Here is a 57,671-nt window from a genome sequence, read left to right as displayed (position 1 = left end):
CAGCCGATATAAGAATGTGAACCAGAAAGATCATAATGGATCTCGTCATCCGTGATAGTCATCTTAACCCTGATCGGAATCAGGCCGTCTCCGGCTTCCGGGTCCATATCAATATAATCAACAGTCTCCCAGGTTCCATTCGGTAAAGCCGCAACCTTGGCCCTCGCCAAGCGCTCCACATAATTCTGCACTTCCGCAAAGGCAGACAAAGTCGTATCGATTCCATACTTCTCGATGATGGCAAACAACTGGCGCTCGCCTACCTTGGCCGCTTCCACTTGAGCACGAAGATCGCCGACACGTTCCTCAGGGACGCGCATGTTCGAAACGAGCACATTGACCACATCTTTTAAAAATGTTCCTTTACTATATATCCTTAGCGGCGGAATCCTTACTCCCTCGCCAAAATGTTCCTTGGCATTGATATCGAAGGAGCCAGGTGTCGAGCCGCCCATGTCGGCCCAATGGCCATTCGTCTGCATGAACGCAATGAGCTTGTCCTCATGAAAGACTGGCAAGAGAACCCGTGTATCATTGAAATGAGTACCGCCCCGATACGGGTCATTGACCAAGAATACGTCCCCGGGATGGATATCACCCCCGAAGTCCTCGAGCACCGCCTTTGCCGTTAGATGCAGTGTTCCTACGTGGACCGATATATCCTGCGTCCCTTGCATGACTGTATTTCCTTCTGCATCACAAAGCGCACAACTGAAATCCCGATTATAAATGACGAAGGAATAGCATGTCCGAAGGATTTGTTCAGCCATCTGATCTACAAGGTTAACGAAGCCATTTTTAATCACTTCAAATGTCACCGGATCTAAACCTGTTCCAACTCCAGATTGGTCAATTAACTGTTTATTCGACAATGAAATCCACCTCTTTTTATTTATTTTGGGAAAGAATCAAGTTTCTGTATTTATCAACTTTTGCCGTGAAATTTGGCGGAATGACAGTCGTTGTATCAAGCTGATCCACGATGGCAGGCCCCGGGATTTCAGAAAAGGCCGGAATGAGTTCCCGGTTATACACGTTCGTATTCACATACCCTTCCTCTTCGAAATAGACATCACGAGTTTCCTTCAAGGCATCAGCAAGTGTGCCCCCTGGTTCATAAGTCGGGAATTCAGGTTTTGGCACAGTTCCGATAGCCGTAACGAGCAGCCCGTAGATTTCCACGGTCTGTTCTTTATCGGAAAAAGAAAATTCCCGTTCATGCTCTTGATGGAAACGGTCAAGGGTCTCTTCCAATGAAGAAATCGGGCAATCGACTTCTATCGCCAATGAACGCCACTGTCCCATATACCTCATGTCAATATAGCGCACCAATGTGGAAGCTTCCTTAGCGACCCCTTCTTCTTGCAATAACTCAGCGGCCTCTTTTTCCATTCCGATGAATTCCCTCTCTAAATCCATTAACGATACATCCTTGACATTCTTGACATAGGTTTTGGATATATCATGACGAACATCGACCAACAGGCATCCCATTGCAGCGGCAACACCCGGATGCGGCGGGATGATGACAGTCGGGATTTCCATTTCCTTGGCGAGGTACGCTCCATGTAAGGGTCCAGCGCCTCCGAAGGCCACAAGTGCAAAGTCGCGGGGATCGTATCCCCTTCTGACTGAAATCAGCCTTAGCGCATCACACATATTGGCATTGGCCACCCGTGTGATGGCATTCGCCGCTTCTTCAATCGTATAATCGAATTTCTTGGCGATCTTATCCACGACTTCAATCGCTTTTTGTTTATCAAGTTCCATTTGCCCATCCAATAGTTTTGTGCCAAGTCGTCCCAATACAATATTGGCATCGGAATTGGTCGGTTCCACGCCACCCCTGCTATAGCAAGCAGGTCCGGGTACCGCGCCTGCACTTTGAGGGCCATTGCGTAAAGAACCGCCTTCATCCACCCAAGCCAAGCTTCCTCCTCCTGCTCCTATCGTCAGGATTTCGATACTTGGGAAACCGATCGGATATCCATACTCGATATACCAATCTTTAGTAATCCGCAAATCACCTTCATGCATCAAGGAAATATCGGTGCTCGTTCCTCCCATATCCAGCCCAATGGCATTATTGAACCCGCAAAGCTGGGCGATATGTTTACTGGCAATCGCACCTGCAGCGATTCCGGAACTTGCGAGCCTTGCCGCATAACGGGGTACGGTTTGGGATGTCATTACCCCTCCGCCGGAGTGAAGCACTAATATATCATCTTCATACCCCCGTTTATTCATTTCACCTTCAAGGGTTTTAATATACTTGCTGACAGTCGGTCCTAAAACCGCATTGACGATCGTCGTACTCATGCGCTCATGCTCAAAAATCTCAGGAAGGACTTCACTTGAAATGCATATATAGACGTCCGGGAGTTCCTCCTGGATGATTCGTTTCACTTTCGCCTCATTGCTTCCATTTACATACGAGTTCATGAAGCAAACCGCAATGGATTCCGTACCGCGTCTTTTTAATTTCCTTGCCAGTGACCGTACTTCCTCTTCATTGATTTCCGTCAAGACATTTCCTGCAAAATCGATGCGCTCTTCCACTTCAAAACGGTCTCTTCTTTGTATATACGGTTTGGCTACATCATCATATGTATCCCATAACTCAAGCTTGGTTCCTCGGCGGATTTCCGATACATCCCGGAATCCAGCGGATGTGATCAATGCTGTCTTTGGCAATTTCCTTTCAATCAAGGCATTGGTGCCCACTGTTGTACCATGGGAAAACACTTTAATATTTTCACAATCTATTTCCGCCTTTGCAATTCCATCCAAAATGCCGATTTCCGGATTCTGAGGAGTCGACGACGTTTTCGTGATGGAAATTTCCTTCGTGCTTTCATCAAAAACGAACACATCCGTAAATGTTCCGCCTACATCAATTGCGAGCCTAGTTTGCTTCGTACCTATCATTTCATTCCCACCCCTGCTACAAGATTTTAAAAAATCATACCTATTGACATTGCTTCGTACCCATTTCACCACTTAATGGAACTGTGTAAAAGAGTGTCAGCCAGCCGCTGGATTTTCTTAGCCAAAAAAGGAACATGATGAAATAAAAAAAACCAGTCATATCAATAAGAAATCATTGATATAACTGGTTTTTGATCTAGGTTTAGCTTCGCTGGGCGGCGAAGTCTATTAGATTCGACAGTTATTTATAGAATTCATCTTTAAATCACCAGTCCCCTTAAGGCGATGGCAGAGTAGTATTTGCTAGATAAACTACCTTTTCACTATGGCTATATACTTTATCTTACGTCAATCCACCATAAAGTCAAGGGTATTTTTTAGAATACTCAAACAATTTATAAGGCTAAGAAGTTTACAAATAAGTGAAATTAAGGAACCATAACTGTTCCCCTATGCTTACGCAACATGGTTATTTATCAGGTGCTTCCGATGTGCCTTCCTCACTGTTTTTGAGGTAAACTTCAGAAATTCCATTCATGCCTTCCGATAGTTGTGCTTTAGTATATTCCATACTGCCAACCAGTTTATGAAGCTTCTTATCATCATTCACTTCTGTAAGTTTAGATTCTGAATCCGTCACATTATTTCACCTCCATCATTTAGGATGGCAAATCAAGATGGAAATATGTATGACCGGCGATAATGATAGACACTCTTGAAGTTCATTTTAGGTAAAGAATGGAATATTCCAGCAGAATCTGTACTTAAATAAGCTAGAAAAGTTTATTTTATGAATCTTTTTTTAAAAATCAGCTGTTTTCATGGAACTAAAGGGATATACTATAGTTTAGCTTTTATTACATTTTTGTTAGTATTTTTACTTGCCACACATTGTGTAATATTTTACAAGATTTTCTATTTACATCAACAAAATGCTTATTGCAAAGGAGAATTGGATATGTCAGAAACGATTACCCAATCACAAACTGAACAACTTAATGCCAGCCAAAAACAATTAGATGTACTGGACCAATTATTAAACCCTGAGGTTCAGGAATCATTGAACACTTTAGTTGAGCAGTTACCAAAACTAACTGAGTTAGTGAATATTTTAACAAAGTCTTATGATTTCGCTCAATCGGTTGCGACTGATGATGTTTTGAAAAACGATACGGTCAGCGCCATTTCGGAGATCGCGACACCTGTAGTCGATTCAGTGAAAGGGCTTGCGGTTACTGCCATCGAAGCTAAGGATCGTGCTGAAGTGAATCATGACGTGATCGGTCTTTTTGGTCTGTTAAGAATGATGAAAGACCCACAAGCACAAAAACTTTTCCGTTTCGCCCAAGCTTTTCTTGAAGTCTCTTCAGAACGTAAAAACCAAAAATAATTTAATGAATTTTCAATCAGTAAGGACGGGGGATTAACTATGTCAAAACAAATCGTCATCTTAGGTGCAGGTTACGCTGGATTGCTATCTGCCTTATCCGTACGTGAATATTACAAAAAAGATGAAGTACAGGTTACAGTGGTGAACCAATTTCCAACACACCAAATCATCACTGAATTGCACCGTCTTGCAGGAGGTTCCATTTCTGAACAAGCCGTTTCCATTCCGTTGGAAAAACTTTTCAAAGGAAAAGATATCGACCTTATCATTTCCAAAGTGGATTCTTTCTCAGTCGATAACAAAGAAGTGAAACTTGCCAATGGTTCCACTTTATCTTATGATGCCCTGGTTGTTGCTTTAGGAAGCCAAACAGGATTCTTCGGCATTCCGGGACTTGAGGAAAACAGCATGGTCTTGAAATCCGTAAACGATGCAAACAAAATTTACAAACATATCGAAGATCGCATCCGCGAATATGCACAAACGAATAATGAAGCGGACGCAACTATCGTGATTGGCGGCGGCGGATTGACAGGCGTCGAGTTAATCGGTGAAATCGTGGATCATTTCCCTAAAATCGCCAAAAAATTCGGAGTGGACTTCAAGGACTTGAAAATCAAGCTTGTGGAAGCTGGTCCAAAAATCCTTCCGGTCCTGCCTGACCACTTGATCGAGCGTGCGATGACAAGCTTGGAAGCACGCGGTGTTGAATTCCTGACAGGTCTGCCTGTAACGGGTGTTAAAGGAAATCAAATCGAGTTGAAAGATGGACAAACGATAACGGCCAATACGCTTGTTTGGACAGGCGGAGTTGCGGCTCTTCCTATCGTAGGCGAATCAGGCCTTGAAGTGGATCGCGGCAAAGCGACCGTTAATGAGTATTTGCAATCCAAATCCCATAATGACGTATTCGTTGTCGGGGACAGCGCCGTTGCGTTCCCTCCAGAAGGCGGCCGTCCATACGCTCCTACTGCACAAAATGCTTGGCAAATGGGTGAGCTTGTTGGATACAACCTATATGCAGCCTTTGAAGGCAAGAAACTTGAAGAATTTTCACCTGTAAACTCAGGTACACTTGCGAGCCTAGGCCGTAAGGATGCGGTGGCAACCGTTGGGGCCAATAACACTTCCCTTAAAGGCCTGCCGGCTACATTGATGAAAGAAGCAAGTAATGTTCGCTATCTATCACACATCAAAGCCCTATTCAGCTTGGCTTATTAATTCATTATCGCCGTGACATGACATCCAGTTCATTGATATGTCCGCGGTATATGCCCTTTCTTCCCGGTCATCGGGATTAAAGGGCATTTTTTTCATGAAATTATTAATGCCTGATCATGATGCAATGATTGACGAAAGTTGTTAATAATGGACGGTACTCCATTTTGTTGATTATCCATTCTATAAATCTCCTGTGATTAGGCAACTCTCCTAAATCCTCTCCGTTAATTTTTATTAGCCCGTTTGTCGTTAACTAACGCTCAAGTCTGTACCATTGCGCATATCATAAAATTAACCTTATTAAGGAGGGTTCTGTATGAAAGGGAAAAAAGGAAAAGCAGCTGGCGGTTCATCTACCGGTAGCACTTCTACTGGCAACAATTCCACTGGCCATAAATCCACTGGCCATAAATCCACTGGTAATAAATCCACTGGCAATAAATCCACTGGTAATAAATCCACTGGAAAATAATCTACTGGCAACACAGCTACTGGTATCATAACTACTGGTATCACATCTACAACAACAACATCTACTTCATCAAGTTCAAGTTCAAGTTTAAGCTCGTCCACTGGACGTGGCAAAAAAAGAAGAAGATAGATAGTTAAATATATAATGCTTCCGCTTGATTGATCCTGATTAATCAAGCGGAAGTATTTTATGATATTACGGCTTCATTAAGGTCAAGACTGTCCATAAAACATCTTATACAAGGAAGGAAGGTGAGTGTATGTCTTATCATATTCCATCTTATTTCTTAATGATAGAAGAAGAAGATCTAGAAGATTTACGTGCGGATATTTGGAGCGATAACCCTATTCCTGCCAATTTGAAAGTAGAAAACGACATTTATGTTATCGATATTGCCTATCGGGGTTCTTATACCCGCAAATTCCGAAAAAGGTCCTATTGGATTGATTTCATCGAGCCAGAACGATTCTTTGGCGCCCACAAAATCCATCTCAATGCCGAATACAGAGATCCTTCCCTCATTCGCAATAAACTCTCACTCGATTTCTTTCAAGACCTTGGTGTCCTTTCCCCTCATAGCCAACACATCAACCTAATCCGAAATGGCACGTTTAAAGGTGTGTATTTACAATTGGATTCCGTCGATGGAGTTTTTTTAGAAAAAAGAGGACTTCCTGCCGGCCCGATTTATTATGCTGTCAACAATGATGCCAACTTTTCATTGAAAAGGGATGGGATAGCGAAAGACTCCCTTACGTCAGGCTATATACAAGCGTTTGGCAAACCCGCCGATGATGAATATCTAATCGAATTGATCAAAAAAATCAACACCACCCCACTTGCAAAGTTTCCTGAAGTAGTCTCGCAACATCTTGATATCCATAAATACTTACGCTGGCTGGTTGGAGCCGTTTGCACCATGAATAACGACGGTTTCACTCATAACTATGCACTATACCGCAATAGTAAAACGAAGTTATTTGAAATCATTCCTTGGGATTACGATGCCACTTGGGGACGTAAAGTCAATGGAGGGATCATGGAGCACACATATGTCCCTATCGGAGGAAAAAAGACAAACCACCTTATTCATCTGCTCTTGCAGGTTCCGGAATACAGTAAGTTCTACAAAGACCTCTTGGTTGAAACATTAGAAACCACATTTACTGTGAAGTATATAGAAAATAAAGTATTACCACTGCACCAGGGCATACGCCCCCACATCCTTCATGATCCATATAAAAAGAATAAGATTGATCTATTCGACAAGGAACCGGAATTCATCTTCGAATTCATTCGCAAACGCAGTGCTTACTTAAATAAACACCTTGGTAGCCTAGATGAAAAAAATGCCACGACACAACTGATAGCCAAACAAGACCGAAAAAGGGGAGTTGCTTCCATGTCACCAATCTGCATTAAAAATACGGGGAAGTATGGCAGGGGAGTATATGCTACAAGGGATATTAAAAAAGATGAACTCATTGAGGTATCACCTATCATCATTTCACCCAAACATGAATGGAAATATCTAAAGAAAACCGCACTCTTTCATCACTGTTTCTATTGGGGAGATGATGATGAAACTGCCATTGCCTTAGGAAATGGTTCACTATTCAATCATTCATACACTCCAAATGCGACATTCGATAATAATTTTGAAGATTTAACGATAGACTTTTATGCACATAAAGATATAAAGGCTGGTGAGGAAATCACGATCAATTACAATGGTGAACCTGATGATAAATCCCCGCTATGGTTCGATGTCATCGAGTAGGCGTTTTTTGCTTCCATTTTATTTTGAAAGAATCCATTTCGAAAGGTCGAAATGGATTCTTTTTTTGCAGGGATATTTGAACTTACATTTTATTCGGCGCTGAAATTCCCAATAAACTTAGCGCATCCTTTAATACAACCGCCACGGAAAAAGCGAATGAGAGCTTCATTTGTTTGCATTCATCTTCAACTAAGATTTTGGTATGTGCATAATACTTATTGAATGCACGCGATAAATGCAAGCTGAATTTCGCGATTTGTGATGGGTCGGTTTGTTCAAATGATTTTTGGACAATGATCGGGTATTGCTCCAACAGCTGGATGACCGGCCACGCATATTCTCCTAAAGCTTCAAAAGTGAGGGACTGCTCTTTAAATTCACCTTTTTCAAGCAATGAGGAAATTCGCGCATATGTGTACTGTACATATGGACCCGTCTCTCCCTCAAAATTCATCATTTGCTCTAATGAAAAATCAATATCATTCATGCGGTTATTTTTTAGATCATTAAAGATGACCGCTCCGACACCAACCTGTCTTGCAACCAGTTCCTTCTGTTCAAGCGCTTGATTTTTTTCTTCAATATTGCGCTTCGCAGTTTCGATTGCCTCTGCCAATACATCCGCAAGCAGCACGACTTTCCCTTTACGTGTCGACATTTTCTTGCCGTCTTTCAGCATCATGCCAAATGCTACGTGCTGCAAATCTTTTGACCATCCATACCCCATTTTTTCAATGACATTAAAAAGTTGCTTAAAGTGCAGGGATTGTTCGTTTCCGACAACATAAAATGTTTTCTTCGCCCCGTACTGTTTTTTACGATACATGGCTGCAGCCAAATCACGCGTCGCATAAAGTGTCGCCCCATCGGTTTTTGTAATCAAACAAGGCGGCATATCTTCCAATTGCACGACATAGGCACCTTCGGATAGGGTAAGCAAGCCCTTTTCTTTTAGCTCCCCGACAACAGCATCCATTTTGTCATTGTAAAACGCTTCGCCGGCATAGGAATCAAAACAGATGCCCAATAAATCATAAATCGTCTCGAATTCTTTTAAAGACGCATCCCTGAACCATTTCCACAGAGCCAGTGCTTCCTCGTCCCCATCTTCAAGCGACTTGAAGCTTGCGCGCGCTTGTTCATTCAACGATTCGTCCGTTTCAGCTCTTTCATGGAACTTCACATAGATTTTCAATAATTCCTGAATCGGCGAAGCCTCGATTGCCTCTTTGTCGCCCCACAGCTTATACGCGACGATCAACTTGCCGAATTGCGTGCCCCAATCTCCTAAATGATTGATTCGGACGGCATCGTAGCCATTTTTTTCGGCAATGTTAGCCAGTGCATTCCCTATGACCGTTGAGCGTAAGTGCCCCATGGAAAAAGGCTTGGCGATATTCGGGGATGAGTAATCAATCACGACATTTTCCTGTACAGGCTGCACCGAACCATACTGATCCTTTTCCCTTAATATCGTTTGCAGCACGTTTTCCGTCACCAGCTGCTGATTGACGAAGATATTCAGATAACCACCCACAACGTTCACTTCTTGGAGCAACTCACTGTTTAATTGTTGGGCTATTTCAGACGCAATCACTTGAGGTGATTTTTTGAATTTTTTTGCAAGAGTAAAGCATGGAAAGGCGACATCACCTAACTCCATCAATTTAGGCTTTTCCATTAATTTCTCTATTTCACTTGCTTGCATTTCATTGTTCAAAGCAGTTGAAATCAATTCTGCAATTGGCTTATTCATCGACATTTTCCCTCCTAAACAAAAAAGCCCCCGCCTCTAAATAAGAGACGAGAGCATGAATTCCCGTGGTACCACTCTAGTTGCCACAATTGTGACCACTTTCCATTGTTAACGAGGTGACTCCCCGATGTTCCCTACTAAACGTTTCAAGAAATTTCTCCAAAGTGCGCTTCATTCATCCGTCCTGCATTAGGCTCCCACCATCCCTAACTCGCTTTCCATTTCGAAATGAACTACTCTCTTCATCACAGAATTTTCAATATTATAATTTAATCTATCGTACACAATTAAAAAAAACGTGTCAACAGGATTTAAGAAACAAATCCTAACCAGCCGGTAACTTCATTTTATCCTTGATGGTCGAAAAATATTTCCTTACTGTCCCTATTGTTCCGCTTTGCTTATTATTAGCTTCCATTTTGGATTGACCATCGGCTAACAGCCCTAACACTCCCATTTCCCGGTCATTATTGCTGGGGGACTCGTCTATAAGTTCTGGGGAGTATATTCGCTTGCCGTCCATTATGCCGCGAATCGAGCAGGCTAACTCTTCACCGGGGCTATCCTTCAATAAATAACCACTTACATTAGCTTTCAATGCGAGTTGAAAATAACCAGTCCTTCGAAATGTCGTTAAAATGACCACTTTGCATTCAAATGACTTTAATGCTTCTGCCGCCTCAAGTCCGCTCATTACAGGCATCTCCATATCCATGATACACACATCAGGCTGTAATTGGTGTACAAGGGCCATCGCTTCTTCTCCATTACTGGCTTGCCCGACAATTTCTATATCTTCTTCAAGATTGAGTAGAGAACTTATTGCCTCTAACAGCATTTGCTGATTCTCTGCAATGACAATTCGAATCATTTTAAGTTCTCTCCTTTATCGAGTTCCTTATATGCAGCAAAGACTCCCCCAAATCCAAGGATTATTAAGGGAGTCTGGAATGATACATGAACGTTACAGTTCAGATTTCACTTGAACGGGAACACTTTTTTTCGTTAAATATTTAATGTCCTTGAAGCTAACAAAATTCTTGGATTCCTCATCCCATAAACGGAAACGGAGTGAGCGCAAGCTTGTCGCAAGAGTAATCGTTGGAACGTTCTCTAAAGGCTCTGTATTATTGTGCGCCATTTCCAATTTATAGTTAGGTACCCTTGGACTTAAATGGTGAACATGATGGTAACCGATATTACCTGTAAGGAACTGCATCAGTTTTGGAAGCTTATAGAAAGAACTTCCTTCCACTGCCGCCAATACATATTCCCACTCCTCATTCTCTTCGAAGTAAGAGTCCTCGAATGTATGCTGGACGTAAAACAGCCAAATGCCCACTGAACCAGAAATCATGAAGATGGAACCTTGTACCAGAAGGAACGACTGCCAGCCTACTGCCAGGCAAAGCAATGCCACTAAAGCGACGATTATTACATTCGTCAAATACGTATTCATCTTTTCCTTCTTTCTAGCACCTTTACGGTTAAATCTGTTTTTAAGAAGGAAAACATAAATGGGCCCCAAACCAAACATAACCAATGGATTGCGATAAAAACGATACGCAAAACGAAGTTTAAGCGGTGCAGCCAAATACTCATCCACCGTAAGGGTCCAAATATCCCCCGTCCCCCGCTTATCCAAATTGCCGCTTGTTGCGTGATGCACAGAATGCTCATGTCCCCATTGATCAAACGGGAATAAAGTCAAAACACCCATGATCGTACCGACTGTTCTATTCGCACGGCGGTTTTTGAAAAATGAATGATGCGTGCAATCATGAAAAATGATGAATATCCTTGTCAAGAAACCAGCAGCAAACACAGCTGGAATTAAAGCTAACCAATAAGAAACGGAAAGGCTTATATATGCTAGGTACCATAAAATAATGAATGGCCCCAAGGTATTGACGATCTGCCATATACTTTGCTTTGTCGTTGATTGTTCAAAAGGAGCAATTTGTTTTCTCAAGTTTTTCGTATTTTGCAAGGTCATTATTCAATTGCACTTCCTTTTATTTGTCGTTATTTCATATTATAAAGAAAGCAGCATGAATTTATTAGTACCAGGTGTCATGACTAGAAGATGACAAATGTCATGTACAAGTCATTTTCAGCGGCAAGCGTAAAAAAAGGCCAACCAGTAAAAACTGATTAACCTGTTCATATGTATAGGATTTCGTTATCATGAAAAACGGGACTATCAATATCAGGCCACCAGTCCAGCAGTAAGCAAAATAATTCGTCCTACCATAGAGTGGAACAACAATACAGAATCGGAATTAGATTCCCTATTTTCTCCTATATAAGGCCTTTCCACAATGTACCTCTATTTTAAAGCGATTCTCCATAGTAAACTAGTAAAGTTAAATTTTACAAAGGGGAATAAAATCATTGTGAAAAAATTCTTTGGATGTTTTATTATATTAAGCCTTCTTTGTATATGTCTCTATCCACCCAGTGGTCATTCATCAAGCAAAACCCTTTACATAGGTTCTGTTAAAGTGGACAATACAAAAGTTTTTAGTTCTCCTAAGTTAGGTTCCACTCAATTAAAGCCCTTAAAAAAGGGCGAGGAGTTTCCCGTCATTTCCACTTCCGCCGGAGATTCCGCGGGGCCTATTATCCATAAAGTAAAGGCTGGAAACACATTATGGAAAGTAGCAAATCAATATGGTGTTTCACTAAGTGAGCTACAAAAAGAAAATAAATTAACTTCACCCGAAATAAATATTGGCCAAAACCTGAAGATCCCCCAGAAATATAAGATCCATAAGGTTGTATCAGGAGATACATTGTGGAAGATTTCCACTAAATATAAGGTAACCACAAGTGATTTGACGAAATTAAACAAATTACATACGGTTACCCTTAAAGTTGGCCAAAAATTGAAGATTCCTGATTATTACTACCAGGTTCAATTGCTTGATGGTAAAAAGGGATGGATAAAGTCATCCCAGCTTCAAAAAAAGGCGCAAAAACCTATCGTCATGGGCTGGACGCATAATGGATCGAAAGAAAACTACACCCAACAAATGAAACAACCTAATTTAAATGTAGTATCTCCCCGTTCCTATACGCTGAAGGATTCCGGTAATTTCGTTTCCGTTTCTGCGGATGCAAAATTCGTCCAAAACGCCCATAAACAAGGAAAACAAGTTTGGCAGCTTATCGGTAATCAATTTGACCCTGTTTTAACTGATTCTGTACTAGGCAATACAAAAAATCGCCAGAAATTAGTTTCAGCTTTACGTGATTCACTTGTTAAAACTAAAAGTGATGGAATAAATGTAGATTTTGAAAACATCGATCCAAAAAGCAAGAAGGACTTTGTACTTTTCATAGGCGAACTAAAAAAAGCCTTAAAACCGCATGGAATTAAAGTGTCCGTGGATGTCACCCGAGAAAATGAAGACCCTTTTTGGTCAAAAAGTCTGGATAGGAAAGCACTTGGCAAAATAGCGGACTACATCATCATAATGGGTTATGACGAGCATTGGGGAGGGAGCCCGGTAGCCGGGTCCGTTTCCTCGTTACCTTGGATCAAAGAAGGAACGAAGCTTTTAATGAAAGAAGTACCTGCCCATAAGATCATATTGGCTGTACCATTTTATACGAGGGAATGGGTAACCGATTTATCGACCAAAAAAGTGAAAAGTCATGACCGTACCATGACTGAAGTCAACAAAATCATTTCATCTCACAAACTTAAAAAGGTATGGGATAAAAAGGCGCAGCAAAATTATGTGGAGTATACTTCCAAAGGGGAAAAGCATCAAATATGGATAGAAGATAAAAAATCGGTGAAGCTCCGTATTGACCTGGTCAAACAAAATCATCTAGGCGGTGTATCTGCTTGGTACCTTGGCTCAGAAACCACTGACATTTGGGATGTCTATCATTTTAATCAATAGATTGATAGAAAAACCATAAAGAAAAAAGGCCTCACATTGTGTGCGGCCTTTTTTGCATGACATCCTTTTCATTCGGTCTTGTCGTCTTAAGTGAATAGAGCACACCAATAAATATCAATGTAATGCCCAAGATTTGAATCCTGTCCGGTTGAAATCCTGAAAGAAGAATATCCAAAAGGATGGCTACTGCCGGATCGACAAAAATCATGAAAGATACTACATTTGTAGGCAAATGGCGGATACTATTAAAAAACAGCAGATACACGACGCCTGTATGGATGATGCCGGTAAGTACCGTATAAAACCATTCGGAAGATTTTAGCGTTGTGTAGACTGAAAAATCGACAAAAGGAATCAGTAATAGAAATCCAATGAACATTTGCAGAAAGGTGGTCGCGTATACACTGGTCTTTGAAATGCTCTTTCCTAAAAGCATGGTTGCCGCATAGAAAAATGCAGCAATGATCCCATAAATGATCCCTTCCCATTCAGGGGTCGATGATCGAAATCCATCTGTTCCCATAATGAATAATGTGCCAATGAAGCAAAGTGAAATGGCCAGGATGGAAAATAAACTCATTTTCTCCCTAAAGATGAAGCTCCCGAAAATGAGTACAATGATCGGCGCTAAATGATAAAGCGAAATGGCAATTGTCACCGATATCAGTTCGAAAGATTTAAAGAGGAATATCCAGTTCAACAAGTTGGCCACCGCGCAGAAAATGATGAGCATTACCTCTTTGGAATTCCATATTTCGTTCTTGAAATGTCCTGTAATCATCCAAGCTGCACATAAGAAAATGGCAGCACAAATGCAGCGAACAAAAACCAATTCCAATGCAGGAAGTCCTGATAGTCCTGAAAAGAAACCGACAGAACCAAAGATCGTCATGGCTAGAGACAGTTGAAGAAGTGCTATTTTATTCATATGATTTCCCCTCAAGAATTTCCCATTTTTTACATTCATACTAACATTTCTCGGGCATGCCGTCACGTGTGATGATATTCGCCCACATGTGATCTGGAATCATTAATGTACACCTGCTATCGCGCGGCAAGGTCGTCATGATCTCGTCTTCCCTTCCTTCTTTTATTTTGGCGACCCAGTCCGGTTCCATCAGTAATTCTCTTCCTAATGCGAAAAGCGGTATATTTTTCTCAAGCACAGCATTTGCTTCCTCTGGAGTATGAATCGACCCAAGTGATATGAAACTGGTCCTGCCAGCGATGACATCGCGGAGAATTTCGGTCCTTGTCAATCCTCTGTTCAATCCGCTTCTAGGCATGGACCAGACATTTTTAACAGAAAGATGTAAATAGGAAAGCCCCTGAGTTGCCAATTTATCTACCAGTGCAGCTGTATCATCCATTTTCAATCCGTCCTCTTCCGGTTCTTCGGGGGAGAAGCGATACCCAATAACGAATTCCTTGTCTGCGTATTGATCACGGATCCGCTTCACTTCCGAGATGACGGCAAGTGGAAAATGCATTCTATTTTCCAAGCTGCCTCCCCAATGATCTCTCCGCCTGTTAGAGTGGGGTGAGAAAAACTGCTGAAGGAGATATCCATTCGCTCCATGGATTTCCACGCCGTCGAATCCTGAACGAATGGCATGGAGGGTGGCTCTTCCAAAGTCTTGAAGAGCGGATAGAATCTCAGTGTGGCTCATTGACCTTGGAATATACTCCCCGCCCATTTCTTTATAAACGCTCGCAATGATTCCGCTCGGACTAACCATTTTTTCTCCGCCTGTACAGCTTGGCAGGCTCTCGCTTCCGCCATGATGAAGCTGGAGAATGGCTTTTGCACCTTTTGATTTGATTGTTTTTGAAAGCTGTGTGAGTCCAGCGATACTTTGTTCATCATACACTTTCATTTGCCTGGGAAAGCTTGTCGCAACTGGGGAAATGGCGGCAGCGGCAGTAATGAACATCGCAGGCCCATCTGCCCTTCTTTTATAGTAAACCAATTCCTGGTCAGAAACCAAGCCATCCTCTTGACCAGAATAAGTGGTCATCGGCGCAACTACAATCCTGTTTTTAAGAACCGTTCCATTAGAAAGCATGTACGGTGAAAAAATTTGCACGTATTTCCGTTTCATCATTTTTCATCACCCATTCGTATTTTATATTTGTGATTTTATTGTATTCTCGGCCACATCATAAGTAAAATGAATGTTTTTCATTACTTGGATTAGAGATTCTCATGTATAATTTATTACAAGAAAGGTGTGGGGCATATGAATTTTTTTCAGCTGGAAGTGTTTTTACATGTTGTTGAACACGGAAGTTTTACGAAAGCGGGAGACCGGATCGGACTGACTCAATCAGGAGTAAGCCATAACATTACAGCGCTTGAAGCGGAGCTTGGTGTGACTTTATTAAAGCGTGACCGAAAAGGTGTAACTCTCACGACTGCGGGAGAGCAGGTAATTCCACATATGCGGGCAATCGCTGCCAACCTTGCACATATCGAACAAAAAATTGCAGCTGTGAATGGAATGGATATCGGGAAAATAACTATTGGCAGTTTTCCAAGCTTCACTGCCAGATTCATACCGCAGCTATTCTCTGCCTTTAAAGAAAAATACCCTAATATCGAATTGCTGATCCATGAAGGTGGATATGAGGAAATCTTAAAATGGATCGAAGAAGGAGCAGTGGACATTGGCTTTGCAGCAAAACCGGTGAAGAACGCGGAATTCATCCATCTGCTAACAGATCCTTTATCAGCTGTCGTATACGAAGGCCATCCACTTTCAGGGAAAACCGTAATTAACCTTGAGAACTTCGTTGATGAACCATTCATCATGCTGCGTTCTGGCTGTGAAACACTCATAGAAGATAGATTCCTGGAAGCCAAGATAAAACCAAACATTTCATACGACATTAAAGACAATCAAACCGTGCTCTCAATGGTAGCAGGAAAATTAGGCATCACGATTATGCCCGACCTGGCTTTACCGGAAAAACCCGAACGCATCAAAAGACTGCCCTTGAATCCGGAACTTTCCCGGGAGATAGGCTTAGTCATGAAATCATCTAAACACCTTTCACCCGTCGCAAAGGAATTTACAAAAGTCGTTCAAGACCATTTCATCGAGTAATGAGCTGACATGATGAAGAAAAAACAAGAACCCCCTTTTCATTAAAAAGGGGGTTCTTCATGCCAGTGATCATCCAAAGAATAGATCTAGCAGATTACTGCCTGCAGATGATTGCCTATTATAAAACTCCGAATATCCGCACTGCTTGCAATACACAACCGTAAATTGATTATTCTGGACATCGAACATTTTTGACAAGCCTGTTCCTGTCATGGCTACATCCTTCTTGGCAGCATCATTGCTTCCGCATTTCATACAACCCTTTTCGCTCATGATTCTTCATCTCCCAATTTATTAAAATGATGAATGCCGCTAAATACCGGAGCTTCCCAGCACCGTTCATAATTAAATATACGGATAAAATGGAAAAAAGTTTCAGCCAACAACGGAAAATAAATCCAAGACTGTTGATATTATCCCCTTAAGGTAGGCACCATTATCAGGAGGCGAATTTATTTTGGCTAAAAATGAATTCGATAAACTGGCGAAGGGAATGACGCTAAACACATGAATCTCCGAGAATGATATAGTAAGATTAAGGCAAGAATAAAAAAAAAGGCAAGGTGCTCTAACACCCTGCCCAAAACATCATAGAATTCCCTTCAAGGGGGAAAGCTTACTCAGGTGTTACAAGAGAAAAATAACCACCCACTAGCTTGCTGGCATGGGGTGGTTATTTTTTGTTTATGCACAAAGATAAAGCTTCATATACGCTCATGTAATCCCCCCTTTCTGTAAGGGGCAATACAAGAAGCTTCCACCCATGAAGCAGACTATTACATTTATACTATTATCATAGGGAAGATTCCTAAAGGAATCCACATTGATATTTTATAACCCCTGACATTAACTACTAATCCCTCTTAATTGATTGAACATCATCAGCATGGCTTTTATAGTAAGTGATAGATGAGGTTTTTTATGAACATAATGTTTATCGCATCGCTTTCTTAAACGGCCGAAACTCTTAATCGAGGACACTCGAGAAAAAACATTACATGACCTCTGCATCGTCCAATCGTATTTCTGCAACCCTTCCACCTGGAACACACCAAAATTCTAAAGTAATATTCCGTTCATGGTCAATGTAGCCGATAATATCTGCTCCCTGTTCATAACTTTTATAATAATGATCTCCATACTTCGAAAGAACGTCCGCTTTCTTACTCCCTAACTTTATACCTTTGCTTGTTTGCAGGGAGTTGTCAAATGAATCGTCGTCCGTACTTGAAATGATTAACCGCATAATTTTCCCTTTATCCTCGTCTGTATTGCTAGAGGCCGTTTTTAACCCGCCTTTCCAATAATAATAATCATATGCATTATTATTATCTTGATCGATGGGTTCTCCATATTCCCTAATAAATTCTGGACTCGATATGTTATCCAAAACCTTGAATCCCCCGATGGATTCATCGGCCAAATCCGTTGATTTTGTCAATTTTTCAGAGAATGCCGAGTACACATAGAAACCTAATGCTGCCCCAATAATAATAAGTACAATAATGAACTTTCGTTTATCATGCATTTTTCCCATCTTTGAATCTACTCCATCTCTATCGGATTATTTCCGTGGGTCGACTATTCTGTATTGGAGCTACTAACTGGCGAACAGGCAGGAACTGATCCCTATTATGAGTCCTCCGCCTATCCCGATCACTACACCAACAACTGACCATCGTGAAATGATCATGCCTAGTAGAAATAAAGAGAATCCTATAAGCCCAAATTAACAGAACCTTATTTTTTATTTTACATCCATATGTCCTACTAAATATCCTCATATTATCTTATACGGATAAATATGGATAAAGGTTTCACTTTTTCAAGCAGCAACTGGCTCATGCATTCTATGTTGCATAATAAAAACCGAAATCAGCTACTGATTTCGGTTTTTTCGACTATTTAATTAGTGATATCTTTTTTCTGGAAGAAGAAGAAAGTTAACGCTAAAAAGATAATATAATAGATGCCGAGTACACTCATTGAAAATCCAAGTGTAGCTCCATCGAACATTTCCATGGTTCCGGAAATATAGCCCCTTAAATCAAGGTGGGGGAATAAGACGAATTTTAACCACTCGTATTTGCCGATGAATGATTGAATGACCATATTTAATGTCGAGGAAGCAAATAGGATGAAAATGGATATACCTACTGCAAGTGCTTGGTTTTTAAATAATGTGCTTAGCATGAAAGCGATGGTCGTGATGACCAGGAATCCTGGTATCCAGTAAACGATCATGTCCACGAAATATTCGCCGACTACCACAGGACTGAATTCACCGAAAGATGCGGGATCCATGATTTTGTCTGAATACGAACCATTGCCAAAGAATATGATACCGATAAGATAACTGAATATAAGTAGGCTCGCAAGTAATAACGCTGCAAATAACAAGGAAGTAATATATTTGGAAAGTAGAATCTTCCAACGTTTATAAGGCCTGATCAACAGTTGTTTAATGGTGCCATCCGAAAATTCAGAGGAAACGAGCGAGCTGCAAACAATAACGACGAATAAAGTGACAAATGATGTTAATGATGTAGTCCATTCCGCCATATAGGTCCAATTCGTGTTCAAGTCAGGGTTTATATCATCAGCCAACAGTTGCTTGTTGAGATTGATATCTTCCATGATCTCGGCTTTTTCATCTTCACTGATTTCCTTAGCTTTCAAAGCCTTTTCCTGTTCTTGTATATCTGCCTTTAACTCTTGCTTCCAATCTTTACCCGATTCTTCGGGACTTAGTTTATAATCGATGACTGCAGTCCCTAATGCTGCCAATAAAAGAAAAGCGATGAATATATAAGTTGATACTTTTGAAAAGATTTTCATCCATTCATTTTTTACTAAGGACATCATACAGACTCCCTCATTTCCTGCTCAGTGATTTCAAAGAATTTATCTTCCAGTGATTTTCTAGTAATGCCAATTTCATAGACATCTAGTTGATTTTCAATAAAGCTCCTATTTATATCGGCCGTTTGTTCACGAGAGGCCGATACGGAGATTGTCTTCGCATCATATTTCAGAATCGTAATATCCCCAAACTGTTCTTGAAGGATTTTTTTAGCTAGCTTTCCATCACTGACAGTGAATGAAACTTCATTGATCGTTTCGGTTTTTTCATCTGAAATATGTTCTTTCGTATGTATCAATTTTCCCTTTTCGATAACGGCAAAACTATCGCACATCAATTGCATTTCCGATAGTAAATGTGATGAAATCAATATCCCGACGCCTTCACTCGCCAGTACTTTCAAATAATCACGAAACTCGCGAATCCCTTGCGGATCCAAGCCGTTCGTCGGTTCATCAAAAATCAATAACGACGGTTTATGTAAAATGGCCTGTGCCACGCCAAGGCGCTGTCGCATCCCTAATGAATAGGTTTTAACCTTCTTATCGATGGCATGATCCAGTTTGACAAGCTTAATGACCTCTTCTATTCTCTCATTGGATATGTCATTGGATGACATTCGGGCATAATGGAGGATATTCTTTCTGCCTGTCATGTACTTATAAAACTCCGGGTTTTCAACAATGGCCCCCAATTGATTCATTGCACCTTCGAAATCATTATCGAGGTCACTGCCATTGATCATGACAGTACCGCCCGTACGATTGATGAGGCCTGTGACCATACGGATGATAGTGGTCTTCCCTGCCCCATTCGGACCAAGCAAACCAAATATTTCATTACTTTTTATTTCAAAGCTAACATTGTCCACAATGGTTGCTTTTCCAATTTTTTTAGTTAAGGATTGAACCTTAAGAACCGATTCAGACATATAATACCTTCCTTTTTTCATTTTTTCCAAAATCACACAAACCCTACATTACCATATAATGCATATTATTACTATACTGATATTCTTCTTTTTGGGTATATTGAACCAATGCCTCCATCGGCGTCACCTTCCCGCCCGCATTATCATAAACACTTTTTTCCTCGAAATAGCAACAACTCCTATGTACCGTTTTCTTTTTAATACGTTTTTGTTTGAATAAAGTTCCAGGGTTATTTTATCTAATTAGGAAAATTTACGGATAATCACAAGTTGAGAAATATATAAGTAAAGCCAATGGAAATGGCCAGGCCCAATGAAAAAAGAAGGACTTTTCTAACAATGGATGGTAAAAGCCTATATATCATCATTAAAATTACATCGATGAAATTCATTGGTATCCCGGAGCCGAACTCTTTGATCTCTTTCTTCTTGCCAAAAACGGCGAACCACATTACAAAAAGACCACATAAAATAAAAATGATGGAAAAAATCTTCAATCCCATAGTATGCCACCCATTTCCTCATAGGTTTAACGATATTGTTATATTCTTATCTTAACTGGGGTTTCCTGATTCAAGTTTCAAAATGAATTCTTCAACCTCTTCCCCTCTTGCATGGGAATACCCTTTGTCTTCATCGAATCTTTCAAATCCGCATTTTTCCAGAACCTTGATGGATGCAAGATTATCCTTGGCTGCGCGGGCATAAAGAGGGCGGACCTTTATTTTCGGCAAAAAATTGAGCAGTGCTTCTGTAGCGATTCCCTTACCCCAATATTGCTTCCCGATCCAATAACTCACTTCAGGGTTACCAAACTGTTCAAACCTGAGAATGCTGCCCGCAACACATCCGTTGTGGATTATGGTCATTTTTTGAATATCCCGGTTCGATAAGATGTTCTTCCAGTGTATCAAAAAAGCCATTTTGTCTGTTGGATCCTTCGATGTGAAAGCAGCCATATGGTTTGCGGCAGGATCCAGTTGCTGCTCGAAAAAGATAGGTAGATCACTCTCCTTGACCTCCCGCAGCAAGACTCCTTCGTCATTGGTTTGCAATCCCATAATATCACCCTCCGCACCAATTCATTAAAAACCGGAAAAACCGAAGACTCTGCCATCTTCGGCGTGGTTTCATTCCTTTATCATACTATAATTACCTTCGAACGCTTATGGCTCAATATGTTTGATAACTTCAGACAAGCTCTTATCCATCATGGATCGGAGGCGTAAATGATGATTTTCAAAAGCTAAAGCTTCCGTAACGGGATTAGGAACGATTACACACTTTAATCCTGCAGTCAGGGCTGCCTGAAGACCATTTAACGAATCTTCGAATGCTACGGCTTCTGTGGGCCGAATGCCCAGAACTTCAATTGCCTTTACATATAAATCAGGCGCAGGTTTTACTTTTTCAACATCATCCCCTGTGATCAGAACTTCAAAATAGTTTAACAGTCCAAGTTCCCCCAAATGATGAGTGACCCACTCTTTCGTCGAGCTTGAAGCGAGGGCGATTTTATATCCATTGTTTTTTGCTTCTTCTAAATAATCCTTTACACCTTCACGTGCCTGTGATGTTTTCATTTTAACTTCATGAAGGCTTTTTGCCCTGGATTCAATTTCTTCAATATTACAACTTTCCCCCAGCTGATCCTTGAAGTACTGATTAAGTTCAGTATTATCCGTTCCGATACATTTTACGAAATGTTCAAGAGGCAAATCAGATTTATAAAAAGCCATCGTTTCTTTATAAGCCTCATACCAAGCCGTTTCTGTGTCTAAAATTAAACCATCAAAGTCGAAAATAACTGCTTTAATGATAATGATTTCCTCCTTTAACCTTGAAATGGCATTTCCATTAACATAAACGTACATGAATGAATTCCCTTGTTCAACAAAACGGTTCCGTCCGTTTTCTGGAAAGTTTGTTTTTTCCCATAATTAGTTAATCGCTAAGGATATGGTAACCCGATGTCCGCCTCATTTCTTTTTTATATGTTACATGTTTTAACAATTACTTAGTGCCTTCGCGGTGTTTTTCCTTAACTGCGCCTAAAAGGGTGATCCTTTAACGAATTGTTTAATTGCAGGAAACAACGAGGAGGAAAAACATGAAGAAAATTTTATTAACGATCCTAACGGCTTCTGTATTCATTCTAGGAGTTTGCATGCCAACAAAAGGCGAAGCCGCTGCTTTGGATCGCACACTTTCATTTGGAATGAGTAATAGTGATGTTAAAGACTTACAAGAATTATTACTGACAAAAGGGGTTTTTCCCTATCATGAAGCAACAGGTAACTTCGGACCGATTACAAAAGAATCCGTCAAGAAGTATCAGGAAAAATCAGGACTGAAAGTCGATGGAATAGCAGGAACACAAACGAATCAGAAAATACAGGTACTAAAAAGCGGGGATATGGGAAGGCCTGTAGCTGAACTGCAAAGATTATTGAAGGCCTGGGACGTTTACACATCAACGATCGATGGCATTTATGGAACAGGTACAAAGCAAGCCGTCATCAACTTTCAAAAGCAAAAGGGATTATCCGCTGATGGAATAGCCGGTGCTCGGACCTTCAGTAAATTAAAAGAAAGAGCAAGTTCAGCAAGCTCTGCCGTTAAAGAAATAACGGTAACTAGTACAGCATATACAGCGAGCTGCCAGGGATGCTCCGGCACTACAAGAATGGGCGTTGACCTAAAAAAATATGATGATGCCAAACTGATAGCCGTTGATCCTAACGTGATCCCGCTAGGCTCCATCGTGGAAGTCGAAGGCTATGGACAAGCAATCGCTGCAGATACGGGCGGCGCCATCAAAGGAAACAGAATCGATGTATTCATCGCGGGTGAAGCGGATGCTTTAACGTGGGGAAGAAAGCAAGTGAAAGTGAAAGTAATTAGATGATGCGTAACATAAACAGCGTTTTTATATAAAAATAGATACATAACCAAACCGAAAGAGCATGTATTCAATCCATTCATGCTCTTTTGGTCTGATCAAACCATTTTGTACATGATAATATCATCGACGTATTCACGTTCGCTCATCTTGAATTCCTTTATTTTACGGCCCTCTTCAACAAATCCCATCTTTTTATACAGTGATATTGCCCGCTGATTTGTTGAAAATACTCCCAAGCTCACCTTTTCAATGAACGGATTTGCCTCTGCCCATTCCAATAACGCTTTTAAAAGCTCCTTTCCAATTCCTTTCCCTCTGTAATTTTTCCTGATCATCATTCCAAATGAGCCCTTGTGAGACATTCTCTTCCTATTTTCCGATTGAAACACGATCCATCCAATGACCTCACCATTTTTTTCGGCCACGATGATGGTTTCCCGTTCATTTTCCAATAACGTTCGTATCCAATCCCTCTGTTGTTCTGGTGTTTTATTGAACTCCTCCGATACCGCAATAAAATACTCTCCTTCGGAAATAACGGAATTCTGTACATCCAAAACCGCTTCCGCATCCGCCAATTCACCAGTCCGAATGATGTGATTTTTCATTTCTGACATTCCCATCCCCCTTAATGAACCATGTTCGGATCGAAGTGAACAATAGGACGGCTTTCGATAATTCTTTGTTCGATATTTTTCACGGTTTTGAATAATTGACCATCCGCATTCTTCAAATCATACTTTTTATGAAAAAAATTATATAACGTTAGGTCCCTTAACTTTAAAAATAGAGGAATCGTTTCGTATGCTTCAGGTGCCAGGATATTTTCCGTCTCATAGCCTTTTATGAAAGCCCTCATGAACTTGGCGGCATATTCATCAAGCCCTTTTATCCCTTCACGTTCCAAGCTCCATATCAGATAGTACAGAGGGATGGCCAAATCGCTGGCAAACCAGTGATAAGAACAGTCATCAAAGTCAAAAACATGAATCTTCCCCTCATGAAAATGGAAATTGCCGTTATGTATATCAGAATGGATCAATCCAAAATTATCTTGATGAACTGGAAGGGCATCTAAATTCTTCTTGATTGATTCTTGTTGGTGCATCAATTGCTCTGGAACATCGGATTGGTAGAGTTCAGCATTCAATAGTTCCTCTTCATGCCAATCCAGCCTTCTATATTTTGTTTCAGGCTGATAATTTTTTGTTTGTTTATGCATATGGCCAATCGTTCTTCCCCATTCAAAAAATAAAGGTTCATCGAAATTTTCATCGGTGACTTTCATCCTCACACCAGGAGCTTTTTCAAACAGGCAACAATAAAATTCCGTACCATCCGAACCCTTTACAATTTCAACTAAGTTATTTTCTTTCGAAGAGAGAACTTTAGGAATTTCACTACTATTATTCTGTAAATATTCAATCCATTTTAACTCAGCAAGCACTTGACCTTTTGTACGATGCGATTGATGTGTCATTCTTAAGATATATGGCGTTCCATCCCTGTAAACCTCAAATACATAGTTCTCTGCATCTCCAAGTTTAACCGGATCCCCAGCATTCACTTGAAAAAAATGCCCAGCCAATTTCACCAATTCCATAGAAAAAATCCGCTCTACAGATGCTTCCATTATCATCACTCCTTAATGATATTGCTAAAAAAAAGGCTGTTTTCGCATACTTTGTTGCGATTTAACAAGTAATGCGTTGTGGTTGATTCCCCCTCCAGATGCTCGCTTTCCGCGGGGCGGGCGGTGAGCATCCTCGGCGTAAACGCCTGTGGTGTCTCACCTGTCCCGCTGCTCCCGCAGGAGTCTCGCACTTGCGCTCCAATCAACCTTAAATCGTTTCGTTTTAAAAACAACAATCTTTACGAAAAGAGCCAAAATAAAAACGATTTATACTATGCTTTATACGATACCAAAATGCCTTTTCCCTTTATTTGTATATCATTCTTTTTTATTTAAAAAAATGGGGGAAAGTGTGATTTTGAACAAGATCAGTGTAATCGAGCGTTGCATGAAACCGCGTTAAGGCTGTATACGCGAATCATCCAGAAAGCCTTAAGGACTATACGAAACAAGATTCCATCATCCTTAATATACAACGTACATGCAAATCCTCGATTGACCTGGCCATGCATATTGTAGCTGATCAAAGACTTGGGTTGCCTCAATCAAGCAGGGATGCTTTTGATAGACTGAGGGATCATTCAGTTATTGATGAAGATATAGCAAGGCGCTTAAAAGCTATGGTTGGATTTAGAAACATTGCTTTTATGATGACCAAAACATTAATTTAGACATTTTAGAACAAATCGTAGTGAATCATCTCAGCGATTTCACTGCGTATACAAAACAAATCCTAAATTTCCACGGAATGCGGTCAAAGAGGTATCCAACAAAAGCTCTTGCTTTTTCATACTTCAAAAAAAAAAACGCCCAATAGGGCGCGTCCAAAATCAAGTTTCCGTTTCTTCTTCATTCGCTATTTTATTGAACTTCAAGATCGTTTCTTCGATTACTGGATTATTGAATTCCTCTTGGATGGCTGATTGTACAAATTTATCTTCACCATTCATTTCATCCCAAGCATTAACTTTGTAATCTTGATCCCGACGATTTGATTTACCGTTTTGTTCCTCATTATTTGACAACTGTCTTCACCTCTTAAACATAGTAGAGTTCGAACCAATCATAAGCAGAAAATAACTTTTTAAAAATCTTCCTTGATTGAAATGGGTGAACCCGTTGAGGTATGTTGATTAACCCAGTCAAGCGACACTTTTGAAACGGCATTCCACTCAGGTATTTGGGCTTTATGCTGTTCCACCCAGCTCATGCAATATTGCGGGTCTATATTGCTTTCTTGGGATTTCGCCAAGAATGACTGAATTGTGGTTTCGGTACAGTTTTCCCATGATCCACATGTATCCTGCCAAATATGCTCCATTTTCATTTGTATATTATCGTTAACCATTGGGTTTCCTCCTTAAATGAATATTACTTTTTGATATCTTAATTAAGTATGTCCAAGGCTAAATAAATCATTACAAAAATGTTCAAATAGATTTTTTCAGCGAAAGAATGAATTTACAGTTGTAAAAATGATGAATAAACTGATTCCGATGAACAAAATCCGCCAGCACCAATAACTGCCTACTTCAATCTCTTCAATTGTATTGAAACAAACCAAAATACAGAAAACTCACTCGTGAATTCCACACTTTTACTCGTGAATCGGTGTTTTACTCGTGAGTTTCAGCGATTTACTCGTGAATTTAGCCTGTTTACTCGTGAATTTAGCCGATTTACTCGTGAATTCCACACTTTTACTCGTGAATCGGTGTTTTACTCGTGAGTTTCAGCGATTTACTCGTGAATTTAGCCGATTTACTCGTGAATTTCACACTTTTACTCGTAAATCGGCGTTTACTCGTGGGTTTCAGCGATTTACTCGTGAAGCTGATTACTCAGCTATTTCCACTCACTGCGTTTTTCTAAATGAGTAGCACCATTTATCATAATCCAATTTCTCTTCATAGAAACGGTGGGCATCGTTTCGCTGGATTCCGGATTCCAATGCCACATAGGCAGCTCCGTTTTCTTTTGCCCAGTCATGTATATAATTCAATAACTTCTCTCCATATCCAAATGATCGGTGGGCAGAATCTGTTACAAGGTCATAAATAAATACGTGACGTTTATTATAAAAGTTCACTCTCCAGCTTAAACCAGCCAAGGATACAACCTGGTTATCCTTATATAAAGCAAACAAACGGTACCCATCTTTCTTCATTTCTTCAAGTAACTCCAGATATGTTTTTTGAGTTAAGTCAGTACGCAGCTGATTCATGATTGGAAAGGCTGCTAACCATTGTTCTTTATTGGTTAATTCTTGTATTGTTTCTATCGAATTCACATTAACACCCCTGAAAGTTTTATTAGCATGTATTTCAACTTCCAACACCGTAATTCCTTTCTTGCTTCGATATTGTTGTAATCGTTTGCAGAATTACTCAATCGGAATCATGATGTTTAACCGTACTTTTTTACGGCTAAAGTATGACTAGTTCAATAGTTTAAGAGGAGGAGATTTTCTTTGAATATATATGAACAGCAAAAAAACGGACAGCCAGGACAAACACAGGAAAGACAGCCTGGCATTGAATCTGAGATGAATCCACTTCCGATTCAGCCAAAGGATTACATAGGAAGCGGTAAGCTAAAGGACCGCGTTGCCTTGATAACAGGCGGAGATAGCGGCATCGGACGTGCGGTTGCCATCGCTTATGCAAAGGAAGGCGCACATGTGGTTGTGAATTATTTAGATGAGCACGGTGATGCCGAGGAAACGAAGAAGCTGATTGAAGCGGAAGGCGTCCGCTGCCTCTTGCTTCCAAGTGACGTTTCCGTGGAGGCGAATTGTAAGGAATTGATTACGAAGACGTTGGACGAGTTTGGGAAGCTGGACATCCTCGTCAATAATGCAGCGGTGCAATTCCCGACGGAAAACATTGAGGATATCACGGACGAGCAATGGGACAAAACGTTCCGCACCAATATTTATTCAGTTTTTTACATGAGCAAGCACGCGGTTCCTCATATGAAACAAGGCAATTCAGTCATCAACACAACATCGATCAATCCATATAGAGGGCATGCAACATTGATGGATTATACAGCGACAAAAGGGGCAATCGTCGGATTCACACGCAGCCTTGCACAGAATGTGGCTAAAAAAGGGATCCGGGTCAATATGGTGGCACCAGGCCCGATTTGGACTCCGCTCATCCCGGCGACGTTCGACGAACAATCCGTTGCCGAGTTCGGTACCGAGGCACCGCTTGGCCGCCCTGGGCAGCCGGCAGACCATGCAGGCGCATATGTGCTGCTGGCATCTGATGAAGGTGCTTATATAACGGGGCAGTGCATTCACATCAATGGCGGAATCACAATGTCCTCATGAACCCAAAACGACCGAAAAGCATGGTGCTTTTCGGTCGTTTTCAATTACATTGCTAAATTGAAATTTAATTTCCTATGCCGGGCGAATTCATTAAAACTATTCTCCAACCATCCGGATCTTCAATGGTAACACCTGATTTCTCCCAATATGGATTTTCCGGAACTACTGGTTGATAGCCCATACCTTTCAATCTATTCGTGATTTTCTCAATGGCTTTACGTTCAGGAATATAAAAGACAAGCAGATTATCCTTTGATGGGGCAGGACAAGGACTGCCATCTTTATGCTCGGTAAACTCCAGATGATAGCTGGAATCTGGAAGCCCAATCATGATGCCGTCATACCCTTCATGATCTTCAAAAGACCCGATTTTTTTCAAGCCCAATCCTTCACAATAGAAGCTTACAACCTTTTTAAGTTGATCAGTAGGACGTGCAACCCGGATTTGCGCTACTTTCATTTCATTTGACCATTTACTTTCCATTGTCCCATCCCTCTCTGTAAATCGAACTATATTTCTTCTTTCAAGTTACTTTTACCAATATCCATACCAAAACCTAATGCAATAGCGGCACCTAAACAACTGAAAAGACAGCCAGCTCCCAAGAAAATGGATGGATCTGATTCACCGATCATCACTGAAGCTATGCCTCCAATTGCCGGAAAAAGGGCAACCATGTATCCACTTTTCGATCCGCCTATTTTTTCTACAAGCTTGAGGTAGAATAGCCAAGCTCCAAAGGAAGCGAATATAGTTAAATAGAACAAAGCAGATAAATAGGTAATAGATGTCGGTAAAGTGACTGCTTGTCCTTGAATGAACACAATTGCCGCTAAAAGAATTCCTCCTACTGCAAATCCAAGTGCATTAGCATAGATTGGGTCTACTTTCTTCCTGGCATTTCTAGCTGAACTTGCATCGCCCAATGCAGTAAGGAGGGTACCAAGAACAGCCATCATGATACCCTTTATATCATTGAATCCATGAATATTATTTAAACTCGGGTAAATAACAATGCAAACAGCCAGCACACCAATTATCCCACCAATTAAGATACGTGAATGTAGTGGTTCCTTCAAAAAAACACGAAGGGCAATGGGTGTTAGAATGACTTTCAATGAAAATATTAAAGTGACAATGGCCGCTGAACTTAAGATAGTGGCGTAATAAAGGCATAAATAGCTTAAAGCAAAATTACAAGTTCCAAACACAATAATAAATGGAACATCCTTTTTCCTGGGTTTTCCTTTAGGTCTAAGAATGCACAATAAAATGAAAAATAGGATGGCCGTCAAACCTAAACGATATGTTAAAGATAATTCTAAACTTACAGGCGTACCTTGAATCTTAACGGCAATAAAATTAAGTCCCCATACTAATAAACAAAATATGTACATAAAGTTTGTCATGATAAAATGACCAATTTGCGATATTGCCCACTTTCTATCAGTTTATTAAACTCATCGTAAATGATTTTCCCATCCATAATTTAACCGCCTTCTATTAAAAATCACATCCGGTATTAATGTAATAATAAAGTAAATATTACCAATTCGAAAGGAATTGTCAATATATAAAAATTCCTTCCGAAAAAGCCCTCCAGTTAAAATGGAGAGCTTATCATTGGCTAGTCTATTAGCTTCTGACTGCAGACAAACTCGGTAATAATTGAGTTTGTCTGCAGTTTTAAAAACGTTCCAGTTGATTTCAGAAATTCGCTCCCTATCCGCCAACTTGCCAAGCCTCATCAAAGTAAGCGTCTGTGGGGTCTTGGCTAGCAAATTTCTTCAATCCAATGAGGGTTTCATCAAAAGTAAAGGCTGTTCACATACATTGTTGCCTTCTCGAACTGCACGCCTGTTGAAATGTTGTTCATAAAAAAAGACCGCTTTAAACGGTCTTGTCGTTATTTGATTTCTCTTCATATTGAATATGATGCTTGGTATCATGTATTGGATTATCTTGTTGTATATCGTCATCTTTAATTCCCATTGTGATGTCATCATAAGGTGTGTATCTATTTGAAGGTATTAATTTCTTTTTAATCATCCGATAACAAACAAAGCCTATTACAAAAATAATGAATAGAGAAAAAACATATGTCATTTAATCACTCCTTAAATAGATTACTCACTAATTTATTCATCACAAACCATACTATCCCTCTATCCAAAAAACAAACTTTACGAAAACAGCCAAAGGTACAAAAACACAAAGTTTACTTAGCCTTGCTTTAAAAACTGTGTTTCGGGATGAGACCATTCCGAACTCCCTCTTGTCTACAAACTGCGCTAACGACTATTAGCCTTTAAAGCTGACCTGTCCAGTTTCAACCAATTCCTTCAGTCCCCGGCCAACCTGCATTTGTTTTTATGACTTGGAAGTTCACAATCCCCTTTTTCATATTTTGAAAGGAATAGATATCGTTTGTAACTTTAAAAGGTTCCCCGTTCTTGGTGAAAATTGCACTTCCATTCGGTATTGCATATATCTTTCGATCATTTGATAGGGGAATTAATTCTCCATCTATATTATCCTCGTAATGGACCTCAACACTAAATCCGACTAACCCCAAGCCCTTGAGTCACCGCTAATGGCAGCTGAGAAATTTTTATATTTAGATATCATATTGACGTTTAAATTCAAAAATCTCATCAACAGCTTTGTGATATCCACCCGATTTTTGAAAGGATTCCCTTATATATGAAACATCTTTATGGAAAGATGGGTCGTTTAACACATGATCTGCGGCCTCACGTAGTTGATTTGCATTCAAGCTTTGCATTTGTAATTTAATACCTGCTCCGATATTGGCAACTTGCTCTGCAATAATTGGCTGATCCGCGCTTTGCGGGATTACAATTAGCGGAACCCCGTAGCAGAGTCCCTCATTGGTACTATTCATTCCACCATGTGTGATAAATAACTTCGTGTATTTTAGCACTTCCGTTTGCGGAACATATTTTTTTACAATGAAGTTTTGGGGGATCTCTCCTAAATCAATTAGTGGGGTTTGTTGACCGATCGACATTACAACCGTGTGATTGCTATTTCCAAATGCTTCAAAACAAAGCTTATAAAAATCAACATCACGGTTAAAAACTGTCCCGAGCGAAATGTAAATGGGACTTTTCCCTTTGATAGCAGTAAGGTCAAAGTCATCCTGTATTAATCGTGAAGAGATGGATGGACCTACAAATTTGTAAGTTTGGTCGAATTCTTCTCCAAAAGGTTGAAATTCCCTAGTTGTATAAACGATTGTAAGTGGTGCAGGATTACAAAAAACTTCGTAAGGAGAATGGATCTCCACATCATATTTCCCCTTCACCATTTCCGTCAGGCTTTGAAATTCATCGTATATACGTGTAGGGATATCTTTAGAAAGCTGTTCCAACATTTTATCGAATGATGCTTTCGTCTGCGCAAAAGAAGTACAAGAATTGATTGCAGGAAGCTTAAGGATTTGGGCAAGTAAACGGCCACAACCAAACATGGAATCGTGGATGATGTAATCAAAATGCTCTCCCTTGATCTGTTCAAGAACGCTAGGTATGACGATATCTGCCGTATGTAAAAGACCGTTGATTCTTTCGAGTAAATAATTTCTCCCGCCTGAGATAAAAGCTTTTATAAATTTTTCACCGTCAATTGTTCGTACAGTGGCTCCCGTCTTCTCAATACGCTCTCGAAAAGCTTCTATCGTAAAGTACACTACCTCTTCTCCACACGAAATAAGCTCTTGCACAACTCCAAGAGTTGGATTGATATGTCCTTCTGATCCACCATTAATAAATAAAACACGTGCCATTTTATCACTCCTTAGGTAATTCTGTAAGAGTATCACTGTCCCATACCCTTCTATTTAAATTTATCATAGTACACTACTTGAAAACCTCAAACTCCTAATCACCCCTGTCATCTAAAATTAATATCGTTTAGGCACCATTCTTCTTTTAATAAGGCTCTTTTCGTAAAGATTGTTGTTTTTATTTAAGGTTGATTGGAGCGCAAGTGCAAGACTCCTGCGGGGCAGCGGGACAGGTGAGACCCCACAGGCGTTTAGGCCGAGGAGGCTCAACGCCCGCCCCGCGGAAAGCGAGCATCTGGAGGGGAAATCAACCACACCGCTTTACTTGGTAAATAGCAACAAAGTATGCGCAGCCTTTAATAAAGAGCCTGTTAATATAACCCCCGCTTAAATGAACCTTTTATTTTCTAACAATACTCCCCATGGCTGGATAGCGGCAGGAAGGAATCCCCTCAAGAAATGACTCGCATCCTATCGACCATTCAGTTAATGGTCCCTTCTTTGCAGCTGGTTTGAAAAAATAAGATAAAGGGACACTACCATGACAAATAGGTACTGTCCCTTTATTAGTAAAATGCTTATTCAACTTAACAGCCCCTATAAGAAAAAGCTTCCTTAAAAGTCAGCTCTGATCTTAAGCTTACGCACCCGTTTGTTCAACAAAGTTCATTATCCCTGACGTAATATCTTTTGAAACATTCCCGGGTGATGTTTTTCAAAACCTTTTATCAATTCTTTTCCAAAAATAGTGATGGTTTCTTTCCAAGGATGTCCTAATAATCCCCATTCAAAATTCTTATGAATAAAAAAGTAATAATCACCGTTTGGAAAAATGGGCACTGTCCATTCACCAAATTCACTTTTTGGAAACTCCATACGGGGGTTTATCCAATAACCTGGATGTTGCCAATCTAACGCATACATATATTCATTTTTCTGTGTGAGTTCTTGAAAAACAAGCAATGACTTATCCTCTAGATCTTTGTAAATCTCATTATAAGTATTTGAATCTCCAGACCAATTTAAATACGGGGATACATCGTATGTGATAAATGGATTGGGTACTTCAAAAGATGGGAAGTTTGATATGCTTGGTTCAAAATTAAATTCAGTATATATCCTACCCCATACCTCTTTGTATTCTATTGTAGATAATTCAATCCAATTTTCCATTTGAATAGCCACCTTTAAGACGCTTTTAAGAGGGTTATTATATCATTTATTGTTCAACTACCCATCCCTGTTTGTACCATAAGAAAAAGAGCTGCCGATGCAGCTCTTACCGGAAAAAATTCCATTTAGTTTTTAGGTTTATCCAATCCTTCTTCTTTAATAATCCCTTCTAACGAGATTCCCCGTGGTATATCAGGGTCTCCATCTGTACTAAACGTTTCACTGCAATGTGTATTTGTTACAGTAAAGTAGGTGCTGGAGTACTCGTAGTCATCTATTTGTACACCTTCCGAACCTCCAAGATTAATGCAAGAATCATCAATTTTTTCTTTATTTCCTTCCTTATCAATATAAAAATATTGATTATTGATAATCCCTTCTCTTTCAGGAAGCGGGCTGAGTGTGTATCCTTTTTCATTCATTCGATAAATATCAAAGTCTTCACTTTTTTTAGGTTTTGGAGCATCCTTGATATTGTACACCACTCTAACTTCACCCTCATACCCTTTTGGAATGAGATAGACTTCATTTGTATGCTTTTCAAACAATGGACCCGAGACAGTCATTGACCCATATAATGCTAAAGAGAATAAGATAACGGTGGATAGCGTGTTCGTAATCATTACCTTGTTGGCCGGCTTTATCCCCCTGTTGTGTTTTTTCATTCTCTGCCATTCTTCTGATAGGCAGAAGAGCAAAGAACAGATGACCGCATAAATTCCGAGTTCTCCTAAAAATATCGAGGGCAGAAAACCGAACACCAGATAGAACAAGGATGCGAAAATAAATCGATTCTTTCCGATCTTCATTGTTACAAAATCCGAAAGAAAGGAAACGGGTATCCCGTAAACAACATTGCCTATGAAGGCATATACCATCGCGAATATAAAATAGATTGGCAAACCTGTTCGAAGTTCCAATAGGAGAATGAACCCTCCGAGAATACCGCTGACAATCAAGACAGATTTAAGCTTTGCGGAAAGCATATCTTTCATTTTTATTCCCCTTTTGTTTTATCATCTCTACATTCGTACACAGAGCCTTAATCAAAGCCCTTGCAAACCATTTATAAAGGGATTAAGTTGGATAATCCTGTCAGCGCGATATTGTAAAATATGTTTAAAGATTGAAGAAAAGCTCCTGTTAGATTAATTTTCTAAGTAATCTGTTTGATTAATTGACCTTAAAGTAATGTAACCAGAATAAGATAAATGGGATGGATAGATAATAAATGTTTATTAAGCATCCTAAAATCATTACATACTTTATGAATCTTTTCTTAATAAGAATCGACAAAAATAGCCCAATAACAGGTAATAAAATAACTGCTAGTTGTATCGTTATATTAACAAAGTTGTGCATCCCCCAAGGACTTACATTCAACATCCCCCTATTATGGATGAACAAAAAAGTTCCTGATAAGATCCAAATCAAACTAGTAATAAATATATATATTTGATTTCTTATCTTTATCTCCCCTTACAGAGTCCCCAGTCCTCTAGTGAAACTTTAACACATTTTCCCATTTATTTGGTTGCATATTAAAAATTGCTCTTACTCCACAAAAAAAAGGCTGCTGCAGCAACCTCTTTTATTGAAGCACAGTCATTTTCCCAATGCCATATTAACAGTATCAACGGCATGGATTACGGCCGTATCAAATAATGGCACTTCTGAATCCTCTTGTTTTACCAATAATCCAATTTCGGTGCAGCCTAATATTATTCCTTCCGCTCCATCATCAACCAACCCCTTGATGACCTTTTTGTAATGATCTCTTGATGATTGTTGGATTTCCCCTAAACATAATTCTTCATAAATTACTTGATTGATCACTTTTCTATCCTCTTCATTTGGTATCAAAACCTTGATACCATTAGACTCAATTCGTGTTTTATAAAAGTCTTGCTCCATCGTATATTTAGTGCCAAGTAAACCAACCGTACTTATTTTGGACTCTTGAATTTGTTTTGCTGTTGAATCAGCAATGTGTAAAATCGGTAAACTGACTTTCTCTTCAATATATCCGACCACTTTATGCATCGTATTTGTACAGATGACAATCATTTCGGCACCTGCCTTTTCCAAAGACAGAGCTGCTTCCCCTAATAATTTACCGGAACTATCCCAATCGCCTTCAGCTTGATAGCGTTCGATTTCTTCAAAATCCACGCTATATAAAATGCACTTGGCTGAATGCAATCCTCCCAATTTGGCTTTCACTTCCTCATTGATGAGTCGATAATATTCCAGCGACGATTCCCAGCTCATTCCGCCAATAAGGCCAATAGTTTTCACAAATATTCCCCTTTTCATCGTTTAATTATCAGTCGAAAAACTCCATATGTGCTTTTTCTTGTTTGTAGTAATCCATTCTATTTTGTAAAGTACCTGTATGAAACTCGAACTTATGACCATCTGGATCAGTGAAATAAATGGACTTCTTATCTTTTTCATCCCTTGGACGTCCTGACAGGATGCTTACATTTAATTCCTTTAGTTTCTCGTACATGTTCATAAAGTCAGCTTCTTCTATGGAAAATGCTATATGTGTGTATGATTGGCTTATTTCATTACGGGGTATATCCTTTTCTGCATTCAGGGCCAGCCACATTCCATTCAAGTCAAAATAGGCAGTGTTTCTCCCCTTAACTAACAATTTTGCATCAAAAACATTTTGATAAAACTCTATGGATCTCTCTAAATCGGAAACTGAAAATAAAAAGTGATTCAAACCTTTTATAGACACAATACCACCTCATATTAAGATTGCTTTTTTTTCGCCATTAGACGCTTATAAAGAGGATACCCGAACATGTAATACCCTGAAAATGACAGCAGGATTAAGGATAAACCGGTCATTGTGAGGATACTGTATCTATACCAATCGCCAAAGAAGGTTCCATCATGCAAAGTGATGAGGAACGTCGAGTAATCCGGATTTGTGGATAACACTTTTCCCGTACTCACATCCATTTGAACACCTTGACCGTTATTAAAGCGAACCTGGTACACATTTGCACTTGGTCTATATTCAATTCTAAATATATCTTCAACCGAGTCCGCACCTGGAAGATCCTGTGACGTAGCAATGGACACGACCTTCTCCATAGGTATCGCTTGATCTGGACCCGCCTCTTTCCCCGTCCTTAACTCATCAGCCACTCCGAGTGGTAACATATAAACAAGCACGAGGCCTGTGACTGCGATGAACATAAAAAAAACGGATAAAACCAATCCAGTCCATTTATGTATTTTTCGGCTTAATTGATACAACTTTACAGATTTCGACAATCCCATCACCCCTTGACTAAACAGTAAAATTCATGAAATTAAAAATTTTTCTTCATGACCAACCGATCTTCATTTACAACATAATCATTTTTTAGATAAAATGCTTCTGCAAGCCCGCTATTAGCAGTTAATAAATATAGACTTTTAATCTCTCTTTTCTGCAGTTCAGCTTCTAAAGATTGAAGCATCCTTGAGCCATGCCCCTTACCTTGCCTTTCATTATTCACACAAAGTTCTGCCAAATAATAAGTTAAACCTTGATAAGACACCTTACTGTTTCCAGCAACAAAACCAACTGGATTGTGAGCATCCTGAAATAAATAGCCAATAAATTTAGGCGTATGCAATAAGTCGGAAAGTCTCTCTTTAGCCATTTCATATGTCCAACTTTCATTCCATGGTTCATGATTAAAAACGTTCATGTAGAGTTCGATACATTGCTCCAAATTCTCCGATGTCAGCGGCCGCATTTCTGTCATATTCATGCTTCCTTTCTATTTTCATTAAAATTTTGTATATTAATCCAAATTATATCTTATCTTATGTGAACTAACCTGTTTCTATAGAACCATAAAAGAAGAGCTAATATCAGCCTTAGGCGGGGTGATCGCTGCTGCTTCAATTCAAACAAATTATGATATATACACCATTTTCACCGCTTTATCTAAAGGATACAGACCGGGGTGGAACAAGCCGACAACTTACTCAATAGAGGCGGTATAGCAAGCATGACCGACTGTTACACACCATTTACGCACTAACAGGATTTGCAATCTTTCAAGAAAAAGGAAATGGGAACAAGGATAATAAAAACCCGGAAGAAAAAACGTTCATGCAGAAAAAGATAAGCAATGAATAAAAACACTTTAGCTGAAAGTCCTGCTAATAATGTTCTATGAAAAAAGTCGACCAGTGATTTACACTGGCCGACCTTCGTTCATTAGAATAGGACTTTATTGTAATTTGACAACTGTTTCACGAATAAAACTCTATCTTGATTTAGTCCGTCATAGTCAGAGTGGACTGAAGTACCATCCATTAATTTATCTCCCTCTTCCATTTCAAATCCCATCTTGAGATGATAGGCAATAGAGGTTTTGTTGACAGGAGACGTTACACAACGGACAATATTGCGGCCATTTTGATGAACGACATTAAAAAACTGATGGTATAAATGTCTTCCGATATCATTTTTTCTGTATTCAGGATGTACGCCAACAAAATGAATATATGCCTCATTGGATTGAGATTGAGATAGAATCCCTATCAGGAAACCGACTATTTCCCCTTCCTTTTCGGCTATGAAACTTGTTTTTGTAAAATGATCAAAAAATAGCTTCGGTAACATATCAGACATTTGCCTTCCGCCCCACCATTCATTTATCAGTGGCGATATTGCATAATAATCTGACCCTTTCACTGAACGGATCTCCATCCTTCTCCTCCTTTAATGATGCAACTAAACTAATTTCTCATTTGCCATATAACCTAGAAACATTTTGCACAACTTATCCCGATAGTTGCATAAAGAAAGAGCTGCCTTATAGATAGCTTTGATCTTAAGGTGACGTACCCATTAGTTCAGTAAGAAACCCTGTATGGAAACAAAGAAAAGAAAAGCTGAGACAACCATGCTCATATACCCCCAAAATCCTTTTCTATCTTTTTGAAGTTCGGCTAATCCAGTAACTAACATCAATGCCCCCAAGAACAACATAGAATACGGCATCAACTCAAAATTTTCAGTAATTAGCTGATAGGCTGATAAAGCAAGTACAATTATTGCTAAGATAATTCTAACCATTTTCAAGAATATATTTCCCCCTAAAAAATTAAGTTCTGAACAATTTCTGTTTCAATCATACCATTTGACACCTTTTCATTTGTGCAAAAAATGGGAATTTATTATTGAACTAACATGCGCCCCGTTAGTCGCATAAAGAAAAAGCTGCTCCGATCTTCAGCTAAACCAGCTAATAGGAGGTCAATATCTTTCTCTAAAACTTTCATTTCCCTTATCAATACTATTTTTGGCCATGCCAAATAACCCTCCAAAACGCTTTTGGAGGGGTTTCACAAAACCGTTAATCAGTCTAAATTTAGGAACGTTTCTTTTCTCTTTAATAGAGCGTAAATCCAATGAAGCAACTTAAATACAGGCAACGATTTACACTTGGCCGGTTTTCCTTCTGATATTTTCTTATCATATTGGGGAACAAGGGATTTCTTACCTTGATGGCTATGGGGCAGCGTCAGGAAAATGCGGATTTACAACGTTAAGCTGTTCTAGGAAGTGGATATCGTTGGTGTAGCAAAGATAAATGCGTTGTGACAAGTTATACGGGACACTAGTAAGCCTTGTTTCAATATGGATACAAGGAGTTCTATCTTAACCTTATAAATTGTCAAAATCCTGACGTGACCCCTACATAATGTTTCGTGAAAATAGATTTAGAATGTCCTAAGATACTTGACTGCCGCCTCAGCATATATCTCGGCAGATTCTACCAAGTTCTCCACTGAAACCCGCTCATCGTACCCATGGATAGTGTTATCCAGGCCAGGACCGTAAAGGACGGTATCAATGCCATGGCGCCGGAAGTGACTGGCATCACTTGAACTAAGCAAAAGTACGCTGAAGACGGGTTCCTCCATTCCGAGGACACGCTGGATTCCCAGTTCTATGGCCCTCACAATTGGACGATTCTCCAAGGTCCAGTTCGGGTTAGTAAAGGGGACCATTGGCTCTACAACCGCACCTGGCGCTACAGCACTAACAAGATTCCTAGCGACATCAAGTACAAACTCGGGCTTCATACCGAATGGAACCCGGGTATCCACTTTAATGATACACTTGTCTGCGACGACGTTCACATTTGTTCCGCCCTGGATTACACCTGGATTGTAAGAGGGGCGATAAAGTAACTGTGACAGTAGGGGATTTTCTAGACTCTGAGATAGGAGCCACTCAGTATTGTACAAAAGTTGACAAGGCTCTGCCGGAGGCGTTGCCTTGAGCTCCCATAGCTTGGTTAGTGCTTCGACCGCGGCTGCCCCTCTTCGTACGGCGGAGATTCCATAAAGAGGTTGTAGGCTGCCATGATCTGCCTGACCTGGTATGATCAGCTGCATCAATACCTTGCCCTTTTCACCGGCATTGGGATGGTAGGGATCCGACGGTTCACCAATCAGACAAGCATCCCCCTTAATCAATCCTTGATCCAGGAGCGAGGCCACCTCAATGCCGCCAGTCTCTTCATCCGGAGAAGCAATAACTCCCAGACTTCCTTTTAAATTAAGAGCGGGGGCGAACTCCTGAAGTATTCCAGCCACAAAAACAAGTGATGCCAAGCCTCCTTTCATATCGGAGGCTCCCCTGCCCAAAAGCATACCTGCTCTGACTTCTCCTGAAAAAGGATCGAAGGTCCAATGTGAACAATCGCCTGCAGGTACGACATCCGTATGTCCACAAAATAGGAGCCGTGGACCAGGTACCCTGGTTAAGGGAGCATCACAGACGACGGTGACCAGCGAATTTTCGCTACGGCTGTGCTCGGTAATCAAGAACCCTTTTGCTGCTAGGTATCGGCTAATATGGCGCCCCATTTCTGCTGACCGCTTCTTAAACTCGGGCGATGGATTTTCAGATGGAATTCGAATAAATGAAGCAGCAAGTTCGACTAATTCCCGTTGCCTTGACCTTATCAGCTGCCTGATTAATCTGGTACTCATATAAATACATCCCCTCCATGTCCGGCATTAGCCGCAGTATTTCTATACTATTCTATGTGCCGTTCCTAGATCATATTTCTGGGGATAAAGGTGGGGAAACATTTGATACGTGTTAATTAAAGTCGCGTTCAATGCTATAGTTACACTTAACACTCCCTAACTATTTTCATTATTTGTGGTGAATCGCCGATTTTTTCGATACATGGCAAAAATGATCAATCCAAAGGTATATAGGGATAACGTCTTGAAAATGTGCTTAACGTTGTAAATCACCTAATCCATAGACTAATTAATTATCGCTCTCCTCTTTTTTTAACGAATGAGCAGAGTCTTCTTAAGTATTTTCATTTTTCCATTCTTAAAATTCATGGTAGTTCTATAGGACTTATTGTTGAGTGGACAAGTGAAGGAGGAAGTAGGCTGGGGAAGATCATTAGAAAACATAGAAAAACGCCCCAAAAAAGGCGTTCAATTTAATCATTTTTATTTATTTTACCGTCGTTCCCCTTGTCAATACCAGTAGCGTTATTAACTACTTGCGGAAACAAGTTTAACCCCTGATCCAAAGCATTCATTGAATCGGCTTTTTGGCCGAGATTTTTTGATTTTTCTTGTTTTTTCATTTTGTCGCCTCCTAAAATTAGGATTCGTAGTAAATCAAAAAATATTCCAAAGTAATTTTAAATGATTATGCTGCACAGTTCGAATAAACTATGCTGCTTAAACTTCTGCCCCGATAGTTCCAATCAACTTTCTTATACTTTGGATACACCTTTTGTCTAAAAACTCTTCTTAAAGGCAGATCTGATCTTTGCTAAAGCACCTGATGTTTTAACAAGGTGCCATCCCTTATTTGAATACTTCGTCTATTTCATTTCTGTCGTAATCTAATATCCAGTCGTTGTATTTATCATAAACATCTCTTATCGTTTCGGGCGAAGTCGCCAATAAATCACAACCCCTGTCATCATAAACGTGAAATATAGTTTTCCTGTTGATGTTTATAACATAGACACTATTAAATATACTTGGCTTTATTCCCATATCTTGATTGCAGATTGCTTTTAGCATAGGAATGTATTTGAAGTCAGACGTTTGGCACTTTAACGTAAATCTATGTGTTTTATATGTTCCTTCTTCATCATCGTCATGAAGGGTTGTCTTTTGGTTTAACCGGTATAAGATCGACTTCTCCTTAATATACCGTGAAAAAGTGTTTGATTTATGTTTAAAACCATCGGCATAATCGTTTACGTCAACTACGATATAAATATCATCGTTATAAGAATGCAAGGACTTGAATAAAGTGATAGCCCTTTTATATACTCCTTGTAGATATGGGCTATTTTCATAAGCAAAATCACTATCATAGTCCACACCTAATTCAAAACGGATGCCCGTTTTCCAACTATAAAACAACGGCGGTCTAAGTTCTAAGTTCGGGAAATTCCCATTCATAAAATCGTTTAAAAGCATTTTTGCACCTCATTAAGTTCCTTCATTATACCTTTCCTTGTTAACATGTCCCTCTGGTTGCATAAAAAGAAGAGTTGCCTAAGCAACTCCTTACCCTAACCAATAAGAATGTGCGTACTTTTCATTTTATATTATATGAAGTATCATTGGTTTTACAAGAGAAGACTAAATATTCGTTCTTTTCAAAATAGGTATGAGACATTTCCCAAAAAAAATAAATAGGAGTGACTAAAGTGAAGGCGCAAATTATTCAATCTTTTGGTGAACCCTCCGTATTTCAATGTAAAGAGATTTCAAAACCTGAACTAAAACCTGGACATGTACTTATTCAAGTCAAAGCTACAAGTGTAAATCCCATTGATACGAAAGTCCGTACTGGTGCAGTTCCAGCCGTTGCCCCCGAGTTTCCGGCAGTATTACATGGAGATGTTGCAGGTTTGGTAGCTGCAGTAGGTGAAGGAGTAACCGAGTTTAAAGTTGGCGATGAAGTGTTTGGATGCGCGGGAGGTTTTAGAGGGACTGGCGGTGCACTTGCAGAGTTTATGCTTGCAGATGTCGATTTACTTGCTCACAAACCGAAAAATTTGACGATGGAGGAAGCAGCTGCTTTACCATTGGTTGCCATTACTGCATGGGAAGCATTATTCAATCGGGCAAATCTTGTCCCTGGACAAGATATACTAATCCATGCAGCGACCGGCGGAGTAGGACACATTGCCATTCAACTGGCGAAATGGGGAGGGGCGACAGTCTATACAACCGCCTCTTCGCAAGAGAAGCTGGAGATTGGCACGCACCTTGGTGCAGATGTCACGATTAATTATCGAGAAGAAAGCGTTCACGACTATGTACAGAAATATACAGATGGAAAAGGATTTGACGTTGTGTTTGATACGGTAGGAGGAGAAAACCTTGATCGCTCCTTTGAGGCGGCCGCAGTACATGGAACGGTAGCAGCCATCGCTGCCCGTTCGACCCATGACCTCTCCCCCGTGCATGCAAAGGGACTTTCTCTGCATGTTACCTTTATGTTGTTAAAGATATTAAACAAGGACATGCATAAGCATTATCGGGAAATTTTGAAGAAGGTTGCTCGGTTGGCTGAGGAAGAGCAGCTGCGTCCGCTTGTGGATCCAAACATTTTTACGTTTGATGAGGTTTCAAAAGCCCATGAGTACATGGAGTCCGGCAAGGCGATAGGAAAAATAGTTTTGAAAAATAATTGGTAATATCATAAAACAATTGAAATGCCTCAACAACTTTATGTTCATTTAAAAATAGACGGTACAGTGAGAATTTCTATAAAACTCTCACTGTACCGTCTGCTTTTTATTTTTAATTATTTTCGGTTCTTCATTCCAAATTTAAATACTATATACCTAAAAAAAAATTCATTTTCTGTCCCGGTGCTTAAAAATAACAACCGTTGATCAAATGAAACCTTTTACAGACACTTTTTCTATCTGTATACCATTGTCCCTTCAACTGGTTGATTATTACGAAACTTTATCAGTTACTTGTCCAGCTATATCAATAATTACACTGGATTCTTGTTTAGTTTTCGCGACTATTAGCCCAATCAAAAAGCCCACTAATCCTGTGCTAATCCATCCAACTCCATAATCGAATAATGGAATGAATCCAAATGTATGGTTAATTGCATTTGTTAAGATATGCGCTTCTTTTAAAGCATCAAGCAGAGCAACCAATCCGACTCCCGCTACAGTGCTCACATATACGGACCGATAACCTTTAAATAGATTATTGGCAAATATTAAAGCAATCAAAGCAATGGCCAATGGATAAAGCAGCAGCAATATTGGAGAAGCAAGTGTCAATACAGTATTCAATCCAAAGTTTGTAATGATTGTTCCTATGATAGAAAAAACTATAATCCATTTTTTATAGCTAATAGACGGAACAATTCGTTCAAAGTATTCAGAAACGGCTGCCAGGCATGCAACATTTGTTGTAATTCCTGTGAGGAAAATAATTGTTCCTATGATATAAATTCCATAATTCCCAAACAGAGCAATAGCACTGGCAGCTAAAACTTCTCCCCCGTTTTCTTTTAACCCAATTGCATCTACACTGGAAGCACCCATCCAAGCCATTGAAACCTGTAAAGCAACTAACCCAATAATTGTTATGATTCCTGCTTTGATAAATAGCTTGGAAACTTCTTTTTCAGATTTTATTCCTAACGAACCAATTGACTTAATGAAAATGCCGCCAAATATAAAAGCAGCTAGTACATCCATTGTATAGTAGCCTTGCGTAAACCCTTTTAAGAAAACGCCATCTATGTATTCCTCTCCAGGAGCCCCTATTTTGCCCATCGGTGTTATAAATGATTTTATAATCAATACTGCTAGCAATATTGAAAAGATGGGGGTAATAATTTTACCCAGGTTATCTACCAATTTCTTTGTATCCCAGGAGAGCAGGACCGTCAATAGAATAAATAACACTGAAAATACAAGCAGATACAGCCTTTCATTTGCTGCACTTTGAATTAAGGGATTTAAACCGATTTCATAAACAACAGAGGTTGTTCTGGGAATAACATAAATAGGTCCCAACGTTAGAAAAAGTAACATTGAAAAGAATGTTGCAAAGCGTGGGTGGACCCTTCCTGCAAGTTTTTCTACAGTACCACCTCCACGAGTCAGGGCAATGATAGCTAGTAAAACCAGTCCAACGCCTGTTATCAAAAACCCTCCCATGGCAAGCCAAGTGTTTGTTCCCGCCTGTTGACCTAACATCGGGGCAAATATAACGTTCCCCGCTCCTAAAAACATGGCAAAGAGCATTAACCCAATAGACAGCACTTGTGAAAAGGACACTTTCTTATCCATTGTTATTCCCCCTTAATACTTATTAAAGCTGCGGGAACGGCTGAAAGAGCCCTTCCTAAAATATCCTGTAATAAATGGCTGCATATTTCTTTATACTTTCGTTGGTTTCTTCTTGCTTAATCTTCCTAATAGAAAGGCACCCGCTCCGATCCCGATTAGGGTTTTCGTTTTTTTGTTGAATGTCTGTTTAGCTACTAAGTTAAGGTTTTGGGGACGCTCCGCCAAACGGCGCATAAAGTATCCATACCAGTCCACTCCAAACGGAACATAAGTACAAAAATTGTATCCTTCCTTGGCTAAACTCAACTGCATATCCTTTCTGAATCCGTAAAGCATTTGGAATTCATATTTCTCTGTTGGTATGTTATTCTTTTTCGCGAACTTTTTCACATGATTAATGATTTGGTGATCATGTGTAGCAATGGATGTAAATTTACCATGCAGGAGATGATACTCGATTAACTCAATGAAATTTTGATCAATATCTTTTTTGTCTTGATATGCGACATTATCAGACTCTTTATAAGCGCCTTTTACGATTCTTAACCGGTAATTTTTATATTTTGTAATCATATCTTTCGCATTATGAAAATAAGCCTGAATAACCGTTCCAATATTATCATAGTCTTTGGAAAGTTCATCAATTAAATCAAAAGATGACTGAAGATGACCATGATCTTCCATATCAAAATTGATGAATACATTATATTTGTACGCGTTTTCAACAATTTCCGATAGATTTTCAAGGCAGAAACTATAATCAATATCCTGGCCCAGCTGAGTAGGCTTTAAGGAAATATGGGCATCCAATTGATGCTCATAAATAGCTTCAATAACGGCAAGAATCTTGGTTTTCGCCTGCAAGGCTTCTTTCTTTTCAAATACAAACTCACCAAGGTTATCGATTGTTGCAGAAATCCCGTTTGCATTCAATTCTTTAACACTCTTCACCATTTCTTCAATATTCGTTCCTGCTACGACAGACTGGGCACCAAGTTTAAGCCCCCATCGTTTTGCACCGCTATTAAGCATCTTATTTTGAGAAAGCATAATAAAAAAATCTTTTGTTATTGTCAAAGTAGTGACCTCCATCATTTTGAACTGGACTTTTTACCAACTCAATTATATTTAGCGTTAATCCCAGAATTTCACTTAATAAAATTCACTTCAATTTTTCAAACCGGTTGCTAACATCCTTTATAAAAGGCAGCATAAAAGCTGCCTTCTTTCTTAAATTGTTTCACTAATCGTTTTTGCCTGCATGTGTAAAATAAGATAGTCAGGGCCTCCTGCCTTGGAGTCTGTTCCTGACATGTTAAAACCGCCAAATGGCTGGTAGCCAACAATGGCTCCTGTGCAGCCACGGTTAAAATAAAGATTTCCTACATGAAATTCTTCTTTTGCCCGTTTAATATGATCAGGATTATTTGAGAGTAACGCTCCAGTTAGCCCATAATCCGTATTGTTCGCTATTTCCATCATGTGATCAAAATCGCGGGCTTTACTGAAAGCCAGAACAGGACCAAAAATTTCTTCCTGCATAATGCGTGCTTTTTCATCAACATCAGCAAAAATAGTTGGCTGGATAAAGTAGCCTTTAGAGTCGTCCCCTTCACCGCCGGTTATCAACTTGCCTTCTTCTTTTCCAATTTCAATATACTTTGTAATTTTGTTAAAAGAAGCTTGATCAATAACTGGCCCCATGTAGTTATTCATGTTTTCTGGATTACCGATTGATAAAGTCTTTGTTAAAGCAGCTGCTCTTTCTAAAACTTCGTCATAGACATCTTGGTGTACAACCGCACGTGAACCAGCCGAACATTTTTGACCCGAGAATCCAAATGCTGAGTACACGATCGAGGATGCCGCTAAATCTAAATCAGCATCTTTATCTACTACAACAGTATCTTTTCCACCCATTTCAGCAATCACACGCTTCAACCAGATTTGGCCTGGCTGTACTTTTGCGGCACGTTCATAAATACGGCAGCCAACCTCACGTGAACCAGTGAAAGATACAAAGCGGGTTTTAGGATGATCAACAAGGTAATCACCTACTTCTGCACCACTTCCTGGAATGTAATTGATTACTCCTTCAGGAAGGCCAGCTTCTTGTAATAGTTCTACAAATTTAGCTGCAATTACAGGTGTATTATTCGACGGCTTTAAAAGAATGGTATTCCCTGCTACGATTGCCGCTGCCGCAGTTCCAGCCATAATCGCCAATGGAAAATTAAATGGGGAAATAATGATCCCTACACCAAGTGGAATATAATTAAAAGTATTTGCTTCTCCTTCTCTGCTTTCTACAGGAGCCCCCCCTTTTAATTGCATCATTTGGCGTCCATAAAAAGTCAGAAAATCAATCGCTTCTGCCGTGTCTGCATCCGCTTCTTTCCATGGCTTTCCGGCCTCCTTCACTAGATAAGCAGAAAATTCATGTTTTCGTTCACGGAGAATCTTTGCTGCACTAAGGAAAATATTCGCCCGTACTTCAGGGTCTTCTTTTTTCCAAGTATCGAAAGCAACTAGTGCGGCTTGCATCGCCTTTTCAGCCAACTCTTTATTTGCTTTGGAAACACTTCCAATTACTTCTTCCTTATTCGCTGGGTTAATCGAAATGATTTGTTCATCTGTTGTAATCGACTCGCCCCCGATAATTAGGGGGTAGCCTTTCCCCATCGCTGATTGAACAACTTTTAATGCTTGATTACATGCATTTTTATTTTCTTCAATCGTAAAATCAGTGAATGGCTCGTGCTTATATTTTTCTTGTAATGTAGTATTCATAGTCATGTAGTTTTCTCCTTTATAGATAATGTGGAAACCTCATCAAATTTTGATTAAGTGTAGCAAGCCACATAGGTATACTTCACTGTCATCGGCTTCCTGTGCCTTAAGCTTTTTCCAATACAAACTGTTGATTTAAGGTAAAGCCTTGTTGATATGGATCGGTTTCTTCTAAAGCAAATCGATGTAATCCGGTAACCCAGGCTGACCCTGTAATTTCAGGAATGATAGCATCGAAACCTGATACTGTCGTTTTCCCAACTACTTTACCTATAAATCTGGAATCGATAATACTTTCTTGAATAATACTTTCACCAATTTGAAGATCCAGGGCTGCTAATTTGGCTGAAGTACCTGTGCCGCATGGGGAACGGTCAATTTGTCCATTCCCAAAAACAACAACATTGCGATAATGATTCTTCTCCTTTTTTAAGCTGAACTCTATAAGATCCACCGTGCAAATATTGGGGTTTTGCGGATGCTCAAAATAAAATTGCTCATTAAGCATTTGTTTTATTCTCATACCAAGTTTAGATAAGACAAGGGTTTCGCTTGTTTCTAATTTCAAATTAAATTGTGACGCGTCCACAATAGCAAATATGCTGCCGCCGAATACAATATCTAATATGATGGTTCCATAACCTTCAATAACAATATTCACATTTTTTTCAAGAACAAAAGATGGCACATTCCGGAACGACACTTCACTAACTTTCTGATCTTTATATTTAGCTGTACATTCCACCTTGCCGGAAGGTGTATCAAGAAAAAACAATTCCTTTTGAGGTAACAAGCCAAACTGTATACCTGCAGTAATAGTGCCGATTGTGCCATGACCGCACATATTAAGATAATCACCGCTGTCCATGAATATTAAGCCTGCATCACAACCTTCTTGAGAAGGTTCACAAAGAATAGCCCCAAACATATCCTGATGACCGCGTGGCTCGTTCATTAATAAATTTCTTAGCCAAGGTATTTCTTTTTTAAGATTATTTTTTTTTTCTAACATTGTATCTCCTGAAATTTTTGGAACCCCACTTACAATAATTCTTGTTGGCTGACCCATTGTGTGGGTATCGATAGTTTCAATAAATTTAGAAAAATTGATCATCACTACACCTTCTCTTTTTTCACAAAAATTTGCATTCTACTAGACATAATGCAATTTGCATGCCAAAAACTTTTTTTCAGCATGACTTCGATCAGAAAAACAAAATTAACAATAAGTCATTCTCTTTTATATAACGTGTATGTTCCTTATTCTGAACTGATGGAGCTGGGTTAAAGGGATGGTACAATAGCAAGATTAATACGTAAAAAATCAAACTTTAAATATAAACATTGAATAGACTTCATTTTTAAAATATTATAAAAAGTGTAAATATTATTTACATAATGTAAACCTGTAAACTTACACAAAAGAGCCGTAAAAGGAGGCAGATCAAAATAGCGGATTTTAGCAGAGATACTATCCTTTTTTATTTAGAAGCTATTTTAAAAACCAGTAAAGATGCAGTCACAGCTGTTGATAAAACGGGGCGGGTTGTTTACTGGAATGAAGCAGCAGAAAATACTTATCAAATTAAATCAAATGAAATAATAGGGAAAAACATAGAGAACTATTTTCAAATGAAGGATATTAAATTGTACGAAATCTTAAAGAGTAAACAGCCAATATTTGATGTTTATCATCAACCTCGTCCTGATAAGCATATTTCAATCAGTTCTTCTCCTGTTTTTGACCATGGCGGCAACCTGATTGGCGCCATATCGGTAGATCGTGATATAACAGCTACCGTAAAACTAAATGATAAGCTTTCCGTTACAACCTCGAAGCTACAAGATTTAAAACAGCAAATCATTAATCAGGCTAAAAACTTACCGTTCTCCAGCATAAAAGGCAGCAGCAAAATTATTAATCAGATAAAGGCATCCGCTATTAAAGTAGCAGCAACTGATGCAACAGTGCTGATATTAGGGGAAAGCGGTGTAGGAAAGGAACTTTTTGCACAGGCCATTCATGAGTCAAGTTCTAGAAAAAAAAGGCCATTTGTTCCTATTAATTGTGGTGCGATTCCTTCCCCCTTATTTGAAAGCGAATTCTTCGGCTATGAAAAAGGTTCGTTTACAGGAGCTGAACAGGGTGGCAAGGCAGGAAAACTAGAAGAAGCAAATGGCGGTACACTATTTTTAGATGAACTAGGCACAATGCCTTTAGATATCCAGGTTAAATTCTTGAGAACTCTTCAAGAAGGAGAAATATATAGAGTAGGTGGCACAAAAGCAATCAAAGTAGACATAAGGGTAATAGCAGCTACAAACAGCATGCTGGATGAGATGGTGGAAAAAGGGGAATTCAGAGAAGACTTATATTATCGTCTGAATGTGGTTCCCCTTCATATCCCCTCACTTCGAGAGAGATTAGAAGATGTTCCAGAGCTGGTACATTTATTTATAGAAGAGTTCTCTATTAAATATCAAAAAGAAATACAATTTCAATCGAATGATATGATGGAGTTATTTTCCTCATACCACTGGCCTGGTAACATAAGAGAATTAAGAAATTTTGTAGAGAGACTTGTGGTCATGACTGATGACACTGTATTGCAAGCCAGTGATATATTGAATATTCTTCCGCAAAAGGCAAAAAAAATAACGTTTGAACATGCTACTATCACATTTCAAGATGAGATAAGCCTAATAGAAAAAGAACGAATAAAAAGTGCATTAGAAAAAACGCACGGTAATAAGACATTGGCAGCTAAGGAATTAGGCTTTTCAAGAGTCACTCTTTACAAAAAGATAAATAAGTATGGACTTTAATATTAATCTCGAACTTTTCTTTTCACCTTTAAAAACAAAGGCTCTTTTCGTAAAGATTGTTGTTTTTAATATGAAACGATTTAAGGTTGATTGGAGCGAAAGTGCGAGACTCCTGCGGGAGCAGCGGGACAGGTGAGACCCCACAGGTGTTTACGTCGAGGGGCTCACCGCCCGCCCCGCGGAGGCGAGCATCTGGAGGGAAATCAACCACACCTCACTACTTGGTAAATAGAAACAAAGTATGCAAAAACAGCCAAAATAAAGTTGAAGGATAAAGATAATTTGTAATAAAAGGGCATCCCTTTGGGTGCCCTTTATCATGCAATCAAAAGAACAATATTTATAGTATTCAAATTTTTTCCTTTTGAAGTAAACTGCCCCGTTAGTTTAAGTACATTTCTTCACAATCTTAATAGTGACACTAACATAAATATTCAATAAAAAAATCATCTCGCCTCTAAGAAATCTATAGAGGTGAGATGATTTTAATCAATCTTTTTTATAAAACTGCTCGTGGGAATCTTACGGCAACGAATTCAGAAATATGGTAAACAAATTTCAGCAATCGGGCGCGATTGTGAAAGAAAAAGTAAAAGGCATGATACATTTTAGTCATGTTTATCTTTACATTAGGTGATGTGTAACTTTTGACTATAGTCAATAAATCAAGGTCGTGTCTTGAATGATTATATTAAGTTTTCCTACCATGATTCCTAACAATAAATTGTTTAATCTTGCTTTCTCAATCAAATTCAGAACCCACTTACACCATGAAATTTCTTCTTCATCTAACCTATTCCTTCTATTAAAAAGAATATAACCTCCAAAATGTTTAGATGTCATTTCTAACCCATCTTTCCCATGTGCTTGTTCAATTTTGGCTATATTTTCTTCTCGCAAAGCCACGGTTTGTTCTAATTTAGAAATTCGGTCCTGAATTAATTTTTTCGCATTTTCTTCATTCGATAACCAAATCGAATATATCTTAATAAAAAATTCATCTCGAATGATGGGATCAGAAGGCAATTCAGTGACCCAATTTTCCAGAGTTTCTCTTCCCTTTTCTGTGATTGAATATATTTTTTTATCGGGTTTACTCGTTTGTTCAATATGTTCAAATTCCAAAAGCCCATTCTTCTCCATTTTAGTTAACAGAGGATATATTTGACTATGCTTCGCAGGCCATAATACCTCTAAATACCTAACTAATTGATAGCCAGAACATGGATTTCTACCAAGCGAACTAAGTATCGCATATCCAAGCGTATTCATCTAATCCCCCTTCATCCATATATCGTTCAATAATAGTGTGTATGTTCGCACTCATCGATCCAACATTCCTTACTGACTTAAAACCAAAGGTTAAATAATCCTTCATTAACCCCTAAATTATACATATAATATATTCCAAAAACCATACTAATTGTGCCCATTGTGAATACAAGTGTTCTACTAATTTTAACGCGTTTCATACTTAACACAAAAGGGATGCCAATAATCGTAGTGAAAAAAAGCATACCAATGACCGTTCCTACTCCAAATAAAAGGATATAAATAGCCGCTTCCCAAACACTCTTTACTGTACTCATCGTCAATATAACCATAGTGCCACTTCCTGCGAGACCATGGACTAGACCAATAGACATCGATTTCAAATATGAAACATCTTTATGTTTGTGTTTATGCTCATGTTTACCACCATGTTCATGGGTATGGACATGTTTATGTTCATCTCCATCATGTGCATGCGTATGAACATGGGTACTTTTGAAAGAAAGGATCGTTGTAACACCCAGATAAACAAGCATGATTCCTACTAAAAATTCTAAGGACATAGACCATTTCCCTGGTATTTCACCCTTCATAAGAATAAGAATAATACCAACTATAAATAATGTTATCGTATGACCTATCCCCCAAAATACTCCTGCTAGAGAAGCGTGCCATAACTTTTTGCTTTGACTTGCAATTGTTGATACTGCAATCACATGATCAGGCTCGATTGCATGCCTGATTCCCAAAACAAAACCTATCGTTAAAACTGAAAACAATGTAACATCCATAAATATTTCTCCTTCAAACTTTTTGTCCCGTATAAAGTGAAACTTCCATAAGTGGGGTTTACCACAGCCTGATTAACCCGGATAAAAGCCCGGCAACCTTTTGATTGCCGGGTTCTAAGCATTAATACTTTCTTAGAAAACACGGTTCGGTTATAAACCACTCTTGACTAATAATTCGGTGACACTCAGTAAAGATTTCCTCTATTACTTGTGTCGAGTTGGCTAATACACGAACCGTAAATCCTGGTACAGATAATAAAGATAGTCCAATTTTATATCGATCTCCATTAATAGCCTGATATAACCGATCAAGGAGGTCAGGGCTTGTTTGTTCGCCAACCACAATCATGGAACCTAAATGTGAAAACCCTTCCATGAATCCAATCTCCTCTATATTTTGGGCAGCAGGATTCAATTGAATGTGATCATAGGCCACAAGCTCATCGTCCATATAAATTTCATTGATGAATTGAAGCCGATTATAACTGAAACGATCTCCATCCGGAGACCACCCCGGGGTTAAAATGTCGGAATAAAGGAAAGTCGCCCCTTTCTCCATGCGAATGACATTTTTTTGTTTATAGCGCGCGTCCTGATACATAATTAGCGGATCCGGAATATACTCGAGATAACATCCAGACTTTAGAAAGATCTCTGTTTCCTGGTAGGCATGAGTGTTAGGTGTCTTATAAACCTTTGTTGCGGATTGTGTCGTTAAGGTTAGTCTCGCTTGCTTCTCGAGCGTAATTTGTATTTTATAGCGATCTCCGTCTAGATAGCCTCCACCGGGGTTCAAAATATAATAACAAGCTTGTCCAGAGTCATCATGATAAACCGGACGCATAACTTTCAATGCGCCCTGAAAATATACATTTTTCGCTACAGTCTTTCCAATCCGATCTTCGACATCTAGACACAAAACTCCAGTCCAGTCTTCCATTATTCCAATCCTTTTAATAATGCATTCTTCATAAGCCAATCAATGACCTGGTCAAGCCCCGTGTTATCTTTTAAGTTGGTGAAAACAAACGGTTTATTTCCGCGAAAAACCTTCGTATCAGACTCCATCACTTCGAGGCTTGCGCCAACGAAAGGTGCTAAATCAGTTTTATTAATGATGAATAAATCTGATTTAATCATCCCTTGGCCGCCTTTACGCGGAATTTTTTCGCCTTGAGCTACATCAATAATATAGATGGAGAAATCCACAAGCTCTGGGCTGAAAGTCGCCGCAAGATTATCGCCTCCACTTTCCACAAAAATGAGCTCTACGTCCGGATGCTTCTCTTTTAATTCATCGATAGCCGCAAAATTCATGGAGGCGTCTTCACGAATAGCTGTGTGTGGACATCCGCCTGTTTCAACCCCAATAATACGGTCTGCCGGCAGGACTCCATTTTGCATTAAAAATTTGGCATCTTCTTTTGTATAAATATCATTCGTCACAACGGCCATGCTGACTTCACCTTCTAAATGACGGGTTAGCCTTTCAACCAACATCGTTTTTCCGGCTCCAACAGGTCCGCCTACTCCAATTTTAATCGGTTCCATATAAAAACACTTCCTTCTATATTAAGACATGAAAATACGAATATTCACACGCTCATGTTTCATTTGTGATAACTCTAAACCTGGTGAAACGATTCCAAAATCCTCTTTATCCAAAGTTTGAATTTTTTCTGTTGCTTCTATTAAAGCACTTTGAAACTCATGAATCGTCTTCTGTCCCGCGGTCTGTCCTAACGGAATCGCCCGAACGGCATTTTGAACAAGACTTGAAACAGTAGAATACAAATAATAGAGGGTGGTAGTTGTTTTCGGAACACCAAGATGGTGCCCTATCATCGTAAATGCAATAGCTGGATGTCCAAAGGAGTGCTTCTCCTTAATCCGTTTTTGATATAGCGAGTGAACAGGAAACTCATATAAAGATCCTACAAGGTTTACCATGCGTTCTCCCATTCTTTTGGTACCTTCTCTCGTTTCACGCGGCAAATTTTGAACCGTCAGCATTCGATCGATCTTCCACACCGTTTGTATATCCTCATTTTCCAAGGCATCATAGACAAGACGGGTTGCCAGCCCATCTGAATAGACGAGCTGTTCATTTAAATATACATGAAGCCACTTGGAAAACGATGCTTGATCATACACTTGATCTTCTTGAATATACGTCTCTAGACCATATGAATGACTAAAAGCACCAGTTGGAAAATTCGAATCACATAGTTGGAATAAAGAAAGAATATTAGGATTCATGGCTATGTCCAATATGACGAAAAGCCTGTTTTACTTTCCGCTCTTCACGTGTAAAAGGAATTTGAAGCTCTTGCAGCAATTCTTCAACAAGATAATCATACTGAACGAGCATATCGTTCTCTTCAAATTGAGCTGGAAGGTGACGATTCCCCAATTGGTGGGCAATCGTTCCCATTTCATTTAAACTTCGCGGGCTAATGACCAACAGATCATCGGAAAGGACATCTACGACAATCATATTTTTATCATCCATATATAAAACATCGCCAGCCTTAAGGTCACGCAGTTCTTTTAAACGAATGCCAATTTCGTGGCCGTGGTCGGTGGTCACTCTTTGAATCCGTTTCACTAAATTAGCACTTTCCAGGTACACCTTTTCCATATGGCGTTTCGCAATTTCTTCTCTGTCCATTGCTTCGATATTTGCAACGATTTTTTCAATAATCAATATTTTCACCTCAAAATAAGACTCAAAATAAGAAATAGCGTTGTCCCATCGGCACTATATCCACAGGCTCACAAGTAATGAGTTCCCCGTTTACTTTTACCTCATACGTTTGTGGATCAACCGTAATCTCAGGCGTTTCGGAATTAAGCTTCATATCTTTTTTCGTTAAGTTTCGAATACCATGAACTGGAAGAACCGTTTTTTCCAAGCCTAATTTTTCATGCACTTTATCATCAAAAGCGACTTGAGAAACAAAGGTAATTGAGCTCTTAGACATGGCTTTTCCATAAGATCCATACATTGGACGATAAATAACTGGCTGTGGTGTCGGAATGGACGCATTGGCATCACCCATTAAGCTTTCTGCAACAAAGCCATTTTTAAGAATCATTTCAGGCTTCACGCCGAAAAATGCCGGTGACCAAATGACAAGGTCCGCCATTTTTCCGACTTCAATCGAACCGACATATCCAGAAATACCATGAGTGATAGCGGGGTTAATCGTATATTTAGCTACATAACGCTTCGCGCGATTATTATCAGAAAGCTCGCTGTCACCTTCCAACGCTCCTCGCTGTTTTTTCATTTTATCTGCTGTTTGCCATGTACGTAAAATAACCTCGCCAATTCGTCCCATTGCTTGTGCATCTGAGCTAACCATACTGAATACACCCATATCTTGAAGAATATCTTCAGCCGCAATCGTTTCGCGTCTAATCCGTGAATCAGCAAAGGCAAGGTCTTCAGGAATAGATGGGTTTAAATGGTGACACACCATTAACATATCCAAATGCTCGTCGATCGTATTAATTGTATATGGCAAAGTCGGGTTTGTAGATGATGGAAGAACATTCATAAAGCTCGCTGATTTAATTAAATCAGGAGCATGTCCGCCCCCTGCCCCTTCCGTATGGTACATATGAATAACTCGGTCTTTAATCGCCGCTAGCGTGTTTTCCAAAAATCCGCCTTCATTCAACGTGTCTGCATGAAGGGCAACTTGTACGTCATATTGGTCCGCTACTCGGAGAGCGTGGTCGATAGCAGAGGCTGTAGCTCCCCAGTCTTCATGCACTTTTAATCCAATTGCGCCTGCACGTACTTGCTCAGCTAACGCCTCTTCGTTCGCAGCTTGTCCTTTTCCAGTGAAGCCTACGTTAATTGGAAATCCTTCCGCTGCTTGCAGCATTTTATGAATATTCCATTCACCTGGAGTAACAGTTGTGGCTTTTGATCCTGCAGCAGGACCCGTGCCTCCTCCGATTAAAGTTGTAAGACCGGAAGCTAATGCAGTCTCAACCTGTGCTGGATTAATGAAATGTACATGTGAGTCGATTCCACCAGCAGTGACGATCATCCCTTCCCCAGCAATGATTTCTGTAGAAGCACCAATTACAATATCCACATTATCCATTATTAAAGGATTTCCGGCTTTTCCGATTCCAGCAATTTTCCCGTCACGGATTGCAATATCCGCTTTATAAATCCCGGTATAGTCTAGAATAACAGCATTTGTAATGACAACATCCGGAACTCCATCTTCGCGAGCTGCAAGAGGATGTTGCCCCATCCCGTCACGGATTACTTTTCCGCCGCCAAAAACGACTTCTTCACCATATGTAGTATAATCTTTCTCAATTTGGATCACTAAATCTGTATCCGCTAAACGAATGGAATCTCCTGTCGTTGGACCATACATCCCAGAATATTGCTTTCTTGACATTTTGAAACTCATTGATTTCCCCCTCTTTCCACGGATCCATCTGTTTTATTATTAAATCCATACACACGACGTTCTCCACCAAAGTCAATCAATTCTATTTCTTTTTCATCTCCAGGCTCTAAACGAACGGCGGCACCCGCAGGGACGTTTAACCGTTTCCCAAACGCTTCTTCGCGATTGAATTGAATAGCTTCATTGATTTCATAAAAGTGGAAATGAGAGCCAATTTGAACAGGCCGATCTCCTGTATTAATTACAGACAGCTTTGTGACTATTTTCCCGGCATTACAAATAATTTCTTCTTCTTTTAAAAATAGTTGCCCTGGTATCATTTGAGCATGCCTCCTTGTCTATTCTTATCTGATTGGATTATGAACCGTTACTAGTTTCGTTCCATCAGGAAAAGTAGCTTCTACTTGAATATCGTGGATCATCTCTGGAATACCTTCCATAACATCTTCGCGCGACAAAATCATTGCTCCATATTCCATCAATTGTGCAACTGTTCTTCCATCCCTCGCCCCTTCTAACACTTCATAGGTAATAAGTGCTACGGCTTCCGGATGGTTTAATTTTAATCCTCTTTCTTTTCGTCGCTTGGCAAGATCAGCTGCCACTACAATCATGAGCTTATCTATCTCACGCGGTAATAATTGCATCGTAAAGCCTCCTCATTTTTAAAATGACCAACTATGGCGAAAATTCCATCAATTTTCGAGACATTTCTTCTAAACCCATTGATGCTTAGTTGAACCAATTGGAACGGAGAATCAAATATTCATCAATAAAGTTACCTGAATTATCTGCAATCGTACGATAAAAAAATACCATTAAACCCCAAACAGATTATCACTATTTTAGAAAAACAATGATGTTGGAATTAACTTTTTTTTCTATTTTATTTACAAAAAAAATCAGATTTTACAATAAAATGAAGGATTGATTCCCCTGGAATATTAATATATCATAATATACATATATAT

General features: G+C 39.5%; 60 protein-coding genes, 3 pseudogenes and 1 other annotated feature (1 of these 64 running past the window's edge). Of the genes and pseudogenes, 12 read left to right on the top strand and 51 right to left on the bottom strand.

The window, feature by feature from the left end:
• The 3 genes from ACFRAK_RS15470 to ACFRAK_RS15460 all read right to left on the bottom strand — a co-directional run.
• Positions 1-878: the start of a hydantoinase B/oxoprolinase family protein gene (locus tag ACFRAK_RS15470; protein ID WP_387603735.1), read on the bottom strand. 1,111 nt of this gene lie to the left of the window's left edge; 878 of the gene's 1,989 nt are visible here — the first part of the coding sequence; the start codon lies at positions 876-878; the stop codon falls past the left edge of the window.
• 10 nt (positions 879-888) lie between these two features.
• The gene (locus tag ACFRAK_RS15465) at positions 889-2,928 is read right to left on the bottom strand and encodes a hydantoinase/oxoprolinase family protein (RefSeq protein ID WP_387603405.1); all 2,040 of its coding nucleotides are present in this window, start codon (positions 2,926-2,928) and stop codon (positions 889-891) included.
• 469 nt (positions 2,929-3,397) lie between these two features.
• Positions 3,398-3,568 carry a hypothetical protein gene (locus ACFRAK_RS15460; protein ID WP_387603402.1) on the bottom strand — a complete coding sequence of 57 codons (171 nt, stop codon included), beginning with the start codon at positions 3,566-3,568 and terminating at the stop codon, positions 3,398-3,400.
• A gap of 318 nt (positions 3,569-3,886) precedes the next feature.
• On the opposite strand from ACFRAK_RS15460, the gene ACFRAK_RS15455 reads away from it, so the two are divergent.
• Both ACFRAK_RS15455 and ACFRAK_RS15450 read left to right on the top strand, forming a co-directional pair.
• Positions 3,887-4,318 (top strand): helical membrane plugin domain-containing protein, encoded by a 432-nt coding sequence (locus ACFRAK_RS15455; RefSeq protein WP_192206535.1) that lies wholly within the window; start codon positions 3,887-3,889, stop codon positions 4,316-4,318.
• Positions 4,319-4,357: 39 nt separating this feature from the next.
• Positions 4,358-5,539, top strand: a complete 1,182-nt coding sequence (locus ACFRAK_RS15450; RefSeq protein WP_098373865.1) for an NAD(P)/FAD-dependent oxidoreductase — start codon at positions 4,358-4,360, stop codon at positions 5,537-5,539.
• A 300-nt stretch (positions 5,540-5,839) separates the two neighbouring features.
• Here the strand turns inward: ACFRAK_RS15450 and ACFRAK_RS15445 are convergent, their stop codons facing one another.
• Entirely contained in the window at positions 5,840-6,187 is a 348-nt protein-coding gene (locus ACFRAK_RS15445; RefSeq protein WP_394572029.1) for a hypothetical protein, read from the bottom strand.
• An 83-nt stretch (positions 6,188-6,270) separates the two neighbouring features.
• Between ACFRAK_RS15445 and ACFRAK_RS15440 the strand changes: the two are divergent.
• Positions 6,271-7,350 (top strand): annotated as a pseudogene (locus tag ACFRAK_RS15440) (CotH kinase family protein); the annotation flags it as partial.
• A gap of 63 nt (positions 7,351-7,413) precedes the next feature.
• Positions 7,414-7,791, top strand: a complete 378-nt coding sequence (locus tag ACFRAK_RS15435; protein WP_387603732.1) for an SET domain-containing protein — start codon at positions 7,414-7,416, stop codon at positions 7,789-7,791.
• Between the two features lie 82 nt (positions 7,792-7,873).
• On the opposite strand, the gene argS is transcribed toward ACFRAK_RS15435, so the two are convergent.
• The 3 genes from argS to desA form a co-directional block, all read right to left on the bottom strand.
• Positions 7,874-9,553 carry an arginine--tRNA ligase gene (gene argS, locus ACFRAK_RS15430; protein ID WP_387706447.1) on the bottom strand — a complete coding sequence of 560 codons (1,680 nt, stop codon included), beginning with the start codon at positions 9,551-9,553 and terminating at the stop codon, positions 7,874-7,876.
• A gap of 34 nt (positions 9,554-9,587) precedes the next feature.
• Positions 9,588-9,805, bottom strand: a binding site (T-box leader).
• Positions 9,806-9,872: 67 nt separating this feature from the next.
• Positions 9,873-10,418, bottom strand: coding sequence for a response regulator (locus tag ACFRAK_RS15425; protein WP_387603391.1), 546 nt, complete (start codon positions 10,416-10,418; stop codon positions 9,873-9,875).
• A gap of 93 nt (positions 10,419-10,511) precedes the next feature.
• Positions 10,512-11,543 carry a Delta(5) desaturase DesA gene (gene desA / locus ACFRAK_RS15420; protein WP_387603389.1) on the bottom strand — a complete coding sequence of 344 codons (1,032 nt, stop codon included), beginning with the start codon at positions 11,541-11,543 and terminating at the stop codon, positions 10,512-10,514.
• Between the two features lie 508 nt (positions 11,544-12,051).
• Here desA and ACFRAK_RS15415 point away from each other — a divergent pair.
• A complete protein-coding gene (locus tag ACFRAK_RS15415) occupies positions 12,052-13,461 on the top strand; it encodes a LysM peptidoglycan-binding domain-containing protein (RefSeq protein WP_394572028.1) in 1,410 nt (469 codons plus the stop codon).
• A gap of 31 nt (positions 13,462-13,492) precedes the next feature.
• Here ACFRAK_RS15415 and ACFRAK_RS15410 read toward each other — a convergent pair whose 3' ends face one another.
• Both ACFRAK_RS15410 and ACFRAK_RS15405 read right to left on the bottom strand, forming a co-directional pair.
• Positions 13,493-14,389 carry a DMT family transporter gene (locus tag ACFRAK_RS15410; protein ID WP_394572027.1) on the bottom strand — a complete coding sequence of 299 codons (897 nt, stop codon included), beginning with the start codon at positions 14,387-14,389 and terminating at the stop codon, positions 13,493-13,495.
• Positions 14,390-14,429: 40 nt separating this feature from the next.
• Positions 14,430-15,566 (bottom strand): NADH-dependent flavin oxidoreductase, encoded by a 1,137-nt coding sequence (locus tag ACFRAK_RS15405; RefSeq protein WP_394572026.1) that lies wholly within the window; start codon positions 15,564-15,566, stop codon positions 14,430-14,432.
• Positions 15,567-15,701: 135 nt separating this feature from the next.
• On the opposite strand from ACFRAK_RS15405, the gene ACFRAK_RS15400 reads away from it, so the two are divergent.
• Complete coding sequence (locus tag ACFRAK_RS15400; RefSeq protein ID WP_387603378.1) at positions 15,702-16,568, top strand: LysR family transcriptional regulator; 867 nt, start codon at positions 15,702-15,704, stop codon at positions 16,566-16,568.
• A 69-nt stretch (positions 16,569-16,637) separates the two neighbouring features.
• On the opposite strand, the gene ACFRAK_RS15395 is transcribed toward ACFRAK_RS15400, so the two are convergent.
• The 7 genes from ACFRAK_RS15395 to ACFRAK_RS15365 form a co-directional block, all read right to left on the bottom strand.
• Entirely contained in the window at positions 16,638-16,841 is a 204-nt protein-coding gene (locus tag ACFRAK_RS15395; protein ID WP_057276417.1) for a zinc ribbon domain-containing protein, read from the bottom strand.
• 721 nt (positions 16,842-17,562) lie between these two features.
• A complete protein-coding gene (locus ACFRAK_RS15390; RefSeq protein WP_394572025.1) occupies positions 17,563-18,105 on the bottom strand; it encodes a hypothetical protein in 543 nt (180 codons plus the stop codon).
• A gap of 368 nt (positions 18,106-18,473) precedes the next feature.
• On the bottom strand, positions 18,474-19,430 hold the full coding sequence (locus ACFRAK_RS15385) for an ABC transporter permease (protein ID WP_394572024.1): 957 nt from the start codon (positions 19,428-19,430) through the stop codon (positions 18,474-18,476).
• Positions 19,430-20,362, bottom strand: coding sequence for an ABC transporter ATP-binding protein (locus tag ACFRAK_RS15380; protein ID WP_394572023.1), 933 nt, complete (start codon positions 20,360-20,362; stop codon positions 19,430-19,432). The genes ACFRAK_RS15385 and ACFRAK_RS15380 overlap by 1 nt, the downstream gene beginning before the upstream one ends.
• Before the next feature lie 263 nt (positions 20,363-20,625).
• Entirely contained in the window at positions 20,626-20,865 is a 240-nt protein-coding gene (locus tag ACFRAK_RS15375) for a hypothetical protein (protein WP_394572021.1), read from the bottom strand.
• A 51-nt stretch (positions 20,866-20,916) separates the two neighbouring features.
• A complete protein-coding gene (locus tag ACFRAK_RS15370) occupies positions 20,917-21,423 on the bottom strand; it encodes a GNAT family N-acetyltransferase (protein ID WP_394572020.1) in 507 nt (168 codons plus the stop codon).
• Positions 21,424-21,528: 105 nt separating this feature from the next.
• Positions 21,529-22,179, bottom strand: coding sequence for an HAD family hydrolase (locus ACFRAK_RS15365; protein WP_394572050.1), 651 nt, complete (start codon positions 22,177-22,179; stop codon positions 21,529-21,531).
• 293 nt (positions 22,180-22,472) lie between these two features.
• Between ACFRAK_RS15365 and ACFRAK_RS15360 the strand changes: the two genes are divergently transcribed.
• Positions 22,473-23,270: a peptidoglycan-binding protein gene (locus ACFRAK_RS15360; protein WP_387603358.1), complete on the top strand. Its 798-nt coding sequence runs from the start codon at positions 22,473-22,475 to the stop codon at positions 23,268-23,270.
• 92 nt (positions 23,271-23,362) lie between these two features.
• Here ACFRAK_RS15360 and ACFRAK_RS15355 read toward each other — a convergent pair whose 3' ends face one another.
• Positions 23,363-23,884 (bottom strand): GNAT family N-acetyltransferase, encoded by a 522-nt coding sequence (locus ACFRAK_RS15355; RefSeq protein ID WP_394572019.1) that lies wholly within the window; start codon positions 23,882-23,884, stop codon positions 23,363-23,365.
• Between the two features lie 11 nt (positions 23,885-23,895).
• The gene (locus ACFRAK_RS15350) at positions 23,896-24,900 is read right to left on the bottom strand and encodes a phosphotransferase enzyme family protein (RefSeq protein WP_394572018.1); all 1,005 of its coding nucleotides are present in this window, start codon (positions 24,898-24,900) and stop codon (positions 23,896-23,898) included.
• Positions 24,901-25,240: 340 nt separating this feature from the next.
• Between ACFRAK_RS15350 and hepT the strand changes: the two are divergent.
• Positions 25,241-25,636, top strand: a pseudogene (hepT, locus tag ACFRAK_RS15345) (type VII toxin-antitoxin system HepT family RNase toxin); the annotation flags it as partial.
• Positions 25,637-25,730: 94 nt separating this feature from the next.
• Here hepT and ACFRAK_RS15340 read toward each other — a convergent pair.
• The 3 genes from ACFRAK_RS15340 to ACFRAK_RS15330 form a co-directional block, all read right to left on the bottom strand.
• Positions 25,731-25,925, bottom strand: coding sequence for a hypothetical protein (locus ACFRAK_RS15340; protein ID WP_387603750.1), 195 nt, complete (start codon positions 25,923-25,925; stop codon positions 25,731-25,733).
• A gap of 59 nt (positions 25,926-25,984) precedes the next feature.
• Positions 25,985-26,248, bottom strand: a complete 264-nt coding sequence (locus ACFRAK_RS15335; protein ID WP_387603350.1) for a hypothetical protein — start codon at positions 26,246-26,248, stop codon at positions 25,985-25,987.
• 507 nt (positions 26,249-26,755) lie between these two features.
• Positions 26,756-27,190, bottom strand: coding sequence for a GNAT family N-acetyltransferase (locus ACFRAK_RS15330; RefSeq protein WP_394572017.1), 435 nt, complete (start codon positions 27,188-27,190; stop codon positions 26,756-26,758).
• Positions 27,191-27,370: 180 nt separating this feature from the next.
• On the opposite strand from ACFRAK_RS15330, the gene ACFRAK_RS15325 reads away from it, so the two are divergent.
• Positions 27,371-28,237: an SDR family oxidoreductase gene (locus tag ACFRAK_RS15325; protein ID WP_394572016.1), complete on the top strand. Its 867-nt coding sequence runs from the start codon at positions 27,371-27,373 to the stop codon at positions 28,235-28,237.
• Between the two features lie 64 nt (positions 28,238-28,301).
• Here the strand turns inward: ACFRAK_RS15325 and ACFRAK_RS15320 are convergent, their stop codons facing one another.
• The 5 genes from ACFRAK_RS15320 to ACFRAK_RS15300 all read right to left on the bottom strand — a co-directional run bounded on the left by ACFRAK_RS15320 (position 28,302) and on the right by ACFRAK_RS15300 (position 32,046).
• A complete protein-coding gene (locus tag ACFRAK_RS15320; RefSeq protein WP_394572015.1) occupies positions 28,302-28,721 on the bottom strand; it encodes a VOC family protein in 420 nt (139 codons plus the stop codon).
• Positions 28,722-28,747: 26 nt separating this feature from the next.
• Positions 28,748-29,647, bottom strand: a complete 900-nt coding sequence (locus tag ACFRAK_RS15315) for a DMT family transporter (protein ID WP_394572014.1) — start codon at positions 29,645-29,647, stop codon at positions 28,748-28,750.
• 481 nt (positions 29,648-30,128) lie between these two features.
• Positions 30,129-30,344: a DUF3951 domain-containing protein gene (locus ACFRAK_RS15310; protein ID WP_394572013.1), complete on the bottom strand. Its 216-nt coding sequence runs from the start codon at positions 30,342-30,344 to the stop codon at positions 30,129-30,131.
• 223 nt (positions 30,345-30,567) lie between these two features.
• Positions 30,568-30,813, bottom strand: coding sequence for a hypothetical protein (locus tag ACFRAK_RS15305; protein WP_394572012.1), 246 nt, complete (start codon positions 30,811-30,813; stop codon positions 30,568-30,570).
• Positions 30,814-30,855: 42 nt separating this feature from the next.
• Positions 30,856-32,046: a macrolide family glycosyltransferase gene (locus ACFRAK_RS15300; RefSeq protein ID WP_394572011.1), complete on the bottom strand. Its 1,191-nt coding sequence runs from the start codon at positions 32,044-32,046 to the stop codon at positions 30,856-30,858.
• 423 nt (positions 32,047-32,469) lie between these two features.
• Between ACFRAK_RS15300 and ACFRAK_RS15295 the strand changes: the two are divergent.
• Positions 32,470-32,570 (top strand): annotated as a pseudogene (locus tag ACFRAK_RS15295) (TetR-like C-terminal domain-containing protein); the annotation flags it as partial.
• Positions 32,571-32,715: 145 nt separating this feature from the next.
• On the opposite strand, the gene ACFRAK_RS15290 reads toward ACFRAK_RS15295, so the two are convergent.
• From ACFRAK_RS15290 to ACFRAK_RS15235, 12 genes are all read right to left on the bottom strand, one after another.
• Positions 32,716-33,219 (bottom strand): DUF2716 domain-containing protein, encoded by a 504-nt coding sequence (locus tag ACFRAK_RS15290; protein ID WP_394572010.1) that lies wholly within the window; start codon positions 33,217-33,219, stop codon positions 32,716-32,718.
• A 125-nt stretch (positions 33,220-33,344) separates the two neighbouring features.
• The gene (locus ACFRAK_RS15285) at positions 33,345-34,214 is read right to left on the bottom strand and encodes a DUF6843 domain-containing protein (RefSeq protein ID WP_394572009.1); all 870 of its coding nucleotides are present in this window, start codon (positions 34,212-34,214) and stop codon (positions 33,345-33,347) included.
• A 610-nt stretch (positions 34,215-34,824) separates the two neighbouring features.
• Positions 34,825-35,517, bottom strand: a complete 693-nt coding sequence (locus tag ACFRAK_RS15280) for an aspartate/glutamate racemase family protein (protein WP_387603325.1) — start codon at positions 35,515-35,517, stop codon at positions 34,825-34,827.
• Between the two features lie 28 nt (positions 35,518-35,545).
• Positions 35,546-35,968, bottom strand: coding sequence for a FosM family fosfomycin resistance protein (gene fosM, locus ACFRAK_RS15275; RefSeq protein WP_387705852.1), 423 nt, complete (start codon positions 35,966-35,968; stop codon positions 35,546-35,548).
• Between the two features lie 14 nt (positions 35,969-35,982).
• Positions 35,983-36,513: a PepSY-associated TM helix domain-containing protein gene (locus tag ACFRAK_RS15270; RefSeq protein ID WP_260287837.1), complete on the bottom strand. Its 531-nt coding sequence runs from the start codon at positions 36,511-36,513 to the stop codon at positions 35,983-35,985.
• Positions 36,514-36,551: 38 nt separating this feature from the next.
• Entirely contained in the window at positions 36,552-36,998 is a 447-nt protein-coding gene (locus ACFRAK_RS15265; protein WP_394572008.1) for a GNAT family N-acetyltransferase, read from the bottom strand.
• A gap of 455 nt (positions 36,999-37,453) precedes the next feature.
• Positions 37,454-37,948, bottom strand: coding sequence for a GNAT family N-acetyltransferase (locus tag ACFRAK_RS15260; RefSeq protein WP_387603315.1), 495 nt, complete (start codon positions 37,946-37,948; stop codon positions 37,454-37,456).
• Positions 37,949-38,089: 141 nt separating this feature from the next.
• On the bottom strand, positions 38,090-38,317 hold the full coding sequence (locus ACFRAK_RS15255; protein WP_192208037.1) for a DUF3953 domain-containing protein: 228 nt from the start codon (positions 38,315-38,317) through the stop codon (positions 38,090-38,092).
• A 101-nt stretch (positions 38,318-38,418) separates the two neighbouring features.
• Positions 38,419-38,556 (bottom strand): hypothetical protein, encoded by a 138-nt coding sequence (locus ACFRAK_RS15250; RefSeq protein ID WP_387603313.1) that lies wholly within the window; start codon positions 38,554-38,556, stop codon positions 38,419-38,421.
• A 408-nt stretch (positions 38,557-38,964) separates the two neighbouring features.
• Positions 38,965-40,245, bottom strand: coding sequence for a M20 family metallopeptidase (locus tag ACFRAK_RS15245; protein WP_387603311.1), 1,281 nt, complete (start codon positions 40,243-40,245; stop codon positions 38,965-38,967).
• Positions 40,246-40,718: 473 nt separating this feature from the next.
• Entirely contained in the window at positions 40,719-40,868 is a 150-nt protein-coding gene (locus tag ACFRAK_RS15240) for a hypothetical protein (RefSeq protein WP_192206567.1), read from the bottom strand.
• A 226-nt stretch (positions 40,869-41,094) separates the two neighbouring features.
• Positions 41,095-41,721, bottom strand: a complete 627-nt coding sequence (locus ACFRAK_RS15235; RefSeq protein WP_387603308.1) for a DUF3885 domain-containing protein — start codon at positions 41,719-41,721, stop codon at positions 41,095-41,097.
• 233 nt (positions 41,722-41,954) lie between these two features.
• On the opposite strand from ACFRAK_RS15235, the gene ACFRAK_RS15230 reads away from it, so the two are divergent.
• Positions 41,955-42,950, top strand: coding sequence for a zinc-dependent alcohol dehydrogenase family protein (locus ACFRAK_RS15230; RefSeq protein ID WP_387603305.1), 996 nt, complete (start codon positions 41,955-41,957; stop codon positions 42,948-42,950).
• A gap of 267 nt (positions 42,951-43,217) precedes the next feature.
• Here the strand turns inward: ACFRAK_RS15230 and brnQ are convergent, their stop codons facing one another.
• The 4 genes from brnQ to ACFRAK_RS15210 all read right to left on the bottom strand — a co-directional run bounded on the left by brnQ (position 43,218) and on the right by ACFRAK_RS15210 (position 48,483).
• A complete protein-coding gene (gene brnQ / locus ACFRAK_RS15225) occupies positions 43,218-44,579 on the bottom strand; it encodes a branched-chain amino acid transport system II carrier protein (RefSeq protein ID WP_387603302.1) in 1,362 nt (453 codons plus the stop codon).
• 90 nt (positions 44,580-44,669) lie between these two features.
• Positions 44,670-45,629 carry a proline dehydrogenase family protein gene (locus tag ACFRAK_RS15220; protein WP_394572049.1) on the bottom strand — a complete coding sequence of 320 codons (960 nt, stop codon included), beginning with the start codon at positions 45,627-45,629 and terminating at the stop codon, positions 44,670-44,672.
• Between the two features lie 180 nt (positions 45,630-45,809).
• Positions 45,810-47,369, bottom strand: a complete 1,560-nt coding sequence (pruA, locus tag ACFRAK_RS15215; protein ID WP_394572048.1) for an L-glutamate gamma-semialdehyde dehydrogenase — start codon at positions 47,367-47,369, stop codon at positions 45,810-45,812.
• 106 nt (positions 47,370-47,475) lie between these two features.
• Positions 47,476-48,483 carry a proline racemase family protein gene (locus ACFRAK_RS15210; protein WP_394572007.1) on the bottom strand — a complete coding sequence of 336 codons (1,008 nt, stop codon included), beginning with the start codon at positions 48,481-48,483 and terminating at the stop codon, positions 47,476-47,478.
• 335 nt (positions 48,484-48,818) lie between these two features.
• Here ACFRAK_RS15210 and ACFRAK_RS15205 point away from each other — a divergent pair, with 335 nt between their 5' ends.
• A complete protein-coding gene (locus ACFRAK_RS15205) occupies positions 48,819-50,195 on the top strand; it encodes a sigma-54 interaction domain-containing protein (RefSeq protein WP_394572047.1) in 1,377 nt (458 codons plus the stop codon).
• 657 nt (positions 50,196-50,852) lie between these two features.
• Here ACFRAK_RS15205 and ACFRAK_RS15200 read toward each other — a convergent pair.
• From ACFRAK_RS15200 to ACFRAK_RS15160, 9 genes are all read right to left on the bottom strand, one after another.
• Positions 50,853-51,467 (bottom strand): PadR family transcriptional regulator, encoded by a 615-nt coding sequence (locus ACFRAK_RS15200; RefSeq protein WP_387603296.1) that lies wholly within the window; start codon positions 51,465-51,467, stop codon positions 50,853-50,855.
• A gap of 77 nt (positions 51,468-51,544) precedes the next feature.
• Positions 51,545-52,258, bottom strand: a complete 714-nt coding sequence (locus ACFRAK_RS15195; RefSeq protein ID WP_387603293.1) for a HoxN/HupN/NixA family nickel/cobalt transporter — start codon at positions 52,256-52,258, stop codon at positions 51,545-51,547.
• 121 nt (positions 52,259-52,379) lie between these two features.
• Positions 52,380-53,198, bottom strand: coding sequence for an urease accessory protein UreD (locus ACFRAK_RS15190; RefSeq protein WP_394572006.1), 819 nt, complete (start codon positions 53,196-53,198; stop codon positions 52,380-52,382).
• Positions 53,198-53,809 carry an urease accessory protein UreG gene (gene ureG, locus ACFRAK_RS15185; protein WP_387603287.1) on the bottom strand — a complete coding sequence of 204 codons (612 nt, stop codon included), beginning with the start codon at positions 53,807-53,809 and terminating at the stop codon, positions 53,198-53,200. Before ureG ends, ACFRAK_RS15190 begins: the two co-directional genes overlap by 1 nt.
• Positions 53,810-53,830: 21 nt before the next feature.
• Positions 53,831-54,517, bottom strand: coding sequence for an urease accessory protein UreF (locus tag ACFRAK_RS15180; protein WP_387603284.1), 687 nt, complete (start codon positions 54,515-54,517; stop codon positions 53,831-53,833).
• Positions 54,507-54,965 carry an urease accessory protein UreE gene (gene ureE / locus ACFRAK_RS15175; RefSeq protein ID WP_260287812.1) on the bottom strand — a complete coding sequence of 153 codons (459 nt, stop codon included), beginning with the start codon at positions 54,963-54,965 and terminating at the stop codon, positions 54,507-54,509. The genes ACFRAK_RS15180 and ureE overlap by 11 nt, the downstream gene beginning before the upstream one ends.
• Before the next feature lie 22 nt (positions 54,966-54,987).
• Positions 54,988-56,700: an urease subunit alpha gene (gene ureC / locus ACFRAK_RS15170; protein WP_387603278.1), complete on the bottom strand. Its 1,713-nt coding sequence runs from the start codon at positions 56,698-56,700 to the stop codon at positions 54,988-54,990.
• On the bottom strand, positions 56,697-57,020 hold the full coding sequence (locus ACFRAK_RS15165; protein ID WP_387603275.1) for an urease subunit beta: 324 nt from the start codon (positions 57,018-57,020) through the stop codon (positions 56,697-56,699). Before ACFRAK_RS15165 ends, ureC begins: the two co-directional genes overlap by 4 nt.
• Positions 57,021-57,044: 24 nt before the next feature.
• Complete coding sequence (locus ACFRAK_RS15160) at positions 57,045-57,347, bottom strand: urease subunit gamma (protein WP_061465959.1); 303 nt, start codon at positions 57,345-57,347, stop codon at positions 57,045-57,047.
• Positions 57,348-57,671 lie beyond the last annotated feature (324 nt).

The sequence above is a fragment of the Peribacillus sp. NPDC056705 genome, assembly GCF_043656335.1.
The sequence above is the reverse complement of the archived record's forward strand: the minus strand, read 5'-3'. Positions and strand labels throughout refer to the sequence as shown.

Coding starts and splice junctions, on each gene's coding strand:
- ACFRAK_RS15465 (WP_387603405.1), bottom strand. CDS start 2,928: ATGATAGGTACGAAGCAAACTAGGCTCGCAATTGATGTAGGCGGAACA.
- ACFRAK_RS15455 (WP_192206535.1), top strand. CDS start 3,887: ATGTCAGAAACGATTACCCAATCACAAACTGAACAACTTAATGCCAGC.
- ACFRAK_RS15450 (WP_098373865.1), top strand. CDS start 4,358: ATGTCAAAACAAATCGTCATCTTAGGTGCAGGTTACGCTGGATTGCTA.
- ACFRAK_RS15435 (WP_387603732.1), top strand. CDS start 7,414: ATGTCACCAATCTGCATTAAAAATACGGGGAAGTATGGCAGGGGAGTA.
- argS (WP_387706447.1), bottom strand. CDS start 9,553: ATGTCGATGAATAAGCCAATTGCAGAATTGATTTCAACTGCTTTGAAC.
- ACFRAK_RS15425 (WP_387603391.1), bottom strand. CDS start 10,418: ATGATTCGAATTGTCATTGCAGAGAATCAGCAAATGCTGTTAGAGGCA.
- desA (WP_387603389.1), bottom strand. CDS start 11,543: ATGACCTTGCAAAATACGAAAAACTTGAGAAAACAAATTGCTCCTTTT.
- ACFRAK_RS15410 (WP_394572027.1), bottom strand. CDS start 14,389: ATGAATAAAATAGCACTTCTTCAACTGTCTCTAGCCATGACGATCTTT.
- ACFRAK_RS15405 (WP_394572026.1), bottom strand. CDS start 15,566: ATGATGAAACGGAAATACGTGCAAATTTTTTCACCGTACATGCTTTCT.
- ACFRAK_RS15400 (WP_387603378.1), top strand. CDS start 15,702: ATGAATTTTTTTCAGCTGGAAGTGTTTTTACATGTTGTTGAACACGGA.
- ACFRAK_RS15395 (WP_057276417.1), bottom strand. CDS start 16,841: ATGAGCGAAAAGGGTTGTATGAAATGCGGAAGCAATGATGCTGCCAAG.
- ACFRAK_RS15390 (WP_394572025.1), bottom strand. CDS start 18,105: ATGGGAAAAATGCATGATAAACGAAAGTTCATTATTGTACTTATTATT.
- ACFRAK_RS15385 (WP_394572024.1), bottom strand. CDS start 19,430: ATGTCCTTAGTAAAAAATGAATGGATGAAAATCTTTTCAAAAGTATCA.
- ACFRAK_RS15380 (WP_394572023.1), bottom strand. CDS start 20,362: ATGTCTGAATCGGTTCTTAAGGTTCAATCCTTAACTAAAAAAATTGGA.
- ACFRAK_RS15375 (WP_394572021.1), bottom strand. CDS start 20,865: ATGGGATTGAAGATTTTTTCCATCATTTTTATTTTATGTGGTCTTTTT.
- ACFRAK_RS15370 (WP_394572020.1), bottom strand. CDS start 21,423: ATGGGATTGCAAACCAATGACGAAGGAGTCTTGCTGCGGGAGGTCAAG.
- ACFRAK_RS15360 (WP_387603358.1), top strand. CDS start 22,473: ATGAAGAAAATTTTATTAACGATCCTAACGGCTTCTGTATTCATTCTA.
- ACFRAK_RS15355 (WP_394572019.1), bottom strand. CDS start 23,884: ATGTCAGAAATGAAAAATCACATCATTCGGACTGGTGAATTGGCGGAT.
- ACFRAK_RS15350 (WP_394572018.1), bottom strand. CDS start 24,900: ATGGAAGCATCTGTAGAGCGGATTTTTTCTATGGAATTGGTGAAATTG.
- ACFRAK_RS15335 (WP_387603350.1), bottom strand. CDS start 26,248: ATGGTTAACGATAATATACAAATGAAAATGGAGCATATTTGGCAGGAT.
- ACFRAK_RS15320 (WP_394572015.1), bottom strand. CDS start 28,721: ATGGAAAGTAAATGGTCAAATGAAATGAAAGTAGCGCAAATCCGGGTT.
- ACFRAK_RS15315 (WP_394572014.1), bottom strand. CDS start 29,647: ATGACAAACTTTATGTACATATTTTGTTTATTAGTATGGGGACTTAAT.
- ACFRAK_RS15310 (WP_394572013.1), bottom strand. CDS start 30,344: ATGACATATGTTTTTTCTCTATTCATTATTTTTGTAATAGGCTTTGTT.
- ACFRAK_RS15300 (WP_394572011.1), bottom strand. CDS start 32,046: ATGGCACGTGTTTTATTTATTAATGGTGGATCAGAAGGACATATCAAT.
- ACFRAK_RS15290 (WP_394572010.1), bottom strand. CDS start 33,219: ATGGAAAATTGGATTGAATTATCTACAATAGAATACAAAGAGGTATGG.
- ACFRAK_RS15285 (WP_394572009.1), bottom strand. CDS start 34,214: ATGAAAGATATGCTTTCCGCAAAGCTTAAATCTGTCTTGATTGTCAGC.
- ACFRAK_RS15265 (WP_394572008.1), bottom strand. CDS start 36,998: ATGAATATGACAGAAATGCGGCCGCTGACATCGGAGAATTTGGAGCAA.
- ACFRAK_RS15260 (WP_387603315.1), bottom strand. CDS start 37,948: ATGGAGATCCGTTCAGTGAAAGGGTCAGATTATTATGCAATATCGCCA.
- ACFRAK_RS15255 (WP_192208037.1), bottom strand. CDS start 38,317: ATGGTTAGAATTATCTTAGCAATAATTGTACTTGCTTTATCAGCCTAT.
- ACFRAK_RS15245 (WP_387603311.1), bottom strand. CDS start 40,245: ATGAGTACCAGATTAATCAGGCAGCTGATAAGGTCAAGGCAACGGGAA.
- ACFRAK_RS15240 (WP_192206567.1), bottom strand. CDS start 40,868: ATGAAAAAACAAGAAAAATCAAAAAATCTCGGCCAAAAAGCCGATTCA.
- ACFRAK_RS15235 (WP_387603308.1), bottom strand. CDS start 41,721: ATGCTTTTAAACGATTTTATGAATGGGAATTTCCCGAACTTAGAACTT.
- brnQ (WP_387603302.1), bottom strand. CDS start 44,579: ATGGATAAGAAAGTGTCCTTTTCACAAGTGCTGTCTATTGGGTTAATG.
- ACFRAK_RS15220 (WP_394572049.1), bottom strand. CDS start 45,629: ATGCTTTCTCAAAATAAGATGCTTAATAGCGGTGCAAAACGATGGGGG.
- pruA (WP_394572048.1), bottom strand. CDS start 47,369: ATGAATACTACATTACAAGAAAAATATAAGCACGAGCCATTCACTGAT.
- ACFRAK_RS15210 (WP_394572007.1), bottom strand. CDS start 48,483: ATGATCAATTTTTCTAAATTTATTGAAACTATCGATACCCACACAATG.
- ACFRAK_RS15200 (WP_387603296.1), bottom strand. CDS start 51,467: ATGAATACGCTTGGATATGCGATACTTAGTTCGCTTGGTAGAAATCCA.
- ACFRAK_RS15195 (WP_387603293.1), bottom strand. CDS start 52,258: ATGGATGTTACATTGTTTTCAGTTTTAACGATAGGTTTTGTTTTGGGA.
- ACFRAK_RS15190 (WP_394572006.1), bottom strand. CDS start 53,198: ATGGAAGACTGGACTGGAGTTTTGTGTCTAGATGTCGAAGATCGGATT.
- ureG (WP_387603287.1), bottom strand. CDS start 53,809: ATGGAACCGATTAAAATTGGAGTAGGCGGACCTGTTGGAGCCGGAAAA.
- ACFRAK_RS15180 (WP_387603284.1), bottom strand. CDS start 54,517: ATGAATCCTAATATTCTTTCTTTATTCCAACTATGTGATTCGAATTTT.
- ureC (WP_387603278.1), bottom strand. CDS start 56,700: ATGAGTTTCAAAATGTCAAGAAAGCAATATTCTGGGATGTATGGTCCA.
- ACFRAK_RS15165 (WP_387603275.1), bottom strand. CDS start 57,020: ATGATACCAGGGCAACTATTTTTAAAAGAAGAAGAAATTATTTGTAAT.
- ACFRAK_RS15160 (WP_061465959.1), bottom strand. CDS start 57,347: ATGCAATTATTACCGCGTGAGATAGATAAGCTCATGATTGTAGTGGCA.